The sequence below is a fragment of the Nevskia sp. genome (genome assembly GCF_021732705.1).
Taxonomy (GTDB): domain Bacteria; phylum Pseudomonadota; class Gammaproteobacteria; order Nevskiales; family Nevskiaceae; genus Nevskia.
Window position 1 is genome coordinate 492,831 of record NZ_JAKFUM010000010.1, and the last position, 54,970, is coordinate 547,800.

The following is a 54,970-nucleotide window of genomic DNA, read 5'->3' on the forward strand; positions in this document are numbered from 1 at the left end:
GCCGGCCGTGACCCAGTCCGGCATGCGGGTGCCGATCGCGATCAGACGGATGCGCATGTCAGCGTCCCGGATCGATGGCCGCTGCCACCCGGTCCGGCTGGTGCCCGTACGTCAGGCGGCTTCAGGCGCTGCGCGCCATCGGCTCGCGCTGCTGGAAATCCCACAGCTTCTCGAGCTGATAGAACGCCCGCGACTGCGCCTGCATCACGTGAACGATGACGCCGCCGAGGTTGACCAGCACCCACTCGCCCTCGTTCAGGCCTTCGACGCCGATCGGGCGGTAGCCGCCTTCCTTGGCCTTGTCGATGACGTTGTGGGCGAGCGACGCCGCATGCCGGTTCGACGTGCCGGTGGCGATCACCATGATGTCGGTGATCGTGGTCAGCTTGGAAACATCGAGCACCTTGATATCGACTGCTTTGAGGTCTTCGAGGGCTGAGACAGCCAGGGCACCGAGGTCTGCGGAGGGAGCGGCAGACCGGGCGGCGGTTTCGTTCGAGCGTTCAGTCATGGGCAGGGTCTTCATCAAGTGTGAGTAGGCGAACATCCTCTGGGGTCAGGGAACGGATCACGGCGTCAGGCACCAGACCGCGAACACTGCGGCCGGCTTGCAGCAATTGTCGGACTCGGGTAGACGAGATCGCCAGCGGCGGCACGCTGACCGGCAGCCACCACCCGGCGGCGCGCTGGTGCAACGCGTCGATCGATGGCGCCTTCCGGCCGCGCAGGAACGCGGCCAGCTCGGCCGACGGCGCCGGCGGCTCGTACGGGCGCTCGACGAACACGAGGTTGGCGAGCTCGAACAGCTCGCGCCAGCGATGCCAGGTGTGCAACTGGTTCGCGGCATCGTCGCCGAGCAGCAGCATCAGCGGCGTGTCCGGATGCTCGGCCTTCAGCTCCGCGAGCGTGTCGTAGGTGTACGACGGCACGCCGCTGGCGGCGAGTCGGCGCACTTCGCGCGCGTCGACGGTCAGGCCGGGCTCGTCGCCCACGCCCAGGCGCACCCACTCCAGCCGCCGCTCGGCACTGACGCCGGGCGCGGCGCGATGCGGCGGCCGGGCGCTCGGAATGACGAGGACTTCGGACAGGCCGAGCTTCTCGCGCAGTTCGATCGCGAGCCGCAGATGGCCGTTGTGAATCGGTGCGAAGGTGCCGCCGAAGACGCCGGTGGCGCTCATTCGTCAGGCGTCAGCGGTGCGGCGCGAGGTAGAACGACGACGGCACGCACGCTCGGCTTGTGGCGCTTCGCGTCGGCACGTCGGACAACTGTCATGGAGCGATCGCTGCGGCAATACGCCTCAAGCCTCACGCCGGACGCCTCACGATCGCGTTACCGGACATTGCCATCGCCGAGCACGACCCACTTCACCGAAGTCAGGCCTTCGAGACCGACCGGGCCACGAGCGTGGAACTTGTCGGTCGAGATGCCGATCTCGGCACCGAGGCCGTACTCGTAGCCATCGGCGAAGCGCGTGGAGGCATTGACCATCACCGAGCTCGAATCGACTTCGCGCAGGAAGCGGCGCGCCTTCGTGTAGTTCTCGGTGACGATGGCATCGGTGTGCGCCGAGCCATGGCGGGCGATGTGATCCATCGCGTCGTCGAGGCCGTCGACGATCTTCACGGCGAGGATGGGTGCCAGGAATTCGGTATCCCAGTCGGCGGCCGTCGCCGGCTTCGCCTGCGGCAGGATCTGGCGCGTGCGCTCGCAGCCGCGCAGCTCGACGCCATGGCCGCTGTAGATGGGTGCCAGCTCCGGCAGCACGCGCGCGGCGATCGGCGCATCGACCAGCAGCGTTTCCATCGTGTTGCAGGTGCCGTAGCGCTGGGTCTTGGCGTTGACGGCGATCGCGATGGCCTTTTCCAGATCGGCTTCGGCATCGACGAACACGTGGCAGTTGCCGTCCAGATGCTTGATCACCGGCACCCGGGCATGTTCGGAAATGAACGCGACGAGACCCTTGCCGCCGCGCGGAATGATCACGTCGATCGCATCCGGCATCGCCAGCATCGCCGCGACGGCGGCACGGTCGGTGGTGTCGACCACCTGCACGGCGTCCGGCGGCAGGCCGGCGGACTTCAGCGCGCGGGCGATGCAGCGGGCGATCGCCTGATTGCTGTGCAGCGCTTCGGAGCCGCCGCGCAGCACGCAGGCGTTGCCGGACTTCAGGCACAGCGACGCGGCATCGGCCGTCACGTTCGGACGCGATTCATAGATGATGCCGACCACGCCGAGCGGCACGCGCATCTTGCCGACCTGGATGCCGGACGGGCGCAGCTTCAGGTCGAACATCTCGCCGACCGGATCCGGCAGCGCGGCGACCTGACGCACACCGTCAGCCATCGCCGAAATGCGGGCCGGGGTCAGTTCCAGGCGCTCGACCATCGCTTCGTCGAGCCTGGCTTCGCGCGCGGCGCGCAGGTCGAGCTGATTGGCGTCGAGGATCGCGGCGGCATCGGCTTCGATGACATCGGCCAGTGCGAACAGCGCGGCGTTCTTCTCGCCGGTGCTGGCCTTGGCGATGGCGCGCGCAGCGCTGCGGGCGCGCTTGCCGACTTCGTGCATGTACCGCGTGATCGCGTCGACGCTGTCGCCGGCGCCGCGCTTGAATTCCTTGTGGGTTGCCGCCGTCATCGCCTTGCTGGTGCCGCCTTTCGCTTCGCTGCACCGCTTGCAGCCAAGGTCAATGTTAACAACTCTTCCCAGGCTTGCGGCTGGGCCTGGCTGCGCTTGGCCAGCACGTCGATCTGGCCGCACTTGCGCAGCCAGCCGAGCACCTGATTCGGCGATGCGCGCTCCACCGCCTTCGTGTACGCCGGCTGATTGGCCTTGTGGATGCGCGCCGCCTCGACCGCCGCCGCCGCAGTGCCGGTGCGGGCCTTCAGCGCCGTGGCAGCCGCGAGCTGCCGCAGGCCGAGCGCCAGCATCAGCGTGATCGGCACGATGTCCAGCCCCTCGCCGCGCAGCAGTTCGAGGCCGCGCACCGCCCCGCGGGCATCGCCGGCCATGATCCGGTTGATCCAGCCGAAGACGTCGAGATGCGCCGAATCGGCCACCGCGGCCTCGATCGCGTCGACGTCGAGACGGCTGCCCTTGCCCTGCAACAGCAGCAGCTTCTGCACTTCCTGCTGGGCAGCGAGCAGATTGCCTTCGGTGCGGTCCGCGAGCAGGCGGATCGCGTCGGCATCGGCCTCCAGCCCCGCGGCCTTCAGCCGCGCGCCGATCCACGCCGGCAGCTCGGCCGGCTTGACCGGCTCGAAATATAGGCTGGCGCCGGCGGCTTCGAGTGCGGCGAACCAGCCGCCGCTGCGCGTGCGCCATTCGAGCTTGTTGACGTGGACCAGCAGCAGCACGTCGCGCGGCGGCGACGCGGCGAGCTGCTGCAGGATCTTGCCGCCGGCGACGTCGGGGGCGGCGTGCAGGCGCAGCTCGACGATGCGCAGGCTTGCGAACAGCGACATCGCGTTGCAGGCGTCATGCAGGCGATTCCACTCGAAGCCCTTTTCGGCATCGAGCACTTCACGCTCGGAATAGCCTTTCGCGCGCGCGCTGACACGGATCGCGTCGAGCGCTTCCTGCGCCAGCAGCGGCTCCTCGCCGCCGACGACGTACAGCGGCGCCAGCCCTTTCTGCAGCGCGCCGGGCAGCTGCGACAGGCTCAGGCGCACGCGCGGACTCGGCCGGGGTCGATCACGACGCGAGAAACGCCGCGATGCGCGCGGCGGTTTCGGCCGGCGCGTCGAAGTGCAGCATGTGGCCGGCGTCGGCAATCACCTCGACCCGATGGCGACGGAAGCACTCGGCCCGCGCGGCGCGCTGTTCCGGCGGAATGGTGAGCTGCGAGCGGCCGGCATCGATGAAGATCGTGTCGGCGGTGATCTCGCGCCAGACCGCATTGGAATCGGCCGCGTGATACAGCCCGGGGCCATGGCGGCGATGCTTCGGATCGGCACACAGCGTGATCCGGCCGCGGCCGTCCTCGCGCGACCAGCAGCGGGCGACGAAGCGGGCGTGCTCGGGATTCAGCTGCGGATGCTGCAGGCGCACGCGCTCGGCGAGGAATTCGAGCGACGGATAGCTGCGCTCGGACAGCGGTTCGCGCAGCTGGTCCAGCCAGTGGCGGAAGCGCTTCGGCGCCCGTTCGGACGGCATGTCCGGCAGCGTCACGGCATCGAGCAGCAGCAGCTTCTCGACCCGCGCCGGACGCAGGCCGGCATACAGGCTGACGATCTGGGCGCCCATGCTGTGGCCGATCAGGGTCAGCGGCGCGGTCGCCGAGTAATGGTCGACGATCGCTTCGAGATCGGCCACGTAGTCCTGAAACCAGTAGCCATCCTGCGGCCATTCGGTGTGGCCGAAGCCGCGCCAGTCCTGCGCGATGACCTGCCAGCGACCATCGGTCTGCGCCATCAGCGCAGCCACCAGCGGCTCGAAAGTCGCGGAGACATCGAGGTAGCCGTGGCCGAGGAACAGGATCGGCCGATCCGGCGCGCCCCAGCGGCGCAGGTGGTGGCGCAGGCCGCGCGCGTGCAGGAACTCGGACCGGCTGGTCGAGCGGAAATTCGAGTGGGAATTGGGGATCGGCAAGCTCATGCGGCCATTATCGCAGCGCCGCCGCCGGCAACGCTCAGTGGCTGCGCGCCTTCAGATGATTTTCAAGCAGCACCAGACGGTCGTTGCCCCAGAACATCTGGCCATCGACGAACATCGTCGGCGCACCGAAGGCGCCGCGCTTCACCGCTTCCTCGGTGTTCGTGCGCAGCCGGTCCTTGATCTCGGCCTCCGCAGTCCTCGCCAGCAGTGCTTCGCCATCGAGACCGAGGGCGGCGGCAACGGCCGCGATCGCGTCCGGCTTGGCGATGTCGGCGCCATCGGCCCAGTACGCCTTCATGATCGCCTGCGCGAACGCGCTGCCGTGACCGGCATCGTCCGCCGCGCACGCTGCCCGCATCGCGCTGATGCCGTTGATCGGGAAGATCGTCGGGAAGCGGAATGGCACCGCGTACAACGTGGCCCAGCGCTGAACGTCCTGGAACAGGTGCTTGGCCTTCGCCGCGACCGTGGCCGGCGCGCGGTTGCCGGTGGCTTCGAACACCTTGCCGAGCACGAACGGCCGCCAGACGACGGTCGCGCCGTGGCGCGCGGCCAGCGACTCGATCTGCGTGGCCGCCAGATAGGTGTACGGGCTGGCGGGGTCCCAGAAGAACTCGATGACGGCAGCGGACATGCGATAACACCCGGTGGGGAAAGGCAAATCAGTCTGACTGCCGCCCCGGCGCGGCACAAGTTATGCTTCCCCCTGCGGGCGGCCATGCCAGCAGAACGCCAAAATCCGACAACAAGCCCGCAGGCGCCCCCGAGACCCATGACTTATTGCGTTGCGATCAAGGTCAACGACGGCATCGTCTTCGCTGCCGATACCCGTACGGCGGCCGGCGTCGACGATGTGCGGACCTACAACAAGCTGCACGTGCTCGAAGTGCCGGGCGAACGGGTCTTCGTGATCCTGTCCGCCGGCAATCTGGCGACCACGCAGTACGTGCTGGCCTATGCCCGGCGCGAGATGAACGATCCGAGCGTCAAGGTTTCGTTACGCACGGTGCGCCACATGTTCGATGCCGCCGACTACCTCGGCCAACTGTCGGTGCGGGCGCAGAAGCAGAGCGCGGAATCCGGCATGAACGTCAACGTCGAGACCACGCTGATCCTCGGCGGCCAGATCATGGGCGAGGATCCGGCGATCTACCTGATCTACCCGCTCGGCAACTGCATCGCGGCAAGCCAGGAAATGCCGTTCCTGCAGATCGGCGAGATCAAGTACGGCAAGCCGATTCTCGATCGCTTCGTCCGCGGCAACGTCAAGCTCGAGGATGCGGCGCGCTGCGCGCTGGTGTCGCTCGATTCGACGATGCGCTCGAACATCTCGGTCGGCCCGCCGGTCGACATGGCGATCATGAACCGCAACGAGTTCTCGATCGCGCACTCGTTCCGGCTTGACTACGACACGCCGTACTACGCCGCCCTCAAGGAAACCTGGGCGCGGCAGCTCGAGAACGCCGTGCGCTCGCTGCCGAAGTTCGACTGGGAGATGCAGCAATCGCTGCCGCTGCAGCACCAGCAGGCGGCGCAGGTGCCGCCGACCCAGCAGTCCCAGTCGCAGGCGCCGTGGGGCTCGCAGCAGGGTCAGAACGGCGCCTATCTGATGTCCACCGCGCTGCAGCCGCAATACGACGGCGGTGGCGATTCCGGGGATGGGTACAGCGGCGGTTGAGGCCGTCGAACCCGGTGCGATCCGGCAGGCCCCATCACGCGGTCTGCATGCAGCAGATCACCGCCGATGCGTTCTGCGGTGGTGCCAAGACCGTCAAGCGCTGAAGTAGGCCGCGCTGACGGCCGTGTGCATGTCGGCCAGGCCGATCTGGATCTCGTCCATCAGCCCCGGCAGGCCATCGGCCGACTTCAGCAGCGCTTCGATGTTGGCGTCGCGCACCAGCGCCCGCGTGCGGTCGATGGTCCGTTCGATCGTGCGGTTGTTCGGCAGCTGCGGCAGCGTCGACGCGATGTTGCCGAGGCAGAACATCACGCTGCGCGGGAAGTCGCGGTTCTGCAGCAGGAAGCGCAGCACGCCGGCGCCGTTGACGCGCGTGCGCATGTGGCGACGGTACATCTGGTACGCCGTCAGCGAGCGCAGCACGCTCATCCAGACGATGTTCTCGAACGGCGTGAGGTCGAGCTTGTCGTCCGGTTTCAGCAGCTTGGCCGTGCGCACGTCGAGGATGCGCGTGGTCATGTCGGCCTGTTCGATGTTGGTTCCGATGCGCAGCATCTGGAAGCCGACATCGCGGCTCATGTTGCTGGTCAGCACGCTGTAGACCAGCAGCGCGCCGCTGATCACCTGCTGCACGAAGGCCTGACGACCGGCGCGCTGCACGGCGGAGTCGCCACGCTCCTGCACGTAGAAGTAGATGTCGTTCAGCCGCTCCCAGGTGTCGCGCGGCATGGTGTCGCGCGAGACGCGGAGAATCTCGCGGGCGTTGTGCAGCGAGGTCTGGATCGACCCCGGATTGCGCGGATCGACCATCAGGAAGCGCACGACGTTGTCTTCCGTCGCTTCCGGGTACAGCTCGCGGAATTTCGGCACGGCGCCGACGATCTCGATCAGCGGCGACCAGCCGAGCGGCATGCGGCGCGGCAGATCGAGCATCAGGTTGGCGTTGACGTTGATCAGGCGCGCGGTGTTTTCCGCGCGCTGCACATAGCGTCCGAACCAGTACAGGTTTTCGGCGACGCGGGACAGCATCAGAGGCTCCCCTTCTGCGATTGCGATTGCGCGGCCGGCGAGGTCACGATCGCCGGGCTGTCTTCGTCGATGTCGACGATCCAGGTGTCCTTCGATCCGCCGCCCTGCGAGGAATTGACCACCAGCGAGCCCTTCACCAGCGCCACGCGGGTCAGGCCGCCGGTGGTGACGTAGGTGCTTTCGCCGCGGCTCAGGATGAACGGACGAAGATCGAGATGGCGCGGCTCGATGCCTTCGTCGCAGATCGTCGGCGCGGTCGACAGGCTCAATGTCGGCTGGGCCATGTAGTTGCGCGGGTTCTTCTCGATCAGCGCGCGGAACTTCTCGTGCTCGTCCTTCGACACGCGCGGGCCGATCATCATGCCGTAGCCGCCGGACTCGTTGGCCGGCTTGACCACCAGCTTGTCGAGATTGGCGAGCACATGCTTGCGCTGCTTCTCGTCGAAGCACAGGAAGCTCGGCACGTTCGGCAGGATCGCGTCCTCGCCGAGGTAGTACTTGATCATCTGCGGCACGTAGGCGTAGACGACCTTGTCGTCGGCGACACCGGCGCCGGGCGCGTTGGCCAGGCCGACCTTGCCCTTGATCCACGAGCGCATCAGGCCCTTGGCGCCGAGGATCGAATCCGGATTGAACGCTTCCGGATCGAGGAACAGATCGTCGATGCGGCGGTAGATGACGTCGACGCGCTTCAGCCCGTCGATCGTCCGCATGTAAGTGCAGTCGTCGTCGCCGACGACGAGGTCGGTGCCTTCGACCAGTTCCACGCCCATCTGCTGCGCGAGGTAGGCGTGCTCGAAATAGGCCGAGTTGTAGATGCCGGGTGTCAGCAGCACGACGTTCGGCGCGTCGCCCGGGCGCGGGCTCAGCGCCACCAGCGTGTCGTAGAGCTGGGCGGCGTAGTCGTCGACCGGCAGGATGTTCGTGGTGTGGAACAGCTCCGGCCAGATGCGCTTGATCACCGCGCGGTTTTCCAGCATGTACGACACGCCGGACGGTACCCGCAGGTTGTCCTCGAGCACGTACAGCGTGCCATCGCCGTCACGCACGAGATCCGAACCGCAGATGTGCGCCCAGATGCCGTGCTTCGGCTTCACGCCGACGCACTGCTTCCGGAAATTGACCGACTCCGCGAGGATTTCGGCCGGGAAGATGCCGTCCTTGATGATCTGCTGCTTGCCGTACAGGTCCTGGATGAAGTGGTTCAGCGCAGTCACGCGCTGCTTCAGGCCACGCTCGGTCTTCTCCCACTCCTTCTTCGGAATGACGCGCGGGATGATGTCGAACGGCCACGCGCGGTCGACGTTCTTGCCTTCGGAATAGACCGTGAACGTGATGCCCATGACCTTGATCGCGAGGTCCGCGGCGAGACGGCGGTCGGCGAGGTCCTTGGCGCCGAGGCTTTGAAGATAGGCAACGAGGCTGCGCGCCGCGGGTCTGGCGGCGCCAGTGGCATCAAACAGTTCGTCGTAGGCATCGTCGCAACGATAGTTGCGCCAGTCGAAAGCCATGCAGGTGTCCAGAGAACTTGGTTTTGGAGGGCCAGATTCCGTCCGTGGCGGCCGGAACATTGATCTTGAAAGGTTTGGTCTCTAACCTAGCATCACGATTAAGCAAAACATAGGCCACGGCCCCCTGCTTTCGTTCCCCACAGAAGGTTTTAATCCCCCGTAAATGACTCGCTCCCGCCCCGCCCTTGAACTGAAGGGCCGCATGCTGCCGATCACGCGCGTGCGGGTGCTCGAATCGGACCCCGCCGGGGTTCGGCCGCAACTTGCCGAAATGGTCCGCCAGATGCCGCAGGCGGTGAAAGGCATGTCGGTGGTGATCGACAGCGACGTCGACACCGATCTCGCCGCGCTGCTCGCCGCGTTGCGTGAAGTCGGCATTCAGCCGCTCGCGGTGTCCGAAGGTCCGCTGGCCGAGGCTGCCCGCGCCGCCGGCCTGCCGGTGGTGTCGCGGGATTCGGGCAAATCGTCCGCCGCGCCGCCGCCTGCCCCGGCGCCCGCACCGCCGCCGCGTCCGGTGGCGCCGCAGCCGGTCGCCGCCCAGCGCAAGCCGGCGCGCGTGGTGGCCGAGCCGATCCGCTCCGGCCAGCAGATCTATGCCGATGGCTGCGACCTGATCGTGCTGAACACGGTCAGCCCCGGCGCCGAAGTGATCGCCGACGGCTGCATCCACATCTACGGCAAGCTCGCCGGCCGGGCGCTGGCCGGGGTCAAGGGCGACGAGTCGGCCCGGGTGTTCTGCCGCAAGCTCGATGCCGAACTGATCGCGATCGCCGGCATCTACGCCGTGGCCGAGCAGATCAAGGCCGGGCCGAAAGACGCGCCGGCCATGGCCTATCTCGATGACGGCCGCTTGAAAATCGAGGCGCACAAAATCTAACGTCCGCGCATGTCGGATTGCCGACGTTCACGGACTTCCCGGTTTGCATGACGGATACACGCGGCAGGCGAGCATCGACCGGCCGCAACTTCGAGAGGGTTTTTCGTTGGCCAAGATCATCGTAGTCACCTCGGGCAAGGGCGGCGTCGGCAAGACCACCACCAGCGCGTCGTTCGCCACCGGCCTCGCGCTGCGCGGCAAGAAGACCGCCGTCATCGATTTCGACGTGGGCCTGCGCAACCTCGACCTGATCATGGGGTGCGAGCGTCGCGTGGTGTACGACTTCGTCAATGTCATCAACAAGGAAGCCACGCTCAAGCAGGCCCTGATCCGCGACAAGAACGTCGACACGCTGCACATCCTCGCGGCCAGCCAGACCCGCGACAAGGACGCGCTGACCGAGGAAGGCGTCGAGCGCGTGCTGAGCGAACTGGCGCAGGACTTCGACTACATCATCTGCGACTCGCCGGCCGGCATCGAGCGCGGTGCCTTCCTCGCGATGTACTTCGCCGATGAAGCGCTGGTGGTGACCAATCCGGAAGTGTCGTCGGTGCGCGATTCCGACCGCGTGCTCGGCATTCTCGCGTCGAAGTCGCGTCTGGCCGAAAAGGGCGAGAAGCGGGTCAAGGAACATCTGGTGCTGACCCGCTACAACCCGGCGCGTGTCGCCAAGGGCGAGATGCTTTCGGTTGACGACGTCAAGGAAATCCTCGCGATTCCGCTGCTCGGCATCATTCCGGAATCGCCGACGGTGCTGACCAGCTCGAACTCGGGCGAGCCCGTGATCAAGGACCCGGCGAGCGAAGCTGGCCAGGCCTACACCGATCTGGTGGCGCGTTTCCTCGGCGAGGAACGGCCGATGCGTTTCATGACCGAGCAGAAGAAAGGTTTCATGGCCAAGCTGTTCGGAGGCTGACATGGACTGGCTCAAGATCTTCCGGACCGAAAAGAGCAAGACCAGCGCGCAGACCGCGAAGGACCGGCTGATGGTCGCCGTCGCCTACCAGCGCGAAGGCCGGCTGAACGGGCCGAACTACCTGCCGCAGATGCGCGAGGAAATCCTCGCCGTCGTGCGCAAGTACATCCGGGTACCGGACGACTCGGTGCAGTTCAACGTCCAGCGCGAGGATGGGCTGGAAGTGCTGGAACTGAACATCACGCTGCCGGAAGACGGCCCGCGCTGACACGCCGCGGGGTCCGCGTCGCGCCGATCAATCGGACATCAGCGCTTCCAGCGCCTGCGAATCGCCGGTTTCGAGCAGATTCATCGCGTGCGCGCGCAGCGCATGGATGTCCGACTCGATGATGATGCGCTTGACCTCGAGCACGCTGGCCGGATGCATCGAGAACTCGGTCAGGCCCAGCCCCAGCAGCAGCCGCGTGTAGCGCGGATCGCCGGCCATCTCGCCGCACATCGCGACCGGAATGCGACCGCGATCGCCGGCCTCGATGGTCATCCGGATCAGGCGCAGCACGGCCGGATGCAGCGGGTCGTACAGGTAGTTGACCTCGTCATCGACACGGTCGATCGCCAGCGTGTACTGGATCAGGTCGTTGGTGCCGATCGAGAAGAAATCGGCATGCTTGGCCAAGAGCGGCGCGGCGAGCGCGGCCGCCGGCACCTCGATCATCGCGCCGACCGGCACATGCTTGGCCATCGGCTGGCCTTCGCGCGAGAGCTGCTCGCGCGTGGCGTCGATGAAGTTCTTCGCCTGCCGGTATTCGGCCACGCTCGAAATCATCGGCAGCATGATGTGGACATCGCCGTGGGCCGAGGCCCGCAGCAGCGCCCGCACCTGCGCCCGGAACAGGTCCGGCTCCTTCAGGCACAAGCGGATGGCGCGCAGACCCAGGGCCGGATTGTTCGGCGTGGGGCCGGAGCGCGCACCGGAGTCGACCTGCTTGTCCGCCCCGAGGTCGAGCGTGCGGATCGTGATCGGACCCTTCACCGACGCGACGACGCGCGAGTAGGCTTCGTACTGCTCGTCCTCGGTCGGCAGCGTCTTCCGGTTCATGTACAGGAACTCGGTGCGATACAGGCCGACGCCTTCGGCACCGAGATCGGCGGCGTGGGTCGCGTCCTCGCTCAGCTCGATGTTCGCGAGCAGCCGGATCTTGACGCCATCGCGCGAGATCGCCGGCTGATCGCGCAGGCCGGACAGCGAGGCCCGGCGTGCCAGCTGCCCGGCGCGCTTGCTGCGGAAGAAGGCCAGCGCCTGCTCGTCCGGATCGGCCAGTGCATGGCCCAGATCGCCGTCGACGATGACCGCTTCGCCGTCCTTGAACAGCCGGCGCGCGCCATGCAGGCCGACGATCGCCGGGATCGAGTACGAGCGCGCGAGGATCGCGGTGTGCGACAGCGGGCCGCCGTACTCGGTGATGAACGCGGCCACACCCGCCTGCGCCAGCAGGATGATGTCGGCCGGCGTGATGTCGTCGGCGACGATGACGTTCGGCTCCGGCGCCGGCTCGGCCGCAGCACCCGTCGTGCCGACCGGCAGGCTGCGCTCCTGCTTCAGCAGCGTGCGCAGGATGCGCGCGGATACGTGCTGCACGTCGTCCTTGCGCGAGCGCAGGTAGGCGTCGTCCATCTGCTCGAACACGGCCACCAACGCGTCGCGCTGGCGCTTCAGCGCAGATTCGGCATTGATGCGGCTGCTGCGGATGCTGCTGACCACGGCCTCGGTCAGCGAGCGGTCGTCCATCATCAGCAGATGGGTGTCGATGAACGCGGCAATCTCGTTCTGCGCGCCCCCGAGCCCGACCGGCACCTGCGCGCGCACCTGCTCGAGCTGCTCGCGCGCCCGGGCCTGCGCGTCCGCGAAGCGCGCGACCTCGGCCTCGACCTCGGCTTCGGCGATCGTGTATTCGGGGATTTCGAGATCGCCGCCCGACAGCTTCTGGACGCGGCCGATCGCGATGCCGCGCGAAACCCCGATGCCGTTGAGCCAGAGGCTCATGCTTCCTCGTCGAAGCGGTTGGCGATCAGCGCCGCCAGCGCTTCCAGCGCTTCGACCGCGTCATCGCCGGTGGCGCTGAGCGTGATGATGCTGCCCTGGGCGGCGGCCAGCATCATCACGCCCATGATGCTCTTGCCGCTGACCTGCTTGCCGTCCTTGGCCACCTTGATGTCGGCCTGATACTTCGCGGCCAAGGTCACCAGCTTGGCCGCGGCGCGGGCGTGCAGGCCCAGACGGTTGACGATGGCGACGATCTTTTCGGCGCTCGTGGTGGCGTTCGAAGGGTCGTTCATCGGGGCGTTCGGGCTCATGACTTCGGTTCCTGATTCGGTGCGGCGGCCGCCAGCGGCGCCGGGCGCGGGCAGACGACGACGCCGCGCTGGCCGCCTTCGACCGCGGCGCGGCTCATCGCCGCGAGCTCGAGCTGCGGGTAGTTGAGGATCTTGACCAGCATCGGCAGGTTGATGCCGGCCACGACTTCGGTATTCGGCGCTTCCGACAGCCGGCTGGCGATGTTGCTCGGCGTGGAGCCGTAGGCATCGGTCAGGATCAGCACGCCGGCGCCGGAATCGAGCCGCTCGATCATCCGTCGGCCCTGCAGCAGCAGCACATCGGTCGCCTGCACACGGCGCACTTCGAGCACATCGGACTGCAACGGCAGCGGGCCGATCATGTCCTGCATCGTTTCGAGCAGCAGGTGCCCGAGCTTGCCATGCGTGACCAGCAAGACGCCGACGGTCATGTCGTCTTCCTCATGCGCTCAATTCCCGATGTTTGACCACGATCTGCGCGAAGCGGCCGTCGAAGGCCTGCGCGAGCCGCTCGACCAGGTAGACCGAACGGTGCTGGCCGCCGGTGCAGCCGATGGCGACGGTGACATAGGCACGATCCTGCGCCTCGAACGCCGGCAGCCAGCGCTCGAGGTAGCCGCAGGTGTCGTCGAAAAACTGGCCGACGACCGTCTGGGCGCGAAAGTAGTCGACGACAGGCGCGTCGCGGCCGGTCAGTGCCCGCAGGTCCGGCACCCAGTGCGGGTTCGGCAGCACGCGGGCGTCGAACACGAAATCGGCCCCTTCCGGCCCTCCGTTCTTGAAGCCGAACGACAGGAACAGCACCGACAGCCCGGCCGTGCCCGGCTCCGGCAGGCGGGCGCCGATCGCCGCGCGCAGCTCGTACAGGTTGAGCTGCGTGGTATCGAGCGGCACGTCGGCGAGATCGGCGATCGGCTTCAGCAGCTTGCGCTCGAGACGGATCGCGTCGAGCAGCGAGACCTCGGCATTCGACAGCGGATGCCGGCGCCGGGTCTCGTTGTAGCGGCGGAGGATGACGCTGTCGTCCGCCGTCAGGAACAGCACGCGGACGTCGATCGCGCGGTCCGAGCCGGGATCGCGCAGCGCATCGAGCACAGCCGGGAAGCGTTCGATTTCCAGCGGATCGCAGCGGGCGTCGATGCCGAGCGCAAGCTTGCGGTAGCGCGGCCCGGGGTTGGCCACGGCATGCGTCAGCAGCGGCTGCACCAGATCGAGCGGGATGTTGTCGATGCAGTAGTAGCCGCGGTCCTCGTACTGCTTGAGGGCCACGGTCTTGCCGGCGCCGGACAATCCGCTGACGATGACGAGCCGCATGCGATCAGTCTTGTTGATGGGGTTCCACCGGCGATCCCGTCGCGCTGGCCGCTGGCGCCGGGTTCGCGGCGGCCGCGGCTTGCGCGATCAAATGCTGCGCCTGTCGTGCCACCAGATCGTCGCAGGCGTTGTAGCCCGCCGCACGGTGCCGATGATCGCGGCAGGCGGCCTCCACGAGCACCGCCAGATTATGCCCGACACGTCGCGGCAGCGAGATTTCCGGCACCGCGATGCCAAGCACGTCGACGGTGCTGCGGCGGCCGGTCAGGCGCTCGTCGGCGGACGGTTCGGTGCGGGCATCGAGCGCGATCGCGAGGTCGAGCCGGTGCTCGCCAAGCACCGATGCCTCGCCATAGAGCCGGCGCAGATTCAGGATGCCGAGGCCGCGGACTTCGATGAAACCGTCGAGCAGCGGCGGGCAACGGCCGATCAGGAGTGCTGGGTTGCCGGCGTCGATCCGGAACTCGATCGCGTCGTCGGCAACCAGCCGATGCCCGCGCGAGACCAGTTCCAGCCCGAGTTCGCTCTTGCCGGCACCGCTGGCGCCGCTGAGCCAGACGCCGAGCCCTTCGACCTCGACGAAAACACCGTGCGCGGTCAGCCGGTCGGTGCTCATGGCGCGTGCCGGTCGCGCAATGCGCGGGTTGGCGGGCGGACTAGCCGCCGGTCAGCAGCGCGTAGACCGCGGCATCGTCCTTCGCCGCGTGGACCTGCGCGCAGAAGTCGTCGTCGGAGAACTTCTCGGCGATCGCCGCCAGATGCTGCAGATGTTCGCCGGTGGCGTTCTGCGGCACCAGCAGACCGAACACCAGATCGACCGGCTGGCCGTCGTGCGTGTCGTAGTCGACCGGATGCTTCAGGCGAATGAAGGCGCCGACGCTGGTCGAGACACCGGCCATGCGGCCATGCGGAATCGCGACGCCATGACCCAGACCGGTCGAGCCGAGCTTTTCACGCCCGGCAAGGCTGGCGAGGATGTCGGCCGGCGCCACGCTCGGGGCTCCGAGCGCCAGCAGCCGCGCAATCTCTTCGAGCGCGCGTTTCTTGCTGGTCACGGCGACGCCGACGGCGACGCGGCCCGGATTCAGGATTTCTGCAAGTTTCATGTGGTTTCCGAGTGTCTGATATGACAAAGCCCCGCTTCGAAAAGCGGGGCTTTGTCGAGGCCCGGATAGTGTAACGCTGCCCGGCTTTGCCAACGATGATCCGGACCCGGTGCCGACCTGGCTGGATTCGGCCTCGATTCGAGCCCGGATCACCTCGGCCAGATCGGCGGGAAGCGACAGCGTCCTGTCAGTTGATCAGGTACTTGTGCGCTTCGCGGGCGTGGTGGTCGCGTATCTTTTCCTTGAACTTCCGGGTCTGCTGGTCGAGCTTGTCGATCAGGCTGTCGATCGCGGAATACATGTCGCCCTGGACCGCCTCGGCGTGAAGGTTCGCGCCCGGGGCGTGCAGCGTGGCTTCGGCCTTGTGCTGCAGCTTGGTATCCACCGACAGGATCACGGCGGCGTCGATCAGATGATCGAAATGACGCTCGACGCGCTTCAACTTGTCCGTGATGTAGGTACGCAGCGCCGGAGTGAGGTCCAGATGATGACCGGAAATGTTCAGGTTCATGCACGCAACTCCTCTTCAGATTCTCGGCCCGGGCGTCCGTCCGGCAACCGTCCGGACGAGCAGGTCGAGCACATTCGTTGCAGGTTTCAGACCATGACGAAAGAACGTGATTCCGACGCCGACCGGGGCTCAACCGATCGGCTTGCGCTCGTGCGAGGGAGGGATGCGCAGCGCTTCGCGGTACTTGGCGACCGTACGCCGTGCCACCTGAATGCCTTCCTTCAGCAGCATTTCGGCGAGCGTGGAGTCGGATAGCGGCTTGGCAGCGTCTTCCTGGGCGATGAGTCGCTTGATCATGGCCTGGATCGCGGTGGCGGAGCAGGTACCTCCTTCGGTGGTCTGGACGTGGCTGGAGAAGAAATACTTCAGTTCGTAAAGTCCTCGTGGCGTCAGCATGTACTTGTTTGCCGTCGCGCGCGATACCGTTGATTCATGAATTCCGAGCTGTTCGGCGACATCCCGCAACACCAGCGGGCGCATCGCCTCCTCGCCGTAGTCGAGAAACGCCCGCTGTTCCTCGACGATACATTGGGCAACCTTCAGCAGCGTTTCGTTCCGTGCTTCGAGCGAATTGATGAAATAGCGCGCTTCCTGCAGGTGCTGCTTCATCGTCAGCTGGTCGCGCGAGGTGTCGGCGCGCTTCACCATGCCCTGATAGAGCTGGTTGATCCGCAGTTTCGGCGTGTGTTCCGGATTCAGGCTGACGCGCCAGCGGCCGTTCTTCTTGCCGACGAAGACGTCGGGAGCGATATAGTCGCTTTCGTGCGCCTGATATGGCCGGCCCGGGTGCGGCTGCAGGGACTGGACCAGCGCCAGCCCTTCGCGCAGCGCTTCGAGGCCGAGGCCGGTGGCCTTGACCAGTGCCGTTTCGTCATGCCGGGCGAGCATCGCCATCGGCGCTTCGAGAATCCGGAACGCGGCGGCGAGTCCAGGCGTCTTCGGCGGGAACTGCTGCAGCTGCAGGCGCAGGCATTCCGGGAGATCGCGTGCGGCGACGCCGGACGGATCGAAATCCTGCACGGCGGCCAGCACCTTCTCGATCCGCGACAGCGGAATGGCGTTCTTGCTGGCCAGACGGTCGCGCACGCCATCCCAGTCTTCGAGATAGCCGTCGTCGTTGATCGCGTCGATGATGTGCAGCGCGATCTCGGCGTCGACTTCGTCGAACGGCGCGATGCTGGCCTGCCACATCAGGTGGTCCCTGAGCGACTGCGAGCCGTGCAGGTTGGCCTGCATGAAGTCGTGCAGGCCGTCATCGTCCTCGCCGGACGTGCTGCCGGCCGAGCCGGCGCTGTCGTAGATGTCGCCCCAGTCGGCATCGACCGGCATCTCTTCCGGAATCACCGCTTCGCCGCCGATCTCGATCGCGGTTTCCGACGGAATGCCGGCTTCGGCGATCGCCGCTTCGGTGTCCGCTTCGGCCATCGCCTCTTCGACCGTCTGGGTCTCCGGATCGTCGCCGTCGGCTTCCAGCATCACGTTGGATTCCAGCGCCTGACGGATTTCCAGCTGCAGATCGAGGCTCGACAACTGCAGCAGTCGAATCGCCTGCTGCAGCGCAGGCGTCATGGTCAGGGCGAGGCCGGTACGGAGCGACAGCGACTGCTTCATGCGGGGACTTTCAAGAATTCTGGTGTTGGCATTGTACTTGCTCAGAATTCGTTGCGATGGGCTATAGTTGAGAAGTCCTTCACCTCTCGCAACCCCGGTCGAGCGTGCTCCCGGACCGTTGCCGACGCGCTCGGAACGTCCCGCGTCCAGCCCCGATCAGAGCCGGAACTGTTCGCCGAGATAGACCTTCCGCACCGTCTCGTTGTCCATCAGCTGCGTCGGCGCGCCTTCGGCGATCACCTTGCCGCCCGCGAGGATGTAGGCCCGGGTGCAGATGCCGAGCGTCTCGCGGACGTTGTGGTCGGTGATCAGCACGCCGATGCCGCGTTCCGACAGGTGCCGGACGATGCTCTGGATGTCGATCACGGCAATCGGATCGACACCGGCGAACGGTTCGTCGAGCAGGATGAAGCGCGGATTCGCCGCCAGCGCGCGGGCGATCTCGACCCGTCGCCGCTCGCCGCCGGACAGCGACATGCCCAGCCCTTCGCGGACGTGGGTGATGTGCAGTTCCTCGAGCAGGCGTTCGAGCTCGCGGGCGCGGGCCGCCTTGTCGAGGTCGTCGCGCAGTTCGAGGATCGCCATGACGTTGTCGGCCACCGACAGCTTGCGGAACACCGACGCTTCCTGCGGCAGGTAACCGATACCGGCTTTGGCCCGCGCGTGCATCGGCAGCTTGGTGATGTCGCGGCCGTCGAGCTCGATCCGGCCGCCATCGGCCGGCACCAGACCCACCACCATGTAGAACGAGGTGGTCTTGCCGGCACCGTTCGGGCCGAGCAGGCCGACGATCTCGCCGGCCTTCACGTTCAGCGAGACATCGCTGACCACCGTGCGCTTCTTGTAGCGCTTGACCAGACCGCTGGCGCTGAGTGTCGACGCCGGACGGTCGCCGCCGGGAGCCGTGCTCATGGCGCGCTGCCCGACGTCGCCGCCGGCGCGGGAACGGGTGCCGGCGCCGGGGCAGCGGCCGGCTCGTCCTTGGCCGGCTGGATGATGATCTTGACCTGGCCGCCGTCGCCGCCGGAGGCCTGGATGCGGCGCTCCTTGACGTCATACTTGATCGTGTTGCCGGTGATCTCGTCATCGCCGCGCATCACGAAGGCGTCGGTGATCAGGTCGAGGATGCCGCTGCGCGAGTCGTAGTTCAGCGTCTTCGCCCGCGCCGCGACGGCCGGATTGTCGACGCCGGTGCCGGCATGGTTCATCCGCGCCGGGCCGCCGGTGATCTTCGCCTCGTACTGGCCGCCGCCGAACTGCTTGAGTTCGACGCGATCGCCTTCGAGCTTCAGCGTGTCCGAGGTCAGCACGACGTTGCCGGTGTAGATCGCCGAATTGCCCTGCACAAGCTCGGCCTTGTCCGAGGTCAGCGTCACCGGGCCGGTCGGCTTCAGGTCGTCCGCCTTCGGCAGCTTGACCAGATCGGTCTTGTCGACCGACGGCTTCTTCGGCTTCGACTGCGCGTGCACCGCGGCCGGCGCGAGCGCCAGCAGCAGGCTCAGCGCGACGGTCATCTTCAGATCAGCGAGTGGCTTCATAGCGCATCTTCACGTTGTTCAGCAGATGCAGATCGTGCTGCACCCAGTTGGCGTTCATGCCGGTCGCGGACCCGTTGCGCGTGCGGCTGGCCGCCTGCACCACGGCATCGGTCCGCAGCGTGTGCGAATCCGGATCGACCCACAGCGTTGGCGTCTTCAAAGTCACCGGCTCGCCGTTGTCGGGCCAGTTGCCGTTGGCGACGACGTCACCCTCCAGCCGCATTTCACGGCTGCCGGGCTTCAGGGTGCCGGTCGGCGCCTCGATGTGCCACGGCGTGGTCGGGCCGGAAATGACGTCGAGCACCAGCGTCGTGGCCTGGGCCGACTCGTCGTCGAAATACTCGAGCGTGGCGGCCGTCGCCTTCAGCGCCGGTTGGCCCTGCACGTCGTAGCGCGTCAGCTCGGCACCGGTCAGCGTGTAGCGCGGCAGGCGGTTGTCCGGCGCCGCCGGTTCGACCGCGACATCGTCGATCCGGCTCAAGGTGAACAGCAGACCGGCCAGGGCCAGTGCGGCGATGCCGGCAACGGCAATGCGGGTCACGCCATCACCTTCTGCGCCGCCTGCGTGTTCAGCACGAGGTCCGCGGCGTCGCGCACCGCGCCATGGCCGCCGCTCAGGCGGCTGGCCCAGTGCGCCACGGCCAGCACCTTTGGGTGGGCATCGGCAACGGTCAGCGCGAGGCCGGCGCGCTGCATCAGCGGCAGATCCGGCGTGTCGTCGCCCATCATCGCCATCTGTTCGTCGCGCAGGTTCAGTCGGGCCTTCAGCGCTTCCCAGGCCGGAATCTTCTCGTCGACGTTGAGCCAGACGTGACGAATGCCGAGATATTCGAAGCGCGCCTGCATCGCCGCCGACGGCCGGCCGGAGATCACCGCGACCTCGATGCCGGCCTGCATCAGCAGCTTGAGACCCAGACCATCGCGGACATGCACGGCCTTCAGCTCGGTGCCATCCGGCGCCAGATAGAGCTTGCAATCGGTCATCACGCCGTCGACATCGAAGACCATGCAGCGGATGTCGTGGATGCGTTCGCTCAGCGTGCGCATCAGACGACTCCCGCGCGCAGCAGGTCATGCATGTGCAGCACGCCCTGCACGTGGCGGTCGGCGTCGAGAACCATCAGTACGGTGATCCGGTGCTTTTCCATCAGATGCACGGCCTCGGCCGCGAGTTGCGACGCGCCGATGTGCCTGCCGCCGCGCGTCATCACCTCGGCAATACGGGCGGTGCGGACATCGAGATTCGCGTCCAGCACGCGGCGCAGGTCGCCGTCGGTGAAGATGCCGAGCACGCGGTCGGCCTCGTCGACGATCGCGGTCATGCCGAGGCCTTTTTGCGTCATCTCCAGCAGCGCCGCGGACAGGCTCGCGTCTGCCGGCACCTTCGGTATGCGGTCGCCGCCGTGCATCAGGTCGGCCACCTTGAGCAGCAGGCGCCGGCCGAGCGTGCCGCCCGGATGGCTCAGCGCGAAGTCTTCCGGCGTGAAGCCACGGGCTTCGAGCAGCGCCACGGCCAGCGCATCGCCCATCGCCAGGGTCGCGGTGGTGCTGGCGGTCGGGGCCAGATTCAGCGGGCAGGCTTCCTGATCGACCGAGACATCGAGATGGACATCGGCCGCCTTGGCCAGCGTCGAGGCCGGACGGCCGGTCATCGACACCAGCGGCACGCCCATGCGCTTGATCAGCGGCAGGATGGTCAGCACTTCGGCGGTTTCGCCGGAATTGCTGATCGCGATCACGGCGTCGTCGCGGGTGATCATGCCGAGGTCGCCGTGGCTGGCCTCGCCCGGGTGAACGAAGAACGACGGCGTGCCGGTGGACGCGAGCGTCGCCGCAATCTTGCCGCCGATGTGGCCGCTCTTGCCCATGCCGGTGACCACGACCCGGCCGCGGCAGCCGAGCAGCAGGCGGCAGGCTTCGGCGAAGCCGGCATCGATCCGCGGCAGCAGCGCGTCCAGCGCGTCGCGCTCGATTTCGAGCACGCGGCGCGCAGTCGCTTGCAGGGCTGCCGGGTCGATCAAGGGAAAAGAGGCGGAATCGGCCATGGGATCGTTATCGTACCCGACCCACCGATCCGGGCGCGGGCCTCGAGCGGTGCCCGTGCGGGGCCGGGCGTCGCGTGTTCGAGCCCGCCGACAGCGGCCGATCGCATCGTCCGGCAGCGGAGGGCGCTGCCACGATCGGCCACATCCTCCTTTATAATCGCTTGCTGCATCGGGCCCTTGCGCCTGCCGTGCAGGCTTCGACATCAGAGATTTCCGGCGATCGGCCGGCGATGCGAATCCGCGCGTGCACCGCGATGAACCGTTTTGATGCGTGCCGACGAGGCTGCGCACCAGAAGTGCCGATGCAACGGAATACGTGCCGCATCGATGTGCAGGTCGCATCGTCGGTTGCACCGAATCGTCGCAACAGTCTTTTCACGATTTCCTTTCAAGCCGGAGACCGCAGTGAGCAAAGAGCAGGATTCCAAGTTCATGATTTCGTTCGCCGGCGTGCTGGCGCTGCTGTTCGGCATCACGATCGGCATCATCGTGCTGGCGCACTTCATGACCCCGAAGCACGACGTTGCCGCCGAAGCCGAACTGAAGAAGGTGGCCACGCGTACCGCCCCGATCGGCGCCGTGATCACCGATCCGGCACTGCTGGTCAAGGTCACCGCCAAAGCGGCGCGCGCGCCGCTGGCGGCGGAGCAGGTCTACGCCACCGTGTGCAGCGCCTGCCATGACGGCGGCCTGCTGAACGCGCCCAAGTCGGCGGACAAGGCGGCGTGGTCGGCCCGCAAGGCGGCACAGGGTGGCGTCGATGGCCTGACCGCTTCGGCGATCAAGGGCAAGAATTCGATGCCGGCGCGCGGCGGCAATCCCGATCTCAGCGACGACGAGATCAAGTCTGCGGTTGAGCTCATCCTGAAGAAAGCCGGCGCCTGAGGCAGCGGCAAGCGCAGGCCGGGGGGCCTTGATCTAGCGCCCCGAAATGCAGCACGACCCGAGCGGAGCCGGTGACGGCTCCGCTTTTTTTGTGGGCGACGACCCGGAAATTGCGCCGCCTGCACCGAAGATCGCCCCAAAACGGTGCAACGCCTGCGCCGGGCCGCGGAATTCATGCTGCGAAGCACCAAAATACGCCGACCGGCTTCGGTCCGGCGCCAAAACCTCATGAAAACATCAATGAATTCATGATGATATTGCGAATGGCATGGTCCATGCTTTTTTCGACGCCGCTGGCCATTTTCAGCGCAATTACTACTCGAAGGAGAGTCATGAGCAATTTCAAGAAGCTGTTGTCTGTTGCGGGTCTGGCCTGCCTGCCGGGCGTGGCTTTCGCAGACACCCCGTCCATCGGATCGATCCTTGAAGCCTCTGGTGTCAAGGTCAGCGGCTACACCAGCGCCTCGTACTCGCTGAACTTCAACGATGGCAAGACCCTGGCCTATCGCGCCTACGATGCCCAGACCGACACTTTCACCATCGACCAGGCCTCGCTGACGATCGGCTACGCCCCGGAATCGGGCTTCGGCGCCACCGTCAACATCCTCGCCGGTGAAGACTCCAACGTGATCAACGCCAACTATGGCGATGGCGACTCGATCTTCAGCCTGCCGACGGCCTATGTCTCGTACGCCGGTGGCGGCTTCACGGTGATCGCCGGCCGCTTCGGCTCGCTCGCCGGTTACGAAGTGACCGCCGACAACGCTGCGCCGTTCATCTCGCGTTCGTGGCTGTTCCAGAACACCCAGCCGTTCTTCCACACCGGCGTCCGCGTCTCGTACGCGTTCAGCAGCCTCGTGTCGGCCACCCTCGGTGCCGTCAACAGCGCGCCGCAGGCGTCGACGATCGACGCCAACAAGCAGAAGACGCTCGAAGCGAACCTGACCCTGACCCCGACCAAGTCGTTGCTGGTCTCGTTGACCAACTACCTCGGCGTCGACGACTTCGATGGCGTCGTGCTGTTCCCGATCAACGGCCCGGCCGGTGGCGCCTTCACGACCCGCACCAACATCTCCGACATCGTCGTGCAGTACACCGGCATCGACAAGCTGACGCTGGCGCTGAACGGCGACATCCAGGATGCCAAGGGCCTGTACATCAACAAGGGCATCGCGTTCTACGGCATGTACCAGCTGACCGACCAGTTCGCGGCGCGCGCGCGCTTCGAACTGACCGAAGCCTCGCTGAAGGCCTCGCTCGGCGGCGGCACCGACTCGTTCAAGATCTTCACCATCGCCGGCGTGTACTCGCCGTCGTCGCACATGGATCTGATCGCGGAAGCCCGCTTCGATACGTCGAACAACGACGTGTTCCCGAACGGCGCGACCCTGAAGGACAACGGTGGCAACTTCGCGGTGAAGGCGATCTACAAGTTCTGATCCGCCGCAAGCGTTTGCAGCACTCTGGAAAGGCCGCCTCGTGCGGCCTTTTCCTTGTGGGGCGGCCTAGGCCAGCAGCAACGCGGCGGCGACGATGGTCGGCGGCAGCGCGCCCAATGCCAGCCCGCCGGCCCGGATCGTCTCATCGCGAAAGCCGCGCCGCAGCAGCGACACGCCGGCCGGATTCGGCGCGTTGGCGATCACCGTCAGCCCGCCGCCGGCAACGGCACCGGCCACCAGCGCGTACTTCGCGTCGTCGCTCATCCCGACGATCAGGGACCCCAGATAGGTCAGTGCGGCGTTGTCGGTGATCGCGGTGAGGCCCAGGGCACCGAAGAACAGCAGGTCCGGGCCCATGCCGGAAACCAGCGGCTGCAGCCACCATTGCTGCATGCCGCCGAGCACGACCAGCCCGGCCAGGAAGAAGCCGACCAGCAAGCCCTCCTTGACGATCAGCGGGTTCTGGTGCTCCCCGTAGGCCTGGGTGAAGCCGAGAAAGAACAGGAACAGGCCGATGAAGATGACCGGGTGGTGCGCGAACAGCACCACGCCGGCCAGGAACGCGAAATGAATCAGCGCGATGCCGATCGGAACCGGCGTCGGTTCCGGAATCGAGGCATCCGCTTCGGCCAGATGGCGGCGCAGCAGGAAGCTGATCACCGTGGCGTTGATCACCACGGCAGTCGCCGACCGCCAGCCAAAGGTTTTCAGCATGAAGGCGGAATCCCAGTTCCAGGCGCTCGCCACCATCAGCACCGGCGGCGCGGCGTACGAGGTCAAGGTCCCGCCGATCGAGATGTTGACGAACAGGACGCCGAGCGCGGCGTAGCGCAGCTTTTCCGGAATGCCGGCGTGGAAAACGATCGGTGCCAGCATCAGCGCGGCCAGCGTCATCGCGGCGGGTTCGGTGATCAGCGAGCCGAGCAGCGGCACCGCGGCCAGGCAGAGCCAGACCTGAACCAGCAGGGCGCGCAGCGGCAGCCAGCGGGCCAGTGCCGCGATCAGCGCATGCACCGTCTCCAGGATCGGCCGCGACGCGGCGACCACCATCACGACGAACACGAACAGCGGCTCGGTGTACTGGCGCGATTCGGCATAGTCGATCGCTGCACTGCCGCTGACCATCATCGTCATGGTCAGCATCAGGATCATCGCCCAGACGCCGAACACCACCTCCACTTCGCCCAGCACGTGGAACAGCCCGGCGTGCTTCGGAAACCGGTGCCCGAGCGACTCGACGGACTTGGCGGCGAAGGTATGGAGGATCGCCAGCCCGAACAGCACCGCGGCGACCATCTGAAACGGCGCTTGATCCATGGTGGGAAGTCTTGGTCCTGATGCGAGGCCGACAAGGTAGCCCGCATCCGGTCCCAGCGTGCTCCGCTACAGTGTCGCGATGCCGATCTTCAGACGCTCCGGTCGCACCGCCCTTGGCCTGACACTGGTGACGGCCGCCATCGCGGCACCCGCTTTCGCCGGCAGCCTCGACCTGCAGATCAGCGTCGCCAGCGAGGAAGTGTTTCGCGGTGTCGTGCAGAACAACAGCCCGACCGCCGCCCTGCGCATCGATTACCGCACCGCCAGCCGCGTCTACGTCGGCAGCCGCGTGCTGAACAACCGCAGCGCCGGCGACGCGCAGGTGGACCTCTACGCCGGTTACGCCCGTTCGCTGATCGCATTCGACCTGATCCCGGTCGGCCTCAATGGCGGCATCAACGTTCATCTCTACACCGGTGACCGGCGCGGGCCGCAGGGCCGCGATCTCGACTGGGCGGACGCCTATGGCAGCCTCGACGCCGGCCCCGCGCGTTTTTCGATCGCGGTGGCACCGGACTACTTCGGCACCGGCGCGGTCGGCTGGCGGGCCGCGGGCCGGCTGCGCTGGCCGCTGACCTCGGACCTCGAAGGCACGGCCACGCTGGGCTGGAACGATGGCGAAGGCCTGCGCCGGTACACCGCGCCGCGCGGCAGCGGTGTCGCGCATGCCGACTACAGCGTCGCGCTGACGCAGACCTTGCCGCACGGCTTCGCGGTCTTCGGCGAGATCACCGGCGCAACGCGGACGCTCGATGCCTCCGCTCGGCCGCGGTTGCTCCTCGGCATCCACTGGCGCTGGGGCCGACAGGTGTAGGCGGTCGGACTACTCGACTGGCCGATAACGCAGGGCTTCGGCCACATGCGGTACCGCCAGCCGTTCGGCGGCGGCCAGATCGGCAATGGTCCGGGCGACTTTCAGCACGCGATGGAACGCGCGCGCCGACAGGCCCAGCCGGTTCATCGCGGTCAGCAGCAGCTGCCGGCTCGGCTCATCGAGCACGGCATCGCGATCCAGTTCCTTCGGCCCGAGCAGCGCGTTGACCATGCCGGCGCGCGCCTGCTGCAGGCGGCGCGCGGCACAGACCCGCTCGCGGACCGTGGCGCTCGATTCGTTGTCCGGCGGCGCGGCCGACGCCAGCGCTGCCGGCTCCAGACGCGGCACGAACACATGCAGGTCGATGCGGTCGAGCAGCGGGCCTGACAGCCGGCCGCGATAGCGCGCCACCTGATCCGGCGCGCAGCGACAGCGTCCAGCCCCGGCGCCGGCATCGCCGAGATATCCGCAGGGGCACGGATTCATCGCGGCAACCAGTTGAAAGCGCGCAGGAAAATCGACCTGTCGAGCGGCACGCGAAATGGTGATGCGGCCGCTTTCGAGCGGTTCGCGCAGCACTTCGAGCACCCGCCGCTCGAACTCGGGCAGTTCATCGAGAAACAAAATGCCGCCATGGGCCAGCGTGATCTCGCCGGGCCGCGGATTCCCGCCGCCGCCCACCAGTGCCACCGCTGACGCCGTGTGATGCGGAGACCGGTACGGCCGTCGTCCCCAGCACGATGGATCGAAGCCAGCGAGCCCGATGCTGGCAATCGCGGCAACGGCCAGCGCCTCGTCGTGCGTCAGGGGCGGCAGCAGCCCGGGCAGGCGCTGCGCCAGCATGCTCTTGCCGCTGCCCGGAGGGCCGGCCATCAGCAGCGAATGGCCACCGGCGGCGGCGATTTCGAGCACGCGGCGCGCCGGCAGCTGGCCGCGCACGTCGGACAGGTCCGGGCCGGACACGTGTGCTTCCATTCGGGGCGCACTTGCCGCCTTCGCCAGCTGGCCTTCGTGCAATTCGGTGCACAGCGCACCGAGAGTGGACGCGCCATAGACCGTCGCCGCCTCGGCCAGCGTCGCTTCCGCGACATTCGCGGTCGGGATCAGCAGGCCGCGCCCTGTTTCAGTGCATTTGAGCGCGGCCGGCAGGGCCCCGCGCACCGCGCGGATCTCGCCGGTCAGCGACAGTTCGCCGAGCACTTCCAGCGTTGCAAGACGTTCCGGCGGAATCTGCCCGGATGCCGCCAGCACGCCGAGCGCGATCGGCAGATCGAAGCGCCCGCCCTCCTTCGGCAAGTCCGCCGGGGCGAGGTTGACGGTGATCCGCCGGTTCGGAAACTGGTAGCCCGAATTGACGATCGCCGCGCGCACCCGATCACGCGATTCGCGGACCGCGGCTTCCGGCAGGCCGACGATCGCCAGCCCGGGCAGCCCGGGCGCCAGATGGACTTCCACCGTCACCGCCTCGGCACTCAGGCCGTTCTGCGCGCGGCTGTGAACGATCGCGAGGCTCAAGCGGCGGCCCGTTCATCGAGCGGGCGCGCGTTCGGGCGACGGGCCGGCGATGCGGCACCGGGACCGCGGACCCGCGCGTCATGCCGCGCGCACGGAAGCTCCGCCGCGGACGTCGCTGGCGAATCGGTTGGGCAGGCGGTGCGGGAGGACATCCTTGTCCGGGGTTTCGGCGGCTAGTCCGTCGACCCGGCGGACGTCTTTTCCAATGCTTTCAACCGCTTCTCGAGCGCAGCCAGACGGGTCTGGGTTCGCGCCAGCAGTTCGGCCTGGGTGTCGAAGCGCTCGCGGCTGACCAGTTCCAGACGGTCCAGATTGGCGCGCAGCACGGCGCGGAAGTTGTCTTCCAGCTCGCTGCGCAGGCCCTTCAGGCCCGGCGGCAGCACGCGCGCGAGGCGGGCGGCGATTTCTTCGAGTTGTCGCGGGTCGAACATGGTCGGTCGGGATTCGGTGGCGGCGATCAGAACAGCAGGAACGCGACGAACGTCAGCAGCGTAGGCGGGAGTGCCGCGAGAAACAATCCGCCGGCCCCGACCGTCTGGTTCGGGAACAGCGGCTTCAGGATCGCCATGCCGGCCGGATTCGGCGCGTTGGCGATCACGGTCAGGCCGCCCCCGGTGATGGCGCCGGCGACGACGAAGAACTTGAACTCGTCGGTCAGGTTCGGCACCTGCGCCGCGAGGTAGGTGACCGCGGCATTGTCGGTGACCGCCGTCAGCATCGTCGCGGCCAGGAACACCTGCTGCGGGTTCAGCGCCTGCAGCACCGGCTTGAGCCACCACTGCTGCAGTCCGCCGATGACCACGAGCCCGGCGAGGAAGCTGGCCACCAGCAGCGCCTCGCGCAGGATCAGCCGGTTCTGCTGCTCCGGATAGGCGTGGGCCCACAGCATGAACAGCAGCAGCACGCCGAGAAACATCGGCGGATGGTGGGCGAAGATGACGATGGCGCCGAGAAAGCCGACGTGGAGCAGCATCTGGCCCAGCGAGGCGCGATGGTCGTCGCCGGACGGATCGGCCGACGGCAGGCCGCGCAGCAGCTTGAAGTTCAGCGCCGTGACGGCGATGGCGTTGATCAGCACCACCGGCACCACGTGCGACGCGAAGTTGGCCAGCATGAACGGCAGATCCCAGCCCCAGAGTCCGGCCACCATCAGCACCGGCGGTGCCGCGAACGGTGTCAGCGCGCCGCCGATCGAGACATTGACGAACAGCACGCCCAGCGTGGAATAGCAGGCGCGCGCCGGCAGGCGATGGCGGAAATGGCTTTCGCGCAGCAGCAGCGCGGCCAAGGTCATCGCGCCCGGTTCGGTGATCAGCGAGCCGAGCAGCGGTATCACCGTGAGCGCGGCGAAGTAGGTCGCGGCCGCCGGTGGCAGCGGCAGCGCGCGCGCCAGCAGGCGGGTGACATTGCCGGTGGCGACCAGCACCGGCCGGCTCGCCGCAACCACCATGATCGCGAACACGAACAGCGGCTCGGTGAAGTTGCGGCCGTCGACATAGGCGATGGCTGCCGGCGCGCCTTCCACGGCGAGGAACACGCTGATCAGCACGGCGGCCCACAGCGCGAACACGATCTCGACTTCGGCCAGCGCATGCAGCAGGCCTTCATGGCGCGGGAAGCGATGAATCAGGCGGGCGACGAAGGCCACCGAAAAGGTGTGGGTCAGCGCCAGCGCGAACAGCACGGCAGCCAGGATTTCCAGCAGCGACGGACTCATGCAGGTCTGATTCCTTGTCAGGCGGCAGATGGATCGTGGCCGTGAACTATACGGACTTTGGCGTTCCGGTCGACCTCGGCGGGCCGGCGTTCACGGCCGCGCAGGCCGGTCCAGAACGGTGCGGCTGGCATGCTCCGTGCTTTCCCGTCCTCGCCGCGTCCGAGTCACTCGGGCGCGGGCCAGGGCGGTACGCCGCCGACGATAACCAGGAGTTGCTTGCATGAAACTGATCACAGCCATCATCAAGCCTTTCAAGCTTGACGAGGTGCGTGAAGCCCTGTCGGAGATCGGCGTCGCCGGCATCACCGTCACCGAAGTCAAGGGCTTTGGACGCCAGAAGGGCCACACCGAGCTGTACCGCGGTGCCGAGTACGTCGTCGACTTTCTGCCGAAAGTGAAGATCGAAGTCGCGATCGACGACGACAAGCTCGAACCCGCCATCGAGGCCATCACCAAGTCGGCCCACACCGGGAAGATTGGCGACGGCAAGGTCTTCGTCACGACGCTCGATCAGGCCATCCGCATCCGCACCGGCGAGACCGGCCGCGACGCGCTCTGAACGACGGCTCATCACATTTTCGAGGAACCCCGATGATCTCTTTTGGCAAGCTTTCCCGCGCTCTGCTGTTCGCCGGCCTCACGGCCGCCGGCGGCATCGCGTTTGCGGCCGACGAAGCCGCTCCGCCTGCAGCAGCGGCCGTCGCGGCCGAGGCAGCACCCGCACCGACCGACGCCGCCGCCCCTGCCGCCGCACCGGCAGAAGGCGCTGCGGCCGCTGAAGCACCGGCCGAAGCGGCCGCTGCGCCAGCCGAACCGGCCGCCGCGCCGGTCCCGCCGAAGTTCAACGAAGGCAACATCGCGTGGATGCTGGTGTCCACCGCGCTGGTGCTGCTGATGTCGCTGCCGGGTCTGGCGCTGTTCTACGGCGGCCTCGTCCGCTCGAAGAACTTCCTGTCGACGATGACGCAGACCTTCGGCATCTTCTGCCTGATCGGCGTGCTCTGGGTCGTGTACGGCTACTCGGTCGCGTTCAGCGGCTCCGAGCCGTTCTTCGGCACGCTCGACAAGATGTTCCTGAAGGGTGTGGTCTACGACGCCAATGGCTTCTTCACGGCGACGGCCACCTTCTCGAAGGGCGTGGTCATCCCGGAACTGCTGTTCGCCGTGTTCCAGATGACGTTCGCCTGCATCACCGTGGCGCTGATCGCCGGCTCCTACGCCGAGCGCATGAAGTTCTCGGCGGTGCTGATCTTCTCGGTGGTCTGGTTCACGTTCTCGTACCTGCCGATGGCGCACATGGTCTGGTGGTGGGCGGGCCCGGATGCCTATGACTCGCTCGACAAGGTCGACGCGCTGAACGCCACCGCCGGCTACCTGTGGCAGCTTGGCGCGCTGGACTTCGCCGGCGGTACCGTCGTGCACATCAATGCCGGTGTCGCCGGCCTCGTCGCCGCGATCATCCTCGGCAAGCGCAAGGGCTACGGCAAGGTGCAGATGGCCCCGCACAGCCTGACGATGTCGATGATCGGCGCCGCGCTGCTGTGGTTCGGCTGGTTCGGCTTCAACGCCGGTTCCAACCTCGAAGCCAATGGCTACGCCGTGCTGGCGTTCGCCAACACGGCCTTCGCCACCGCTGCCGCCGCCATCGCCTGGTTCTTCGCGGAGTGGATCTTCAAGGGCAAGCCGTCGCTGCTCGGCATCATCTCGGGTGCGGTTGCCGGCCTCGTCGCCATTACCCCGGCCTGCGGCTTCGTCGGCATCGGCGGCGGCCTGATCATCGGTCTGGTGGCGGGTGTCGTCTGCTTCTTCGCGGTGGCCTACCTGAAGTCGATCCTCGGCTACGACGACGCGCTCGATGCCTTCGGCGTCCATGCGGTCGGCGGCATCATCGGTGCGGTGCTGACGGGCGTCTTCGTCGATCCGGCCAAGGGCGGCGTCGGCGTCTACAACAACTGGGTGGAACTGGTGCCGGGCTACTCGTCGGGCCAGATCCTCATCCAGATCAAGGCCGTGCTGGTTGCCATCGTGCTGAGTGCCGTGGTCACCGCCGTCACCTTGCTGGCACTGAAGTTCACCATCGGCATCCGCGTCAGCGAAGAAGCCGAATCGGAAGGCCTCGACCTCGCCGAGCACGGCGAAAAGGCCTACAACCCGTAATCCTGCTGAAGTGCCGCGCCACGGATGGCGCGGTCGGCGGCAGCGGACCGGGCGATTGCCGCTACCCGCTTCGCCAAAGTCTCCAAGGGGTTGACGCTTGGGCGGGCCTTTCACCGGGCCCGCCTTTTTTGTGCGCGGCGTTCGCCGCCGGAACCATCAGGACCGCTTTGCTAAACTCGCGGCGCGTTTCGAGAACGAGAATCGAATAATGAAAATGCTCATCGCCATCATCAAGCCCTTCCGCCTGGACGCCGTGCGTGAAGCGCTCGCCGACGCCGGCGTGCAAGGCATGACGGTGACCGAAGTGCGCGGCTTCGGCCGCCAGAAAGGTCATACCGAGCTGTACCGCGGTGCCGAGTACACCGTCGACCTGCTGCCGAAGATCAAGCTCGAGGTCGCGCTGACCCCTGATCAGGTCGACAAGGCCGTTGATGCAATTGCCAAGGCTGCGAAGACCGGACAGATCGGCGACGGCAAGATCTTCGTCTACGATCTGAACCAGACGGTCCGGATTCGCACCGGCGAATCGGGCGTCGACGCGGTCTGACGGCGCGCCGGCACCTTCCGGATCCGGCGCGGACCCCGCTCCATGACACCCGGAGGCTGCCGATGCTGCTTCATACCCTGATCCTGCGGGCCGCCCGTCCGGCGCAGGCCCTGCTGTTCCCGTCGCTGCTGCTGGCCGCTGCTGCGGCGCAGGCCGAAGGCCGCGTCTACCAGTGGAAGGACCGCAACAACGTGCTGCATTTCAGCGACACCGCACCGCTGAGCGCCCAGGAAGTGAAGCCGAAGCCGACGTCCAGCGGGCTCGACGCTGGTGCCAGGCTCGCATCGAGCAGCGCCAACGAGCAGGTCTGCGCGCAGAAGAAGGCACAGCTCGCGTCGTTCGTCTCCGCCGGCAAGGTCACCGAGACCAATGCCCTCGGCGAAACCCGCGAGTACAGCGAGGCCGAGCGCCAGAAGCTGATCGAGTCGACCGAGGATGCCGTTCGCGCCGCCTGCGGTCCGGGCTAGGTTTCGGCGCGTGGCTCGCCTGCGTTCCGCGCTGTCCGTGCCCCTGTGGATGACCGCGCTGCTGCTGGCACCGGCGGCGCCTGCGGCCAGCGTCTACAAGTGGGTCGACGCACAGGACCGCGTCCACTATGACGACCGCCACGTGCAGGAACAGCGGCTGACGCTGCAATACCTCAATGATCGCGCGATTCCGGCCCAGCCGGAATCGATCACGCCACGGGCGTTCGTCGCCGCGGTCGAGCAGGACTGTCGCAACACGCAGGACCGCGCGATGGCCTACCGCGCCGCAACGGCGCTGTACGGTCGCGATCCGGCCGGCAATGGCTACCGCCTGTCACCGCGTCAGCAGGCGCTGGAAGTCGCGCAGGCGGAGCGCGAAGCGGCCCGCTACTGCGCGCCCGGTGCAGCCGAAACGCTGTACCGCGAACGGCGCTCGGCGCGTATCGCAGCGGTGCGGATTCCGGTCGAAGACCGGCGCTGAGCCAGACCCGGGCCAACCACCGCGCAAGCTTCAGGTGTTGGCGAAGCGCAGTTCGGCCAATGCCCCGCCTTCCGGCCGATTGTCGAGCGTCAGCTTCCAGCCGTGACGATTGGCCAGCGCCCGCGCCACGTACAGGCCGATGCCGGTGCCGCCGTCGCGACCGCGGAAATGCGGCTCGAACACCTGCGGCAGTTCGTGCGCCGGAATGCCCGGCCCATTGTCGATCACCCGCAGGCCATGCGGTGTCAGCTCGATCGCGACCTCGCCGTGGGCACCCGCGGCGCGCAGCGCATTGCGCAGCAGGTTCGAGAAGATCATGTGCACGCTGCCCGGCGGCGCCACCAGCGTGCACGGCGACAGGCGCCAGACGATCGAGGTGGTCGAGGCATCGAGATCGGCCCATTCCGGCAGCAACCGTTCGAGCACGAGGGTGCTGGTCGGCGTCGAGTCGCGCAGCCGCGACAGCGCCAGCAAGGCGTCGAGATCGGCCTGCGCCTGCGCGACGGCGCGCGAAATGCGCGCCAGCGGCCGCGCCGGGTCCGGTGCACCGGCCAACAGCAGTTCCGCCGCACCGCCGATCACGGTCAGCGGCGTGCGCAGTTCGTGGCTTGCCGCCGCGGAAAAGGTGCGCTCGCGTTCGATCAAGGCGTCGAGGCGCACCATGTAGCCGTTGAGCGCGTCGGAAATCACGCGCAACTCCGGATCGCCGTCGGCACTCAGCCGCGCGCCGCGGCTTTCCGGATCCAGCTGACGGATCTCGGCGACCAGCCGCGCCAGCGGCGTCAATGCCTCGGTCGACAATCGCCGCGCGCTCCACAACGCGAGCAGCGTCACGACCATGACGCCAAGCGAGAACAACGCGATCATGCGCTGCTCGCGCGCGCGCAGCGGGGCGCTGTCGTACAGCAGATAGACCCGATCGGTCACGCCGAGGTCACGGACAAGCACCTGGTAGACGTTCGGGCCGACGTGCACGTCGCTGTACCAGCCGGGGGCCAGCGGCCGGATCGACAGCGGCACGGTGCCGCCATGCGAAGGCCGGTAATAGCGGATGTTCGGCGCCCGGCCGCCTTCGGCATCGCCACTGGACGGCGCGCCAGCCTCGACCAGGTATTGCAGCTCGCGCTCCAGCAGCGTTTCGAGACTCGCACGCTCGACCCAGTACTCGGTCGCCCAGAAGCCGATGCCCTGAATCGCGGCGGCCGAGACCGTCAGCGAAACCAGCGCAATCGCCAGACGGCGCCGCAGCCCGACACGGCTGAACAAGCCCGTCAGCGACTGACGGCTCATCGGGCGAGACGGGCTCGTGAGGAACGGCAGCAGCGCTTACAGGTCGCCGAGATTGGCCAGCCGGTAGCCGCTGCCATGCACCGTGTGCAGCAGCTTCTTCGGCCACGGCTTGTCGATGGCCACGCGCAGCGCGTACATGTGCGCACGAAGCACGTCGCCCTCCGGCGGCGCATCGCCCCACAGCCGACGTTCCAGCTCCTCGCGCCCGACCACGCGGTGGGTTTCGCGCATCAGCAGTTCCAGCAGCTTGCGCAAGGCCGGCGTCAGGCTGATCGGCTCGCCGCCGCGACGGGCGATCAGCGTGTCGAGATCGAATTCGAGATCGGCGACGGTCAGCAGGCGCTCGCCGCTCGGCGCCGTGGCGCGGCGATGCAGCGCTTCGAGCCGCGCCAGCAGCTCGACCATCGCGAATGGCTTGACCAGATAATCGTCGGCACCGGCGCGCAGGCCATCGACGCGATCGCCGACGGTATCGAGCGCGGTCAGCATCAGCACCGGCACGGCCTGGCCGTTGCTGGCGCGCAGGCGACGGCAAACGGTGGCGCCGTCCAGCCCCGGCAGCAGGCGATCGAGCACGATGGCGTCGAAGCGCTGCGCCTGCGCGAGGCGCAGGCCGCTGGGTCCGTCGGCCGCGAAATCGACGCTGTGGCCGTGGCTGCCCAGGAAATCGCCGAGATTGGCAGCGAGATCGGGATGGTCTTCGACGAGCAGCACGTGCATGGCGGGGCACCGGAAAAAGTGTCCGGACAATTTAGCAAGCCCTGACCGCCGCTGCCCGCGCAGGGGTGTGTTGCAGCCCATCGTCGCGCGCCGGCTGGCCTGCCACGCGATGCAGGCGATCAGGCCTCGGTGGTCGCCGTCGCTTCGCGATTGCGGACGATCCAGCGCGACGCGAGGATGCCGACCTCGTACAGCAGATACGCCGGCACCGCGAGCAGGATCTGCGACAGCACGTCCGGCGGCGTCAGGATGGCCGCGGCGACGAACACGCCGACCAGCACGTAGTCGCGGCGCGCCGCGAGCTGCGCCGGCGTCACGAAGCCGGTCAGCACCATCAGCACGATCGCCACCGGCATCTCGAACGCGAAGCCGAAGGCCATGAACAGCTTCAGCACGAAGTCGAGGTACTTCGAGACATCCGTCATCACCGCAACACCTTCGGGCGCTGAGCTGACGAAGAACTTGAACACCGTCGGCAGCACCAGGTAGTACGCGAAGGCCACGCCGACATAGAACAGCAGGGTGCTGCTGGCGAGCATCGGCAGCACCAGTCGGCGCTCGTTGCGGTACAGCCCCGGCGCCACGAACAGCCAGATCTGGTACAGGATCCACGGCAGCGCCAGCGCGAACGCGACGACCGCGGCAAGCTTGAACGGGGTCAGGAACGGCGCCGCCACTTCGGTGGCGATCATGCTGCTGCCGGCCGGCAGCAGCTTCATCATCGGCGTGGCGAGGAAGTGATAAAGCTGGCCGGCGAAGAACAGCAACGGCAGCAGCACGAGGAAGAAGCCGAGCATCGCCCGGACCACGCGGGTGCGCAGCTCGATCAAGTGCGCGAGCAGCGGCTGCTCGGTCGCCGAAAACTCCTGCTCAGACATGCTTTTCCGGCTTCCTCGGTTCGACCACGGCGCGCTCGGCCGCGCCGTCGGCCGGCCGCGCCACGGCGACAGTCGTCGGCGCCTCGGCAATCACCTGCGGCACGGCCGCTGTGGCGACGGCGGACGGCGGCGGAATCGGGTCCGGGTGGTCGCGCAGCATCGAGTTGCCCTGCTCGGCGACGGCCTCGAACCCGCGCTTGAACGACTCCGACTCTTCGGTCAGCAGACGCTTGGCGTCACCGATCTGCTTCTTCAGCTCCGAGGTGTGTGCTTCGCGATCCAGCTCGGCGCTGAGGTTGCGCATGTAGGCGCGCGCCTGCCCGGTCCAGCGGCCGATGGTGCGCGCGATCACCGGCATCTTTTCCGGGCCGAGCACGACCAGCGCCACCAGAAAGCACAGCGCCAGCTCGGAAAAGCTGATGTCGAGCATGGTCCGCGCTCCGCGTCAGATCGAGCGGTCGATCAGACCTTTTCGTCGTGACGGTCGACCACCGGCGGTGGCGACTTCATTTCCGCACGCAGCGCGTCGGCCTGCTTCTGGCCTTCTTCCTCGCCATCCTTCATCGCGCTCTTGAAATTCTTGACCGCCGCGCCGAGGTCGCCGCCGGCGCCGCGCAGCTTCTTGGTGCCGAACACGAGAACCACGATGCCCAGCACGATCAACCAGTGCCAAATGCTCAAACTGCCCATTGAAGTGCTCCTCGATCGGTATCGGCGGCCGTAACTGCGGCCGGGGTGGAAACGGGATTATGACGCGCTGCGCGCCGCCTTTTCCGCCAGACCGGAGCGACCGGTCCTGCGGGCAAGTTCGTCGGTGACCGCCGCAAGCGGCAGATCGTACGCCGCCATCAGCACCAGCGTGTGAAACCAGAGGTCGGCCAGCTCGCGCGCCAGCAGCACGCGGTGTGCTTCGCCACCGCCCGGAACGTCCTTGGCGGCGATGATGGTCTCGGCCGCTTCCTCGCCGATCTTCTTCAGGATCGCGTCCGGACCCTTGGCGTAGAGGCTGGCGACATAGCTCTGCGCCGGATCGGCGCCCCGGCGCTCGACCAGGGTCGCGTACAGCGCTGCGAGCACGCCTTCAGGCGTCCCCGACGCGCCCGCGGCAACCGGCGTGGAATCGGTCATCCGGCTCAGATCGTGAACGGCAGCGGTTCAGCGAGGCGCACCGGTGTGCCATGCGCCGCCAGATGGCGCTTGGCCTGGCCGACCGTGTACTGCCCGCTGTGAAAGATGCTGGCCGCGAGCACGGCATCGGCACCGCCTTCGGCGAGGCCCTGCTGCAGGTGGTCGAGCGTACCGACGCCGCCGCTGGCGATGACCGGGACCGGCACCGAATCGGTGATCGCGCGCAGCAGTTCGAGGTCGTAGCCGGACTTCGTGCCATCGCGGTCCATGCTGGTCACCAGCAGTTCGCCGGCGCCCTTGTTGACCATCAGCACGGCCCATTCCAGCGCGTCGAGCCCGGTGGCCTTGCGGCCGCCGTGGGTGAACACTTCCCAGCGCAGCGGCTGGCCTTTCTTCGACACGCGCTTGACGTCGATCGCGACGACGATGCACTGCACGCCGTAGCGGTCGCTGGCCTCGGTGACGAACTCCGGCCGCAGCACGGCGGACGTATTGATCGAGACCTTGTCGGCACCGGCCGACAGCAACGCGCGGACATCGGCACAGGTGCGCACGCCGCCGCCGACGGTCAGCGGGATGTAGATGGTCTCGGCGACCGCTTCCACCGTCTTGAACAGGGTCGGACGATCGTCGCTGGACGCGGTGATGTCGAGGAACACCAGCTCGTCGGCGCCCTGCGCGTCGTAGCGGCGGGCGACTTCGACCGGATCACCGGCGTCGCGCAGGTCCTCGAACTTGACGCCCTTGACCACGCGGCCGGCGTTGATGTCGAGACAGGGGATGACGCGCTTCGCAAGCATGGGAGACCGCCAAGGGGTGAAGACTTACTGGACGGCCTTCAGACAGTCCTTGAACTGCAGGCCGCCTTCATACAGCGCGCGGCCGATGACGGCACCGATGACGCCGTCTTCCTCCAGCGACTTCAGCAGATGCAGGTCCTCGATCGTCGACACGCCGCCGGAGGCGATGATGTCGGTCTTGACCGAGCGGGCCAGTTCGCGCGTGGCTTCGACATTGAAGCCGCTCATCATGCCGTCGCGGCCGATGTCGGTGTAGATGATCGCTTCGACGCCGTCGTGCTCGCACTGCTTGGCCATGTCGATGACGCCATGCGCCGACAGCTTGGACCAGCCGTCGACCGCCACGCGTCCGTCCTTGGCATCGAGGCCGACGAAGATGTGGCGCGGGTATTCCAGACACAGGTCGCGCAGGAAATGCGGCGTGTTGACCGCCTTGGTGCCGATGATGATGTAGCTGATGCCGGCATTCAGGTACAGCTGCACGGTGTCTTCGTCGCGAACGCCGCCACCGGCCTGCACCGGCACGTTGCCGCAGGCCTTGGCGATCTTCTCGATCACCTTCAGGTTGATCGGCGAGCCCTTCAGCGCGCCGTCGAGATCGACGACGTGGATGCGGCTCGCGCCTTCATCGACCCAGCGCTGCGCGACCTCGACCGGATCGTTCGAGAATACGGTGACATCGTCCATCCGGCCTTGGCGCAGGCGGACGCACTGGCCATTCTTCAGGTCAATCGCAGGGATCAGCAGCATGGGGAGCGGTCAGCGGTGCGCCAGAGGGCGAAAAGGGATCGGGAACCGGCCGCTGCGGAGTGCATGCCGACGTTCATCAATTGGTCAGAATTTGCCCGAAACTGTGCCGCAAAGCCGCTATTCAGGCAAGCGCAGCGCAGCAAAAAGCCGAGGCGCGCCGATCACGGCACTTCGCCGTCCCAGTTCGCGAAGTTCGCGAGCAGGCGCAGCCCGACCGACTGGCTTTTCTCCGGGTGAAACTGGAAGCCGACGACATTGTCGCGGCCGACCGCCGAGGCGAACGGACGGGTGTAGTCGGTGACGCCGAGCGCATGGTCCGGGTTGACCGGCATCGCGTAGTAGCTGTGCACGAAGTAGAACCAGCTGTTGTCCGGCACGCCGTCCCAGACCGGGTGAGGCACCGCCTGCTTGACCCGGTTCCAGCCCATGTGCGGCACCTTCAGGCGCTCGATGGCATCGGCTGGCGGATCCGGAAAGCGCATCACGTCGCCCGGGATCAGGCCGAGGGCGGCGACACCACCGTTCTCCTCGCTGCGTTCGAGCAGCACCTGCATGCCGAGACAGACGCCGAGCAGCGGCCGCTTGCGCGAGGCCTCGATCACCAGATCGTTCAGTTCCAGCCGCCGCAGTTCGTTCATGCAGGCACGCACGCCGCCGACGCCGGGCAACACCAGACGATCGCAGTCGAGCAGTTCTTCCGGGTCGTAGCTGATGACGATGCGCTGGTTGCCCGCGACCCGCTCCAGCGATTTGCCGAGCGAGTGCAGGTTGCCCATGCCGTAGTCGATGACGCCGATCTTTTCCATCACGCCGGAGCTTTAAGCGGGGGTCTTCGGAAGCACGAGATTGGCTGGCAAGCAGGCGGCCGTGACGCGCCGGGGCCTACAGCACGCCCTTGGTCGACGGCATCGCGCCGTGGGCGCGCGGATCGAACTCCACCGCCATGCGCAGCGCCCGGCCGAACGCCTTGAACACGGTCTCGGCCACGTGATGGGCATTGCGGGCGCGCAGGCAGTCGACGTGCAGGGTCACCTTGGCGTGATTGACGAAACCCTGGAAGAACTCGCGGAACAGGTCGACATCGAACTCGCCGATGCGGGCGCGCGGAAATTCGACGAACCATTCCAGCCCGGGACGACCGGAGCAGTCGAGCACGACGCGCGACAAAGCCTCGTCCAGCGGCACGTAGGAATGGCCGTAGCGGATGATGCCGCGCTTGTCGCCGATCGCCTTGTCGAAAGCCTGGCCGAGGCAGATGCCGATGTCTTCGACCGTGTGGTGATGGTCGATGTGGACATCGCCCTTGGCTTCCACGACGAGGTCGACGAGCCCATGGCGCGCGACCTGTTCGAGCATGTGCTCGAGAAAGTGGATGCCGGTGTCGAACCGGTGTTGGCCGGAACCGTCGAGATTGATCTCGACGCCGATCTGGGTTTCGCGGGTATCGCGACGAACGCTGGCAACGCGGGCAGACATTTCTGCAGGGCCGTCTGGTGAAAAGGCGCGAAAGAATACACCCGCGCGGCAAAACCGTGCCAACGCGTGGCCGCTGCAGGCTTTTCATGCAGTCCTCCGCGCCGCTCCCGAGGCACGGCCGGGCTGACTTTGCGCGCCGGCCATGTCATGTTCGCGACCTGTTCGGACCAGGAACGAACCCGTGAAGACGATGACCCGCCGACTGCTGATGGTGACCGGCGCCAGCCTGCTGCTGGCCGCCTGCACGCAGGAAACGCAGAACCAGATCAGCCGCAGCATCCAGAACTGGACCGGCACCAACGGCGTGCTCGAGGTCTACGCCGGCGACAAGGTCGTGCGCCGCTTCATCAACATCGACAAGCTGACCACCGCCAGCGGCACCGATGACGGCCGGCCGCGCGCGTATCGTTACGGCTATGGCGTGCTCGACGAAAACCTGAACCTGATCAAGGACGGCGACGAGAAGAAGGTCTACTTCGAGATCAGCGACTACGCGACGAACTACGTGTTCTTCGAGAATCCGCACTGACGCCCAGTGCCGCGCCGGCGCATCCGCCTTCATCCCGGCCACGTTCCGGGATTTCCATGGTCTTGTTCGAGCGTGCTCGTGAACCTTCATGCCCTGATCATCGGTGGCAGCCGCGGCATCGGGCTGGCACTGGTCGAAACCCTGCTGGCCGATCCGGCGTGGTCGCGGGTCACTGCGGCCGCGCGGCACGCCGAGTCGGCACCCGGCCTCGACGCGCTCGCCGCGATCCACACCCCGCGCCTGCACCGGCTGAATCTCGACGTCAGCGACGAGCGTTCGCTGCAGGCGGCAGCGGCGCGTGTCGCCAGCGTCGATCCGGCCCTGCACCTGCTGATCAACACGGCCGGGCTGCTGCACGACGACGGCCTTCGGCCCGAGCGCCGGCTGGCCGAGGTCACCGCCGACAATCTCCTGCGCAGCTACGCGGTCAATGCCGTCGGGCCGATCCTGATCGCCAAGCACTTCCATCCCCTGCTCGCCCATGGCGAGCGCGCGGTGCTGGCGAACCTGTCGGCCCGCGTCGGGTCGATCGGCGACAACCGGCTGGGCGGCTGGTACGCCTATCGCGCTGCGAAGGCTGCGCAGAACCAGCTGACGCGGACCGTGTCGATCGAACTGGCCCGCCGGGCGCCGAAGCTGATCACCGTTGCGCTGCATCCGGGCACCGTGGCCACCGATCTGTCGAAGCCGTTCTCCGGCAATGTCGCCGGCGACAAGCTGTTCACGCCGGCGTACGCCGCCGAGCGCCTGCTGGCAGTGATCGCCGGCCTGAGCACCGAGTCCAATGGCCGCTTCTATGCCTGGGACGGGGCTGAAATCCCCTGGTAGACACGTTCGCGCCGGCGACGGCGCTCAGGCCAGCACGCCGCCGATGATCGCGCCGAGCAGCCGCGCGCCGGAATCGAGAAACGCGAGGAAGATGCCGCCGAGGCCGGCGATGAAGCCGATCACGACGAGGCCGGTCAGCAGCGTGCCGAACGTCGCGAACAGCACGCCGACGAGGATCGACGACACCACCCATGCGATCAGCGCGCTGCCGATGCCGCCAGAGACCTTGCCGCCGACCACGCCGCCGATGAAGCCGCCGATGCCGGGCAGCCAGCACAGCAGCACCGAAATCAGGATCATCCAGAATCCGCCCCAGAAGACGCTGCCGCCGCGGTCCGTCCCATCTGACATCGTGATGCTCCCTGTTGGTTCACGCCGATCCGTCATCGTGGCGCGTGCCGCGGCAAATGCAAGCCCGGGCCGCGCAGCCGCTGCCCGACCATCTCGGCAAGACGCGTCCTGCGCGCCGCGTCAGGCGCGGCAGACGGCTCCGTCAGCTCGATTCCGCTACCATTCGCGTTCTCATTTCCTCAACCGGAACCCGTCATGCAGATCGCCGACCGTTGCGTCGCCTACTTCCACTACACGCTGACCAATGCTGGCGGCGACGTGCTGGATTCCTCCGAAGGCCGTGACCCGCTGCCGTACCTGCATGGCAAGGGCAACATCGTCGTCGGTCTCGAAAAGGCGCTGGCCGGCAAGCAGGCGGGCGACAAGCTGAACGTCGTCGTCAGCGCGGAAGAAGGCTATGGCGCGCACAACCCGGCGCTGGTGCAGAAAGTGCCGAAGGCGGCGTTCCAGGGCGTCGACAACCTCGAGCCGGGCATGCAGTTCCAGGCCGAAAGCAACATGGGCCCGGTCAGCGTCGTGATCACCGCGATCGAAGGCGATGAAGTCACCGTCGACGGCAACCATCCGCTGGCAGGCGAAACACTGCATTTCGCCGTGGAAATCACGTCGGTGCGCGAAGCCAGCGTCGAAGAAGTGCTGCACGGTCACGTGCATGGCGCCGGTGGTCATCACCACTGAGGACTGACGCCGCGGCCGCGATGCCGCAGTGATCTGGAAAGCCCGCACCGCCGACGGCGATGCGGGCTTTCTCGTTTCAGCAGCTTGACGGACTTACGGCGACGCCGGCGTGGGAGCCGCTCTGGCCGTGCCGATGTTCTCGTCCAGAAAAGCCAGCAGCTTCTCGTAGTACTCGATGACGTTGTCCGTCTTCTGGAAGCCATGCCCTTCCTCGGCCTTGACCAGCCATTGATGCGGCAGCTTGCGCCGCTGCAATTCCCGACGCAGCGCCTTGGCCTGCGAAACCGGTGCTCGGGCATCGTCCTCGCCGTGCACGATCAGCATCGGGGCCAGCAGGCGATCGAGATAGGTGATCGGCGACTGTGCGATCTGCTCCGCCTCGCTGCTGCCGATGGCCTCCGACAGATACTCGCGGCCGGATGCCTTCCGACCCACGTCCGACTCCTTCTTCAACAGCTTCAGGTCGTAGACGCCCGCCGTGCCGACGACGCAGCGATACAGGTCCGGCTCGCGCACGGCACTCATCAACGCCGCGTAGCCGCCGTAGCTGGCGCCGGAAATGCAGATTCTAGAGGGATCGACAAAGCCCTGCGCGATGGACCAGCGGACGGCATCGGTGATGTCATCGATCATCGTCGTCGCCCACGCCTTGCGGCCGGCATCGACGAAATCGCCGCCATAGCCGCTGGAGCCCCGGAAATTGACTTGCAGCACGGCATAGCCGCGACTGGCCAGCAATTGCACCTCGGGATCGAAGCCCCACTCGTCCCGCACCTCGTACGGCCCTCCGTGCGGCATCATCACCAGCGGCATCCGCATCGGGCTGAGCCCTTTCGGCACCGTCAGATAGCCCCACAGCGGCGTGCCATCGCGCGCGTTCAGCGTGATCGGTCGCTGCTCGGACATCAGCTCCGGATCGATCCAGTCGCGGACGCCCGCGAAGTAGTCGGCCTTGCGCGTCGTGGTATCGAAGAAGTAGTAGTCCCCCGGCGTGCGATCGTCATAGACGAAGATCAGCGCGCGCTTGCCGTCGCGGGTCAGCGATGCTGGCTGCACCTGCTTGCCGGGAAAGGCTTCCGCCAGCAGCTTCAGCAGTTCCCGATGCGGGTGATCGATGTCCAGCAGCTTCAGCTCGGGCTTGCCAGGCGAGAACACGGCGGCGATCGGCACGCCACGCCGGTCGAACGAGGTGATCACATGATCGACTTCGGCCCGGTGGTCGCAGGCCAGCTTGTTACGCGTGCCGGTCTCCAGTACGTGCTCGACCAGACAGCTGCGCGGGCCGAATTCTCGGGACAGCAGATAAACCGACCGCCCGTCGCGCGAGAAGCTCAGCGGCTCGACGTCGGCGTCGCCAGGGGCTTCGACCTGCTGCCATTTGTCTTTGCCCGGCAGTCGCTGCCAAGCCTTGGCGTTGAAGACATGGCGCTCCGTCACCGCGTACCGCACCTGACCCTCATGATCGATCACGAACCGCGTCGGGCTGCCCGGCTCCGGCGATGTCGCCAGTGTTTCAAGATCGCCGGTCTTGAGGTCGAGTCGCAGCAGCAGCTCGGGATTCCGGTCGAAATCGATCCACTTCCGGCTCTTGACCAGAATATGGTTCGGGTCATCGATCAGGGGATCGACCATCGCCGCACCGGCGTAGACCCACTGCTGCCGAGCCCGGCGAGAGTTGCGCAAGCCCGGCGCGTTGCGATCGCCGAACAGGTAGCGGAAGTCGCTGCCATCCACCTTCACCGCCACCATCTCTCCGGTCAGAGACGGCAGGTCATCGCGCGAGTACTGCACCGCCAGCGTCGCGACGAGGGTGTCGTCGGATGCCCACCAGTAGTCGGCAATGTGGTCGTTCGGCTGCAACTGCAGAGAACCCACCTGCTTCGAATCGGACACCCGAATCGTCGCCAGCCCGGAGTTGCGGTCGTTCGGCACCAGCACCGCCACGTACTGACCGTCCGGCGAGAGCCGGAAATCGGTGAACACGGCCGGTTTCGCGAACGCAGCAACCGGCAGCCCGGCCGGCACCGCCTGAGCGGCCTGCGCGTCGTCAGCCGCGTGTGCAGTCACGGCAAACGACGCCATCAGCGACAGCAGCATCGACGAACACATCGATCGCACGGGCACCTGTGCCGATCGCCGCGGTTGCGACGTCACGATCAAGGCTTGGCACCGATATGGCGATCCAGAAACGCAAGCAGCGTCTGGTGGTGCGTGAGGATATTGCCTTCATCGATGAAGCCGTGCCCTTCTCCGGCCTTGACCAGCCACTCGTACGGAAGCTTGCGGGCATCGAGCGCCTTGCGAAGCGCTTTCGCCTGCGAGAACGGCGTGCGCCGGTCTTCCTCGCCGTGGATGACCAGCACCGGCGCCTTGAGCTTGTCGATGTAGGTCAACGGCGACTGCGCGATCATTTCCGCTTCGTTCGCGGCGACACCGGCTTCGAGGTAGCGCTTGCCGAAATCGCTGTCGGCGACGTCGGAATCGTCGCGCCACAGCTTGAGGTCGTAGATCCCGGCTTCGGCAACGACGCAGCGATACAGCTCGGGCTCGCGCACTGCGCTCATCATGGCCGCGTAGCCGCCATAGCTGCCGCCGTAGATGCAGACCCGCGCCGGATCGGCCACGCCCTGCGCGATCAATCCCTTCAGCGAATCGGTGAGGTCGTCGATCATCGTCGTGCCCCAGGCCCGACGGCCCTGACGTGAAAACTCGAAACCGAATCCCCCGGAACCCCGGAAATTGACCTGCAGCACCGCGTAGCCGCGCGAAGCCAGCATCTGCGGCTCGGGATCGAAGGTCCAGTGTTCGCGAATGCCGAACGGCCCCCCGTGCGGATGCACGATCAGCGGCAGGTTCTTGCCGTTGCTGCCGCGCGGAATGGTCAGATAGCCGTGCAGCGGCGTGCCATCGCGCGACTTGAAGGAGACCGGCTGGCGGGCCGCCATCAACTCCGGATCGAGCCATTCCAGTTCCGCCGTCAGAAACTGCGCATTGCGGCTCTTGGTATCAAACAGGTAGTAGTCGGCCGTGGTCCGGTCGTCTTGCGTGGTCACCAGGAGGCGTCCGCCGTCGCGAGTCGCGGAAGCGACCCTGATCTGCTTCCCCGGGAATGCCGCCTGCAGCAGCTTCAGCAGTTCGATGTTCGGGTGACCGGTGTCGAGCAGCCGGGTCTCGGGCTTGCCGGCCTCGAATACGGCCGCAATCGGCTCACCGCCAATCGCGAACGCGTCAATCGTGTGATCGAGATCGGCCGCCTCGTGGCAGGCGACCTTGGTCAGCGCTCCGGTGTCCAGCGTCTGCCGGACCAGACACGAGCGATCGCCGAAATGGCGGGAGGCGAGAAACACGGATTTGCCGTCCTCCGCGAACGCGACCGGCTCCGCCTTGGCGAATTCGCCTTCCTTCTCCAGCGGCTGCCACTCCTCCTGTCCGACATCGCGTTTCCAGGTCTTGTACTGGAATGGGCCCGCGGACACCGACACGAAACGCACCTGCCCCTGGCGATCGAGCAGGAAATCGGCAAAGCCGGCGGCCGGGGCCACCGCCAGCGTCTCCAGCTTCGATGTTCTCAGATCGAGCCGCGAGACCACAGCCTTGCTGTCCTCGCCGGTGTTGATCTCGCGGCTGGAAATGATCACGTGATTCGGGTCGTCGATCAGTGGATCGATCACCGTCGCCCATACCCGCTTCAGCGTCTTCTTGCCCAGGCGTGATCCGATCTTGCCGTCAATCCCCTGCTGGCCGATGACATAACGCAGGTCGCGGCCGGTGGCATCGAAGGTCACGATGTCGCCGGTCGAACTCAGCGGATCCAGCGGACCATCGCGGTAGCCCAGTTCGGCCACCAGCCGCTTGTCTCCGGCCCACCAGACGCGGACGAACTGCTGGTCACCCGTGAGCCGGACGCCGCCGACCGCCTTCAATTCCGGAACCGACAACACGGCAATCGCGCCGGCGCGCGCGCCGGGCACCAGTGCGGCCACCATCGTTCCGTCCGGCGACAGCTTCAGCGCAGTGAACACGTTCTTCTTCGCGAACGCTTCCAGCGGAATCGGCGGCGCCGATTCCGCTGCACGCACCGCGGGCGCCAGCACCAGCACGAGCAGCAGTGCCATCCATTTCGAAGCGGCAGACTTCCCTGAAAACATCGATCACTCCTCAGTTCGTTGTTCGTTTTGTCTTTGACGCACGTCGCACTCGGGTTAGTGTAAAACCAACCATTCGCCGCGCTCTGCGGCGCCGATCACAGTTTGCCGATCGTCAGGAGGACGTCCATGTTTCGAGCGTCATGCAGTGCCCTGCTGCTGTTGTCCCTCAGTGGCGCCGCCACCGCCGGCCCGAGCCTTGCGGAAGCCGTGGCCAATCCGCAGCGGACACCGGAATTCGTCGCGCGTGATGGCTACCGCCATCCGGTTGAAACCCTGAGCTTCTTCGGCATCAAGCCGACGATGACGGTGGTCGAGATCTGGCCCGGCACCGGCTGGTACACCGAGATTCTCGCGCCCTACTTGCGCGACGAAGGCCGCTACTACGCCGCGACCTCGGCCGCCAGCCTGCCGATGGCGAGCGAAGCCACGAAGAAAGCGGTTGCGGCGTACAAGGACAAGCTGGCGGCGAATCCGGCGCTGTACGGCAAGGTCGAGCTGACCGAATTCCGGCCACCGCTCCGCGTCGAAGTGGCCCCGGCGGGCACGGCCGACCTGGTGCTGACATTCCGCAACGTCCACAACTGGATCAGCGGCGATTTCGAGCTCGACGCGTTCAAGGCGTTCTACGCCGCACTGAAGCCGGGCGGCGTGCTCGGCGTGGTCGAACATCGTGCGCCAAGCCTGCAGAACCGCGACACCTCGCGTGACAACGGCTACGTCACCGAGGGCTACATCCGCGCACTGGCCTACAGCGCAGGCTTCGACTTCGCCGGCGGCTCGCCTGTCAACAACAATCCGAATGACACCAAGAACTATCCGGAAGGTGTCTGGACCCTGCCGCCGGTACTGCGGCTGAAGGACGTCGACCGCGACAAGTACGTTGCGATCGGCGAATCGGACCGCATGACCTTGAAGTTCGTGAAGCCGAAAACGGCGAAGTAGTCCTGATCAGGGAACCGCAAGCCCGCACCGACCCATCGGTCCGGGCTTGCTCGGAAAAAGGATGTTTCCGATGTCGAGCCTCGCATTGAGCGCCGTCCGCAGCATCGTCGCGCTGGGCCTGCTGCTGACGGCGGCACTGGTGCGTGCCGACGCGCCGACCGCTGCTGACTTCGCCAGCCGCCCGGAGTATTCGCGGCTCAGGCTTTCGCCGGACGGCAGCAGCATCGGCGTCATCGCCGAGATCAATGGCCAGCAAGGCCTGATGGTGATCCGGCTGGCCGACAAGGCGGTCATCGGACGCTTCTCGCTGGGGCTCGACGGCGCGATCGCCAACTACTGGTGGGTCAGTCCCACGCGGCTGGTGGTCAGTGGCGCCATCCAGTTCGGTTCGCTCGACCAGCCGCGCGAGATCGGCGAGCTGATCGGCGTCGATGCCGATGGCGGCAATCGCAGCTATCTGTTCGGCTATCGCGCCCCGATCGGCCCGGTGAAGGCCCGCGGCACGAACGGCCGCGGCATCGATCTTCAGGATCGCTCCGAAGCGGCGACGATGGTGGACCCCCGTCCGGAGGATCCGCGACATGCCGTCATCGCCGTGCACAGCTTCACCGAAACCGGCGAGCCGAACCGTGCCAGCGCCGTGCTGCTGGATGTCTACACCGGCGCGCGCAGCCAGCTCGCCAGCGCACCGATTGCCGGCGACAGCGATTTCCTGACCGATCAGGACGGCGCCGTGCGCTATGTCGTGACCGAAGACCGTGACGCCCGCTCGCAGACCTGGGTCCGGCGCACGGCCGGTGCCGACTGGCAGCTGCTGAACCAGGGGGCTCTGGCCGACGCCGACATCACGCCACTGCGCTTCGATGCCGGCGGCAAGGCCTATCTGCGCTCGAACGAGAAGAATGGCCTTGATTGCCTGTACGAACAGGACCTGTTCTCCGGAGACAAGCGCGAGTTGAGTTGCGATGACGTTGCCGATCTCGCTCAGGCGATCTTCAGCTTCGATCGTCGTCAGCCGATCGCGGCGCTGTATGAAGCGGGCAGGCCGACCATCCGGTATCTGACCGATCACCCGGATCGCGTGCTGCTGGAGAAGATCCAGAACAGCTTTCCGGAGCAGGTGGCGATCCCGGTGTCGGTGACGCGCGACGGCAACAAGGCGGTCCTGCTGGTCTACAGCGACCGTAGCCCGGGCCGCTATTTCCTGTTTGACCGGGCGTCGGAAAAGGCCACATTCCTGCTGTTGGCCCACCGCGGGATCGATCCGAAGCAGATGGCCGAGCGCCGACCGATCACCTACCCGGCGCGTGATGGTCGCGTGATCCACGGCTACCTGACCGCGCCGCGGGGCGATCCGGCGAAGGGCTTGCCAATGGTGCTGCTGCCGCACGGCGGACCGTTCGGCATCCGCGACAGCTGGGAATGGGACGCCGAAGCGCAATGGCTCGCCGCGAACGGTTATGCGGTGCTGCAGCCCAACTTCCGCGGTTCCGGCGGCTACGGCCGCGACCATCTGCTGGGCGGTCAGCAGCGCTGGGACAGCGTGATGATCGACGACCTTGTCGATGGAACACGATGGGCGATCGAACAGGGTGTGGCGGACGCGGACCGCATCGGCGTCTTCGGTGCAAGCTACGGCGGCTATGCCGCGTTGATGAGTGCGCTGCGCGAACCGGCGCTGTATCGCTGCGTCGTCGACTATGCGGGCGTCAGCGACCTGAAGGCCTTGAGCGAAAACTCGGACATCGCCAACACGCGAGCCGGCCGCAGCTTCATCGACCGCTTCATCGGCTCGTCGAGCGCGCGACTCAAGGCGGCGTCACCGCTGACCCTGATCGATCGCCTGAAGGCGCCGGTATTCATCGTGCACGGCGAAGAAGATGCCCGCGTGCCGTTCGCGCAGGCGAAGGCACTGCGCAAGGCGCTGGACCAGCGCAAGCTGCCGTACGAATGGCTGACCAAGAAGGGCGAAGGCCATGGCTTCTCGAAACCCGAGAACCGCGAGGAGTTCCTGATCAAGCTGGTCGCGTTCCTCGACCGTCACCTGGAACCGGCAGCACCGGCTGCCGACACGACACCCGCCGCACGCTGAGGCAACGGCGCAACGCGGCGGGACCGAACACGATCCTGCCGCAGACGCAGGCTTGAAGCTCAGTCCTCCGGCTCGTACGCCAGATTCGGCGCCAGCCACTTCTCGGCTTCCTGCAGGCTCCAGCCCTTGCGCCGCGCGTAGTCGTGCACCTGATCCTTCTGGATCCGGCCGACGATGAAGTACTGCGACTCCGGATGCGCGAAGTACCAGCCGGACACCGCCGCCGCCGGCCACATCGCGAAGCTTTCGGTCAGGCGAATGCCGGTGTTCGCTTCGGCATCGAGCAGCTGCCACAAGGTGCCCTTCTCGCTGTGCTCCGGACAGGCCGGATAGCCGGGCGCCGGCCGGATGCCCTGATACTTCTCGTCGATCAGCGCCTCGTTCGGCAGATGCTCGTCCGGCACATAGCCCCAGAATTCCTTGCGCACGCGCTGGTGCAGGCGCTCGGCGAAGGCTTCGGCGAGGCGATCGGCCAATGACTCGAGCAGGATCGCGTTGTAGTCGTCGTTGTCCTTCTTGAACTGCGCCACCCGCTCGTGACAGCCGAGGCCGGTGGTCACCGCGAAGCCGCCGATCCAGTCGTGCAGGCCGGTCGCCTTCGGCGCGATGTAATCGCTCAACGAACGATTCGGCACGCCGGTGCGGTGTTCGCCCTGCTGGCGCAGGTTGCGCAGCGTGTGCAGCACGGTGGTGCGGCTTTCGTCGGCGTAGACCTCGATGTCGTCACCGACGCTTGCCGCCGGGAACAAGCCGAGCACCGCATTCGCGGTCAGCCACTTTTCCGCGATGATGCGGTCGAGCATCGCGTTGGCATCGGCGAACAGCTTGCGCGCGGTTTCGCCCGAGGCCGGATTGTTCAGCACGTCCGGATAGCGGCCCTTCAGCTCCCAGGCGATGAAGAACGGCTGCCAGTCGATGAATTCGCGCAGCTCGGCGATCGGATAATCGCGCAGCACCTTGATGTGCCGTGCCGTGGGCGCCGCGCCCGCTTCGCTGGCGCTGATGTGATGCTCCTGCTGCATCAGCAGGTGCGGCTTGATCGGCCGGAACGTCGTCCAGTCGAGCGGGCTGGCGTTGGCGCGCGCCTTGTCGAGGCTCAGGTACTTCTGGTCGCGATCCTTGCTGGCGTGTCGTTCGCGGATCGATTCGTACTCGGCATCGACTTCCGCCACCAGCGCCTTGCGCTGATGCTCGTCGAGCAGCGCCGACGCCACCGGCACCGAGCGCGACGCATCCTTGACCCAGACGATCGGGCCCTTGTACGCAGGCTGGATCTTCACTGCCGTATGCGCGCGTGACGTCGTCGCGCCACCGATCAGCAGCGGCTGCGTGAAGCCCTGGCGCTGCATTTCCTTGGCCAGATGCACCATCTCGTCGAGGCTCGGCGTGATCAGGCCGGACAGGCCGATGATGTCGACGTTGTGCTCGCGCGCGGCATCGAGAATCTTCTGCGCCGGCACCATCACGCCCAGGTCGATGACGTCGTAGTTGTTGCACTGGAGCACGACGCCGACGATGTTCTTGCCGATGTCATGGACATCGCCCTTGACCGTCGCCATCAGGATCTTGCCCTTGGCCTGCACCGCATCGCCCGGCTTCTTCTCGGCCTCGATGTACGGGATCAGGTAGGCCACCGCCTTCTTCATCACGCGCGCCGATTTCACGACCTGCGGCAGGAACATCTTGCCGGCGCCGAACAGGTCGCCGACGACGTTCATGCCGTTCATCAGCGGACCCTCGATCACCTCGATCGGACGGCCGCCGCGCGCGGAAATCTCCGCACGCAGTTCCTCGGTATCGGCTTCGACGAAAGCATCGATGCCCTTGACCAGCGCATGGGTGATGCGTTCGCCGACCGGCAGGGATCGCCAGGCTTCATCCGCCACTTCGGCCTTGCTGCCATCGCCCTTGAAGCGCGGCGCGATCTCGACCAGCGCTTCGGTGGCTTCGGTGCCCGGCTTGCGATTGAGGATCACATCCTCGATGCGCTCGCGCAGTTCCGGGTCGATCTCCGAATAAATCACCAGACTGCCGGCGTTGACGATGCCCATGTCCATACCGGCCTTGATGGCGTGGTACAGGAACACCGCATGGATCGCTTCGCGCACCGGGTTGTTGCCACGGAAGCTGAAGCTCACGTTCGAGACACCACCGGAGATGTGCGCGCCCGGCAGGTTCTGGCGGATCCAGCGCGCCGCTTCGATGAAGTCGACGCCGTAGTTGTTGTGGGCCTCGATACCGGTGGCGACCGCGAAGACGTTCGGGTCGAAGATGATGTCTTCCGGCGGGAAGCCGACGTCCTCGGTCAGGATCCTGTAGGCCTTCGAGCAGATCGCGATGCGCCGCTCCAAGGTGTCGGCCTGGCCCTGTTCATCGAAGGCCATCACCACCACCGCCGCGCCGTAGCGCCGGCACAGCTTGGCCTGCTCGATGAACTTCTCGGTGCCTTCCTTCATCGAGATCGAGTTGACGATCGGCTTGCCCTGCACGCACTGCAGGCCGGCCTCGATCACTTCCCACTTCGAGGAATCGATCATCACCGGCACGCGCGAGATGTCCGGCTCCGACGCGATCAGGTTCAGGTAGCGCACCATCGCCGCCTTGCCGTCGAGCATGCCCTCATCCATGTTGACGTCGATCACCTGCGCGCCGGCCTCGACCTGCTGCCGGGCAACGGCGACGGCGGCGGTGTAGTCGCCGGCCTTGATCAGGTCGCGGAACTTCGCCGAGCCGGTGACGTTGGTGCGCTCGCCAACATTGACGAAGCCGAGGGCGTCGTCGATGGTCAACGGTTCGAGACCCGCAAGACGGCAGGCCATCGGCAGCTTGCCGGGCACGCGCGGCTTCTTGCCGGCGACGAACTTCGCGATGCTGGCGATGTGCGGCGGGCTGGTGCCGCAGCAGCCACCGACGATGTTGACGAGGCCCGAGTCGGCGAATTCGGCAACGATTTCCGCGGTTTCATCCGGCGTTTCGTCGTACTCGCCGAACGCGTTCGGCAAGCCCGCGTTCGGGTAGGCGCTGACATAGCAGTCGGCGATCCGCGCCAGTTCGGCGATGTACGGCCGCATGTCCTTGCCACCGAGCGCGCAGTTGAGACCGATCGCGAACGGCCGCGCGTGGCTCAGCGAATTCCAGAACGCTTCGGTGACCTGACCGCTCAAGGTTCGGCCGGAGGCATCGGTGATCGTGCCGCTGATGATCACCGGCAGCTTGTAGCCGCGCTCCTCGAACACCTGCTCGACGGCGAACACCGCCGCCTTCGCATTCAGCGTGTCGAAGATCGTCTCGATCATGATGATGTGGGCGCCGCCGTCGATCAGGCCGCGCGCGCACTCGGCGTACGCCGTCACCAACTGCGCGTAGCTGACGTTGCGGGCGCCGGGGTCGTTGACGTCCGGGCTGATGCTTGCGGTGCGGTTGGTCGGGCCGAGCGTGCCGGCGACGAAGCGCGGCTTTTCCGGGGTGGAGATCGAATCGACCTCGATGCGCGCCAGACGCGCCGCCTCGACGTTCAGCTCATAGGCCAGCGACTCCATCTTGTAGTCGGCCAGCGAGATCGTCTGCGAGTTGAAGGTGTTGGTCTCGATGATGTCGGCACCGGCCTCCAGATACTGCCGGTGGATCTCGCGCACGATGTGCGGCTGGGTCAGCACCAGCAGGTCGTTGTTGCCCTTCAGATCGTGCGGCCAGGCCTTGAAACGCTCGCCGCGGTAATCGGATTCCGACAGCTTGTAGCGCTGGATCATCGTGCCCATTGCGCCATCGATGATAAGGATGCGCTCGCGCGCGATCGCATCGAGGCGGGCTGCGAGGGCGGCGGGGTCGAAGGTCAGCGGGGCGTCGAGCATTGCGGCGAATCCAGTGGGACCATCGAATTGTATCCTTCTATGCGGATAAGCGGATGGCTCACTCGTGGACGATCGCCGAACCGTCGCAAGGGCCACACGCCGCGGATGGAAATTGGTAAGTTTTGACCACTTGCTCAGCGAAGTTGGGAGCTCGCCGTTCGTCGGCTGCGCTCGTCCCCGCGTCAGCGACGAAGGGCCGTTCGCGCGCACGCACGTACCGTCAGAGTCGAGGCAATCCCTGCCTTTGCTTCCGGAACCCGCGCCGGCATCGCCATGGCAGCCACCATCCACACCCTGTTCGGTCCCCCGTCGACGGAGCCTGCCGTGCCATCGCCAACGCCGGTACCGGGCCTGCGCGAGGAACTGCGCGACGGCGCCCTCGCGATCCTCGACGATCTGGCGCGGCAGATGCTCGACAGCGCCGACGACGCGCTGTTCGAGATGTGCGAGCGCTCGACGTCCGACGCCGAACGTCGCCGCTATCTCGATACGATGCGCGTGCTGCGCCTCAACCGCAGCCCGTTTGCGAAGGAGTTTTCGCGGCAGCTGGGCTTGGGCTTCGATCCCGCCGATGGGCCTGCCCCACCGGACGGCACCGCCACCGACTTCGACAGTCTGTCGATCCAGCCGACCGAGGAGCTGGAAGAACGGATTGCCGTGATCAATCTGGCGACGAAGGCCGAAAGCCTGTTCAAGCAGTCGATCTACGAGCTGGAAGGCCGTCTGTCGCGCGCGCAGTGCAAGGCCGCGAACATTCCGGTCAAGGCGCTGAATCCGTCACAGATCTGCGATGCCTTTGCCAAGGCCGCGGTTCTGCTGGAAACCGATTTCCAGGTCAAGCTCGTCGTCTACAAGCTGTTCGATCGCGTGATCAGCCGCGACCTCGACCGGGTGTACCAGTTCGCCTTCGCCACGCTTGCCCGCCATGGCATCGATGGCCGCCGCGCCGCCGCGCCGGGACAGGGCGGCGGTCGAACCCCTGCACCGACGCCGATCGCGACGACGGCCGACCTGCTGCGCCAGTACGGGCTCGACAGCCTCGATCAGGCGCGCACGCAGTATCCGGAAGCGCGACATCTGTCCGACCTGCTGGCCGGCATGGCGCAGCCCGGCAGCGGTGCCGACTGGCAGGCGACCACGCAGCGGCTGTCGATGGCGCACCAGCTGTTCGACGAACTGCTGGCGGAGCCGATGCTGGCCGCGCCGACGCGGGCCTCGCTGCAGCCGCTGCGCTATCCGCTGTATCGCTCGGCATTGACCGATCCGGCGCTGTTCGCGAATCCGGCGCATCCGACGCGCAAGCTGCTGTCGGAACTGATCGAACTGGCCGTGGCCAGCGAGAACGGCGACCTGTCGCCGACCCGCTTCCGCGCGCTGCTCGATTCGGCGCTGGCCGCGCCGCCGCCGGCAACGCACGACACGGCCGGCGCATCGCTCGAACTCGAACGCTTCGTGCAGCAGCTGCGCGACGAGGCGCGCAACCGGCGCACGGCCTTGTTGTCGCATGTCCGTCGCCAGGTGGCGCAGGAACTCGATCTGCGCACGATCGGCCGCGAGCTGCCGCAGCCGGTGACCACCCTGATGCGCTCCGGGCTCGGCCCGGTGATGGCGATGCGGATGCTGAACGGCGGCCGCGCCAGCCCAGGATTCCGCGACACCGAGGTGCTGCTCGACCGCGTGCTCGGCAGCCTCGATCTGGTGCCGCCGCCGACCGAGGAGGACCTGCTGTCGCGCGCGCGGCTGGTGCGCGACCTGTCGAGCGCGATGCAGGACATCGGCATGACCGATACCCGCATCGCGCCGATGGTGCTCGGCCTGCGCGAGGTCTGGGCCATGCTGGACCGGCCGAAAGCGACGGCGCGTGACGGTGTCGCGCCGTCGACGGAGCACGACGATCGCCCGCAGGAATCGGCGCGCGTCGTGCCGTTCAAGCCGGTGGCGAGCGATGCGGTCGTCGCCGCGCGCGTCGGCGACCCGCCGCTGGCTGAAATCCTCGCGCCGATCGAGCTGCCGGAGCCGATGGCGGCGACGGCGACTGACCGCGTGCCGTCAGCGCCGTCCGAGGCTGTCGAAGCCGTCACGGCG

The 54,970-nt window shown here is 66.8% G+C and carries 57 protein-coding genes and 1 pseudogene (2 of these 58 only partly in view); 18 read left to right on the plus strand and 40 right to left on the minus strand.

Translation table 11 applies throughout. The features are described 5' to 3' along the window. The 7 genes from rlmH to QZ951_RS13680 form a co-directional block, all read right to left on the minus strand. Positions 1-57: the beginning of a 23S rRNA (pseudouridine(1915)-N(3))-methyltransferase RlmH gene (gene rlmH / locus QZ951_RS13650; protein WP_293001373.1), read on the minus strand. Its footprint begins 411 nt before the window's first position; the window shows 57 of its 468 coding nt (coding positions 1-57); its start codon is at positions 55-57; its stop codon lies off the left edge, out of view. Positions 58-121: 64 nt separating this feature from the next. Next, the gene (gene rsfS / locus QZ951_RS13655) at positions 122-511 is read right to left on the minus strand and encodes a ribosome silencing factor (RefSeq protein WP_293001375.1); all 390 of its coding nucleotides are present in this window, start codon (positions 509-511) and stop codon (positions 122-124) included. After that, positions 504-1,178 carry a nicotinate-nucleotide adenylyltransferase gene (gene nadD, locus QZ951_RS13660; RefSeq protein ID WP_293001377.1) on the minus strand — a complete coding sequence of 225 codons (675 nt, stop codon included), beginning with the start codon at positions 1,176-1,178 and terminating at the stop codon, positions 504-506. The genes rsfS and nadD overlap by 8 nt, the downstream gene beginning before the upstream one ends. Before the next feature lie 152 nt (positions 1,179-1,330). Beyond that, on the minus strand, positions 1,331-2,566 hold the full coding sequence (locus QZ951_RS13665; protein ID WP_366943924.1) for a glutamate-5-semialdehyde dehydrogenase: 1,236 nt from the start codon (positions 2,564-2,566) through the stop codon (positions 1,331-1,333). A 65-nt stretch (positions 2,567-2,631) separates the two neighbouring features. Beyond that, positions 2,632-3,669: a DNA polymerase III subunit delta gene (holA, locus tag QZ951_RS13670; RefSeq protein WP_293001381.1), complete on the minus strand. Its 1,038-nt coding sequence runs from the start codon at positions 3,667-3,669 to the stop codon at positions 2,632-2,634. A 22-nt stretch (positions 3,670-3,691) separates the two neighbouring features. Beyond that, positions 3,692-4,594 (minus strand): alpha/beta hydrolase, encoded by a 903-nt coding sequence (locus QZ951_RS13675; RefSeq protein WP_293001383.1) that lies wholly within the window; start codon positions 4,592-4,594, stop codon positions 3,692-3,694. Between the two features lie 34 nt (positions 4,595-4,628). Continuing rightward, positions 4,629-5,228, minus strand: a complete 600-nt coding sequence (locus QZ951_RS13680; protein ID WP_293001385.1) for a 2-hydroxychromene-2-carboxylate isomerase — start codon at positions 5,226-5,228, stop codon at positions 4,629-4,631. Positions 5,229-5,366: 138 nt separating this feature from the next. Here QZ951_RS13680 and QZ951_RS13685 point away from each other — a divergent pair, with 138 nt between their 5' ends. After that, on the plus strand, positions 5,367-6,272 hold the full coding sequence (locus QZ951_RS13685; RefSeq protein WP_293001387.1) for a peptidase: 906 nt from the start codon (positions 5,367-5,369) through the stop codon (positions 6,270-6,272). Between the two features lie 93 nt (positions 6,273-6,365). Here the strand turns inward: QZ951_RS13685 and QZ951_RS13690 are convergent, their stop codons facing one another. Then, on the minus strand, positions 6,366-7,301 hold the full coding sequence (locus QZ951_RS13690; protein WP_293001389.1) for an alpha-E domain-containing protein: 936 nt from the start codon (positions 7,299-7,301) through the stop codon (positions 6,366-6,368). Beyond that, on the minus strand, positions 7,301-8,812 hold the full coding sequence (locus QZ951_RS13695) for a circularly permuted type 2 ATP-grasp protein (protein WP_293001391.1): 1,512 nt from the start codon (positions 8,810-8,812) through the stop codon (positions 7,301-7,303). Before QZ951_RS13695 ends, QZ951_RS13690 begins: the two co-directional genes overlap by 1 nt. Before the next feature lie 163 nt (positions 8,813-8,975). Between QZ951_RS13695 and minC the strand changes: the two genes are divergently transcribed. The 3 genes from minC to minE all read left to right on the plus strand — a co-directional run bounded on the left by minC (position 8,976) and on the right by minE (position 10,873). Continuing rightward, positions 8,976-9,689: a septum site-determining protein MinC gene (gene minC, locus QZ951_RS13700; protein ID WP_293001393.1), complete on the plus strand. Its 714-nt coding sequence runs from the start codon at positions 8,976-8,978 to the stop codon at positions 9,687-9,689. A gap of 106 nt (positions 9,690-9,795) precedes the next feature. Then, a complete protein-coding gene (gene minD / locus QZ951_RS13705) occupies positions 9,796-10,605 on the plus strand; it encodes a septum site-determining protein MinD (RefSeq protein ID WP_293001395.1) in 810 nt (269 codons plus the stop codon). Position 10,606: 1 nt separating this feature from the next. After that, the gene (minE, locus tag QZ951_RS13710) at positions 10,607-10,873 is read left to right on the plus strand and encodes a cell division topological specificity factor MinE (RefSeq protein ID WP_293001397.1); all 267 of its coding nucleotides are present in this window, start codon (positions 10,607-10,609) and stop codon (positions 10,871-10,873) included. A gap of 27 nt (positions 10,874-10,900) precedes the next feature. Here the strand turns inward: minE and ptsP are convergent, their stop codons facing one another. The 13 genes from ptsP to QZ951_RS13775 all read right to left on the minus strand — a co-directional run bounded on the left by ptsP (position 10,901) and on the right by QZ951_RS13775 (position 21,085). Then, positions 10,901-12,649 carry a phosphoenolpyruvate--protein phosphotransferase gene (ptsP, locus tag QZ951_RS13715; protein WP_293001399.1) on the minus strand — a complete coding sequence of 583 codons (1,749 nt, stop codon included), beginning with the start codon at positions 12,647-12,649 and terminating at the stop codon, positions 10,901-10,903. Next, entirely contained in the window at positions 12,646-12,960 is a 315-nt protein-coding gene (locus tag QZ951_RS13720) for an HPr family phosphocarrier protein (protein WP_293001401.1), read from the minus strand. The genes ptsP and QZ951_RS13720 overlap by 4 nt, the downstream gene beginning before the upstream one ends. Beyond that, complete coding sequence (locus QZ951_RS13725) at positions 12,957-13,391, minus strand: PTS fructose transporter subunit IIA (RefSeq protein WP_293001403.1); 435 nt, start codon at positions 13,389-13,391, stop codon at positions 12,957-12,959. The genes QZ951_RS13720 and QZ951_RS13725 overlap by 4 nt, the downstream gene beginning before the upstream one ends. 10 nt (positions 13,392-13,401) lie before the next feature. Continuing rightward, positions 13,402-14,274, minus strand: a complete 873-nt coding sequence (gene rapZ / locus QZ951_RS13730; protein ID WP_293001405.1) for an RNase adapter RapZ — start codon at positions 14,272-14,274, stop codon at positions 13,402-13,404. 4 nt (positions 14,275-14,278) lie between these two features. Then, positions 14,279-14,890, minus strand: coding sequence for a hypothetical protein (locus QZ951_RS13735; RefSeq protein ID WP_293001407.1), 612 nt, complete (start codon positions 14,888-14,890; stop codon positions 14,279-14,281). 40 nt (positions 14,891-14,930) lie between these two features. Continuing rightward, a complete protein-coding gene (ptsN, locus tag QZ951_RS13740) occupies positions 14,931-15,380 on the minus strand; it encodes a PTS IIA-like nitrogen regulatory protein PtsN (RefSeq protein ID WP_293001409.1) in 450 nt (149 codons plus the stop codon). A gap of 187 nt (positions 15,381-15,567) precedes the next feature. Next, positions 15,568-15,891, minus strand: a complete 324-nt coding sequence (gene raiA, locus QZ951_RS13745) for a ribosome-associated translation inhibitor RaiA (RefSeq protein ID WP_293001411.1) — start codon at positions 15,889-15,891, stop codon at positions 15,568-15,570. 129 nt (positions 15,892-16,020) lie between these two features. Beyond that, a complete protein-coding gene (locus QZ951_RS13750; protein WP_293001413.1) occupies positions 16,021-17,502 on the minus strand; it encodes an RNA polymerase factor sigma-54 in 1,482 nt (493 codons plus the stop codon). Positions 17,503-17,658: 156 nt separating this feature from the next. Beyond that, a complete protein-coding gene (gene lptB, locus QZ951_RS13755) occupies positions 17,659-18,414 on the minus strand; it encodes an LPS export ABC transporter ATP-binding protein (RefSeq protein WP_293001416.1) in 756 nt (251 codons plus the stop codon). Further along, on the minus strand, positions 18,411-19,040 hold the full coding sequence (lptA, locus tag QZ951_RS13760) for a lipopolysaccharide transport periplasmic protein LptA (RefSeq protein ID WP_293001419.1): 630 nt from the start codon (positions 19,038-19,040) through the stop codon (positions 18,411-18,413). Before lptA ends, lptB begins: the two co-directional genes overlap by 4 nt. Next, complete coding sequence (gene lptC, locus QZ951_RS13765) at positions 19,024-19,581, minus strand: LPS export ABC transporter periplasmic protein LptC (protein ID WP_293001421.1); 558 nt, start codon at positions 19,579-19,581, stop codon at positions 19,024-19,026. The genes lptA and lptC overlap by 17 nt, the downstream gene beginning before the upstream one ends. Then, positions 19,578-20,087, minus strand: a complete 510-nt coding sequence (locus QZ951_RS13770) for an HAD family hydrolase (RefSeq protein WP_293001423.1) — start codon at positions 20,085-20,087, stop codon at positions 19,578-19,580. Before QZ951_RS13770 ends, lptC begins: the two co-directional genes overlap by 4 nt. Next, entirely contained in the window at positions 20,087-21,085 is a 999-nt protein-coding gene (locus QZ951_RS13775; protein WP_293001425.1) for a KpsF/GutQ family sugar-phosphate isomerase, read from the minus strand. Before QZ951_RS13775 ends, QZ951_RS13770 begins: the two co-directional genes overlap by 1 nt. 267 nt (positions 21,086-21,352) lie before the next feature. Here QZ951_RS13775 and QZ951_RS13780 point away from each other — a divergent pair, with 267 nt between their 5' ends. Next, entirely contained in the window at positions 21,353-21,970 is a 618-nt protein-coding gene (locus tag QZ951_RS13780) for a c-type cytochrome (protein WP_293001427.1), read from the plus strand. Positions 21,971-22,302: 332 nt separating this feature from the next. Then, complete coding sequence (locus tag QZ951_RS13785; protein ID WP_293001429.1) at positions 22,303-23,409, plus strand: outer membrane beta-barrel protein; 1,107 nt, start codon at positions 22,303-22,305, stop codon at positions 23,407-23,409. Positions 23,410-23,475: 66 nt separating this feature from the next. On the opposite strand, the gene QZ951_RS13790 is transcribed toward QZ951_RS13785, so the two are convergent. Continuing rightward, complete coding sequence (locus QZ951_RS13790; RefSeq protein WP_293001431.1) at positions 23,476-24,726, minus strand: putative Na+/H+ antiporter; 1,251 nt, start codon at positions 24,724-24,726, stop codon at positions 23,476-23,478. Between the two features lie 79 nt (positions 24,727-24,805). On the opposite strand from QZ951_RS13790, the gene QZ951_RS13795 reads away from it, so the two are divergent. Next, a complete protein-coding gene (locus tag QZ951_RS13795; RefSeq protein WP_293001433.1) occupies positions 24,806-25,540 on the plus strand; it encodes a TorF family putative porin in 735 nt (244 codons plus the stop codon). Between the two features lie 9 nt (positions 25,541-25,549). On the opposite strand, the gene QZ951_RS13800 is transcribed toward QZ951_RS13795, so the two are convergent. From QZ951_RS13800 to QZ951_RS13810, 3 genes are all read right to left on the minus strand, one after another. Next, the gene (locus QZ951_RS13800) at positions 25,550-27,055 is read right to left on the minus strand and encodes a YifB family Mg chelatase-like AAA ATPase (protein ID WP_293001435.1); all 1,506 of its coding nucleotides are present in this window, start codon (positions 27,053-27,055) and stop codon (positions 25,550-25,552) included. 173 nt (positions 27,056-27,228) lie between these two features. Continuing rightward, positions 27,229-27,486, minus strand: a complete 258-nt coding sequence (locus QZ951_RS13805; protein WP_293001437.1) for an accessory factor UbiK family protein — start codon at positions 27,484-27,486, stop codon at positions 27,229-27,231. A 26-nt stretch (positions 27,487-27,512) separates the two neighbouring features. Then, positions 27,513-28,772 (minus strand): putative Na+/H+ antiporter, encoded by a 1,260-nt coding sequence (locus QZ951_RS13810; RefSeq protein WP_293001439.1) that lies wholly within the window; start codon positions 28,770-28,772, stop codon positions 27,513-27,515. 220 nt (positions 28,773-28,992) lie between these two features. On the opposite strand from QZ951_RS13810, the gene glnK reads away from it, so the two are divergent. The 5 genes from glnK (at position 28,993) to QZ951_RS13835 (ending at position 32,424) form a co-directional block, all read left to right on the plus strand. After that, complete coding sequence (gene glnK, locus QZ951_RS13815; RefSeq protein WP_293001441.1) at positions 28,993-29,331, plus strand: P-II family nitrogen regulator; 339 nt, start codon at positions 28,993-28,995, stop codon at positions 29,329-29,331. A 32-nt stretch (positions 29,332-29,363) separates the two neighbouring features. Further along, positions 29,364-30,929: an ammonium transporter gene (locus QZ951_RS13820; RefSeq protein ID WP_293001443.1), complete on the plus strand. Its 1,566-nt coding sequence runs from the start codon at positions 29,364-29,366 to the stop codon at positions 30,927-30,929. Positions 30,930-31,137: 208 nt separating this feature from the next. Then, a complete protein-coding gene (locus QZ951_RS13825) occupies positions 31,138-31,476 on the plus strand; it encodes a P-II family nitrogen regulator (protein WP_293001516.1) in 339 nt (112 codons plus the stop codon). 62 nt (positions 31,477-31,538) lie between these two features. Continuing rightward, positions 31,539-31,943, plus strand: coding sequence for a DUF4124 domain-containing protein (locus QZ951_RS13830; protein ID WP_293001445.1), 405 nt, complete (start codon positions 31,539-31,541; stop codon positions 31,941-31,943). Positions 31,944-31,980: 37 nt separating this feature from the next. Continuing rightward, positions 31,981-32,424: a DUF4124 domain-containing protein gene (locus tag QZ951_RS13835; protein ID WP_293001447.1), complete on the plus strand. Its 444-nt coding sequence runs from the start codon at positions 31,981-31,983 to the stop codon at positions 32,422-32,424. Positions 32,425-32,454: 30 nt separating this feature from the next. Here QZ951_RS13835 and QZ951_RS13840 read toward each other — a convergent pair whose 3' ends face one another. The 10 genes and pseudogenes from QZ951_RS13840 to hisB form a co-directional block, all read right to left on the minus strand. Continuing rightward, positions 32,455-33,714 carry a HAMP domain-containing sensor histidine kinase gene (locus QZ951_RS13840; protein ID WP_293001449.1) on the minus strand — a complete coding sequence of 420 codons (1,260 nt, stop codon included), beginning with the start codon at positions 33,712-33,714 and terminating at the stop codon, positions 32,455-32,457. 36 nt (positions 33,715-33,750) lie between these two features. After that, the gene (locus tag QZ951_RS13845) at positions 33,751-34,434 is read right to left on the minus strand and encodes a response regulator transcription factor (protein ID WP_293001451.1); all 684 of its coding nucleotides are present in this window, start codon (positions 34,432-34,434) and stop codon (positions 33,751-33,753) included. Between the two features lie 119 nt (positions 34,435-34,553). Beyond that, positions 34,554-35,312, minus strand: coding sequence for a twin-arginine translocase subunit TatC (gene tatC, locus QZ951_RS13850; RefSeq protein ID WP_293001453.1), 759 nt, complete (start codon positions 35,310-35,312; stop codon positions 34,554-34,556). Then, positions 35,305-35,742, minus strand: coding sequence for a Sec-independent protein translocase protein TatB (gene tatB / locus QZ951_RS13855; RefSeq protein ID WP_293001455.1), 438 nt, complete (start codon positions 35,740-35,742; stop codon positions 35,305-35,307). The genes tatC and tatB overlap by 8 nt, the downstream gene beginning before the upstream one ends. A gap of 89 nt (positions 35,743-35,831) precedes the next feature. Then, positions 35,832-36,002, minus strand: a pseudogene (tatA, locus tag QZ951_RS13860) (Sec-independent protein translocase subunit TatA); the annotation flags it as partial. Positions 36,003-36,059: 57 nt separating this feature from the next. Next, the gene (locus QZ951_RS13865; protein ID WP_293001460.1) at positions 36,060-36,440 is read right to left on the minus strand and encodes a phosphoribosyl-ATP diphosphatase; all 381 of its coding nucleotides are present in this window, start codon (positions 36,438-36,440) and stop codon (positions 36,060-36,062) included. Between the two features lie 5 nt (positions 36,441-36,445). Beyond that, complete coding sequence (hisF, locus tag QZ951_RS13870) at positions 36,446-37,240, minus strand: imidazole glycerol phosphate synthase subunit HisF (protein ID WP_293001463.1); 795 nt, start codon at positions 37,238-37,240, stop codon at positions 36,446-36,448. Positions 37,241-37,264: 24 nt separating this feature from the next. Further along, complete coding sequence (gene hisA, locus QZ951_RS13875; protein ID WP_293001465.1) at positions 37,265-37,990, minus strand: 1-(5-phosphoribosyl)-5-[(5-phosphoribosylamino)methylideneamino]imidazole-4-carboxamide isomerase; 726 nt, start codon at positions 37,988-37,990, stop codon at positions 37,265-37,267. A 161-nt stretch (positions 37,991-38,151) separates the two neighbouring features. Beyond that, positions 38,152-38,796 carry an imidazole glycerol phosphate synthase subunit HisH gene (gene hisH / locus QZ951_RS13880; RefSeq protein WP_293001467.1) on the minus strand — a complete coding sequence of 215 codons (645 nt, stop codon included), beginning with the start codon at positions 38,794-38,796 and terminating at the stop codon, positions 38,152-38,154. Positions 38,797-38,872: 76 nt separating this feature from the next. After that, complete coding sequence (gene hisB / locus QZ951_RS13885) at positions 38,873-39,466, minus strand: imidazoleglycerol-phosphate dehydratase HisB (RefSeq protein ID WP_293001469.1); 594 nt, start codon at positions 39,464-39,466, stop codon at positions 38,873-38,875. A 190-nt stretch (positions 39,467-39,656) separates the two neighbouring features. Between hisB and QZ951_RS13890 the strand changes: the two genes are divergently transcribed. Both QZ951_RS13890 and QZ951_RS13895 read left to right on the plus strand, forming a co-directional pair. Further along, the gene (locus tag QZ951_RS13890) at positions 39,657-39,995 is read left to right on the plus strand and encodes a hypothetical protein (protein ID WP_293001471.1); all 339 of its coding nucleotides are present in this window, start codon (positions 39,657-39,659) and stop codon (positions 39,993-39,995) included. A gap of 78 nt (positions 39,996-40,073) precedes the next feature. Then, the gene (locus tag QZ951_RS13895; protein ID WP_293001473.1) at positions 40,074-40,823 is read left to right on the plus strand and encodes an SDR family oxidoreductase; all 750 of its coding nucleotides are present in this window, start codon (positions 40,074-40,076) and stop codon (positions 40,821-40,823) included. 24 nt (positions 40,824-40,847) lie between these two features. On the opposite strand, the gene QZ951_RS13900 is transcribed toward QZ951_RS13895, so the two are convergent. Continuing rightward, entirely contained in the window at positions 40,848-41,174 is a 327-nt protein-coding gene (locus QZ951_RS13900) for a hypothetical protein (protein WP_293001475.1), read from the minus strand. Between the two features lie 195 nt (positions 41,175-41,369). Between QZ951_RS13900 and QZ951_RS13905 the strand changes: the two genes are divergently transcribed. Then, the gene (locus QZ951_RS13905) at positions 41,370-41,852 is read left to right on the plus strand and encodes a peptidylprolyl isomerase (protein WP_293001478.1); all 483 of its coding nucleotides are present in this window, start codon (positions 41,370-41,372) and stop codon (positions 41,850-41,852) included. Positions 41,853-41,945: 93 nt separating this feature from the next. Here QZ951_RS13905 and QZ951_RS13910 read toward each other — a convergent pair whose 3' ends face one another. Together QZ951_RS13910 and QZ951_RS13915 are read right to left on the minus strand one after the other, a co-directional pair. Continuing rightward, the gene (locus tag QZ951_RS13910; protein WP_293001480.1) at positions 41,946-43,949 is read right to left on the minus strand and encodes a S9 family peptidase; all 2,004 of its coding nucleotides are present in this window, start codon (positions 43,947-43,949) and stop codon (positions 41,946-41,948) included. 59 nt (positions 43,950-44,008) lie between these two features. Next, positions 44,009-45,967, minus strand: a complete 1,959-nt coding sequence (locus QZ951_RS13915) for a S9 family peptidase (RefSeq protein ID WP_293001483.1) — start codon at positions 45,965-45,967, stop codon at positions 44,009-44,011. 159 nt (positions 45,968-46,126) lie between these two features. Here QZ951_RS13915 and QZ951_RS13920 point away from each other — a divergent pair, with 159 nt between their 5' ends. Then, positions 46,127-46,942 carry a methyltransferase gene (locus tag QZ951_RS13920; RefSeq protein WP_293001485.1) on the plus strand — a complete coding sequence of 272 codons (816 nt, stop codon included), beginning with the start codon at positions 46,127-46,129 and terminating at the stop codon, positions 46,940-46,942. Between the two features lie 70 nt (positions 46,943-47,012). Beyond that, the gene (locus tag QZ951_RS13925) at positions 47,013-49,034 is read left to right on the plus strand and encodes a S9 family peptidase (protein ID WP_293001486.1); all 2,022 of its coding nucleotides are present in this window, start codon (positions 47,013-47,015) and stop codon (positions 49,032-49,034) included. A gap of 59 nt (positions 49,035-49,093) precedes the next feature. On the opposite strand, the gene metH is transcribed toward QZ951_RS13925, so the two are convergent. Next, entirely contained in the window at positions 49,094-52,885 is a 3,792-nt protein-coding gene (gene metH, locus QZ951_RS13930) for a methionine synthase (RefSeq protein WP_293001487.1), read from the minus strand. A 273-nt stretch (positions 52,886-53,158) separates the two neighbouring features. Here metH and QZ951_RS13935 point away from each other — a divergent pair, with 273 nt between their 5' ends. After that, a protein-coding gene (locus tag QZ951_RS13935) for a DUF1631 family protein (protein ID WP_293001488.1) crosses the window boundary here: on the plus strand, positions 53,159-54,970 show its 5' portion. 351 nt of this gene lie beyond the right edge of the window; the window shows 1,812 of its 2,163 coding nt (coding positions 1-1,812); its start codon is at positions 53,159-53,161; its stop codon lies beyond the right edge, outside the window.

Excerpts from the sequence above, each read along its gene's own strand:
- rsfS (WP_293001375.1), bottom strand. The coding sequence starts at position 511 with ATGACTGAACGCTCGAACGAAACCGCCGCCCGGTCTGCCGCTCCCTCC.
- nadD (WP_293001377.1), bottom strand. The coding sequence starts at position 1,178 with ATGAGCGCCACCGGCGTCTTCGGCGGCACCTTCGCACCGATTCACAAC.
- QZ951_RS13665 (WP_366943924.1), bottom strand. The coding sequence starts at position 2,566 with ATGCACGAAGTCGGCAAGCGCGCCCGCAGCGCTGCGCGCGCCATCGCC.
- QZ951_RS13675 (WP_293001383.1), bottom strand. The coding sequence starts at position 4,594 with ATGAGCTTGCCGATCCCCAATTCCCACTCGAATTTCCGCTCGACCAGC.
- QZ951_RS13680 (WP_293001385.1), bottom strand. The coding sequence starts at position 5,228 with ATGTCCGCTGCCGTCATCGAGTTCTTCTGGGACCCCGCCAGCCCGTAC.
- QZ951_RS13685 (WP_293001387.1), top strand. The coding sequence starts at position 5,367 with ATGACTTATTGCGTTGCGATCAAGGTCAACGACGGCATCGTCTTCGCT.
- QZ951_RS13690 (WP_293001389.1), bottom strand. The coding sequence starts at position 7,301 with ATGCTGTCCCGCGTCGCCGAAAACCTGTACTGGTTCGGACGCTATGTG.
- QZ951_RS13695 (WP_293001391.1), bottom strand. The coding sequence starts at position 8,812 with ATGGCTTTCGACTGGCGCAACTATCGTTGCGACGATGCCTACGACGAA.
- minC (WP_293001393.1), top strand. The coding sequence starts at position 8,976 with ATGACTCGCTCCCGCCCCGCCCTTGAACTGAAGGGCCGCATGCTGCCG.
- minE (WP_293001397.1), top strand. The coding sequence starts at position 10,607 with ATGGACTGGCTCAAGATCTTCCGGACCGAAAAGAGCAAGACCAGCGCG.
- ptsP (WP_293001399.1), bottom strand. The coding sequence starts at position 12,649 with ATGAGCCTCTGGCTCAACGGCATCGGGGTTTCGCGCGGCATCGCGATC.
- QZ951_RS13720 (WP_293001401.1), bottom strand. The coding sequence starts at position 12,960 with ATGAGCCCGAACGCCCCGATGAACGACCCTTCGAACGCCACCACGAGC.
- QZ951_RS13725 (WP_293001403.1), bottom strand. The coding sequence starts at position 13,391 with ATGACCGTCGGCGTCTTGCTGGTCACGCATGGCAAGCTCGGGCACCTG.
- rapZ (WP_293001405.1), bottom strand. The coding sequence starts at position 14,274 with ATGCGGCTCGTCATCGTCAGCGGATTGTCCGGCGCCGGCAAGACCGTG.
- QZ951_RS13735 (WP_293001407.1), bottom strand. The coding sequence starts at position 14,890 with ATGAGCACCGACCGGCTGACCGCGCACGGTGTTTTCGTCGAGGTCGAA.
- ptsN (WP_293001409.1), bottom strand. The coding sequence starts at position 15,380 with ATGAAACTTGCAGAAATCCTGAATCCGGGCCGCGTCGCCGTCGGCGTC.
- raiA (WP_293001411.1), bottom strand. The coding sequence starts at position 15,891 with ATGAACCTGAACATTTCCGGTCATCATCTGGACCTCACTCCGGCGCTG.
- QZ951_RS13750 (WP_293001413.1), bottom strand. The coding sequence starts at position 17,502 with ATGAAGCAGTCGCTGTCGCTCCGTACCGGCCTCGCCCTGACCATGACG.
- lptB (WP_293001416.1), bottom strand. The coding sequence starts at position 18,414 with ATGAGCACGGCTCCCGGCGGCGACCGTCCGGCGTCGACACTCAGCGCC.
- lptA (WP_293001419.1), bottom strand. The coding sequence starts at position 19,040 with ATGAAGCCACTCGCTGATCTGAAGATGACCGTCGCGCTGAGCCTGCTG.
- QZ951_RS13770 (WP_293001423.1), bottom strand. The coding sequence starts at position 20,087 with ATGCGCACGCTGAGCGAACGCATCCACGACATCCGCTGCATGGTCTTC.
- QZ951_RS13775 (WP_293001425.1), bottom strand. The coding sequence starts at position 21,085 with ATGGCCGATTCCGCCTCTTTTCCCTTGATCGACCCGGCAGCCCTGCAA.
- QZ951_RS13780 (WP_293001427.1), top strand. The coding sequence starts at position 21,353 with ATGCGTGCCGACGAGGCTGCGCACCAGAAGTGCCGATGCAACGGAATA.
- QZ951_RS13785 (WP_293001429.1), top strand. The coding sequence starts at position 22,303 with ATGAGCAATTTCAAGAAGCTGTTGTCTGTTGCGGGTCTGGCCTGCCTG.
- QZ951_RS13790 (WP_293001431.1), bottom strand. The coding sequence starts at position 24,726 with ATGGATCAAGCGCCGTTTCAGATGGTCGCCGCGGTGCTGTTCGGGCTG.
- QZ951_RS13795 (WP_293001433.1), top strand. The coding sequence starts at position 24,806 with ATGCCGATCTTCAGACGCTCCGGTCGCACCGCCCTTGGCCTGACACTG.
- QZ951_RS13805 (WP_293001437.1), bottom strand. The coding sequence starts at position 27,486 with ATGTTCGACCCGCGACAACTCGAAGAAATCGCCGCCCGCCTCGCGCGC.
- QZ951_RS13810 (WP_293001439.1), bottom strand. The coding sequence starts at position 28,772 with ATGAGTCCGTCGCTGCTGGAAATCCTGGCTGCCGTGCTGTTCGCGCTG.
- glnK (WP_293001441.1), top strand. The coding sequence starts at position 28,993 with ATGAAACTGATCACAGCCATCATCAAGCCTTTCAAGCTTGACGAGGTG.
- QZ951_RS13820 (WP_293001443.1), top strand. The coding sequence starts at position 29,364 with ATGATCTCTTTTGGCAAGCTTTCCCGCGCTCTGCTGTTCGCCGGCCTC.
- QZ951_RS13825 (WP_293001516.1), top strand. The coding sequence starts at position 31,138 with ATGAAAATGCTCATCGCCATCATCAAGCCCTTCCGCCTGGACGCCGTG.
- QZ951_RS13830 (WP_293001445.1), top strand. The coding sequence starts at position 31,539 with ATGCTGCTTCATACCCTGATCCTGCGGGCCGCCCGTCCGGCGCAGGCC.
- QZ951_RS13840 (WP_293001449.1), bottom strand. The coding sequence starts at position 33,714 with ATGAGCCGTCAGTCGCTGACGGGCTTGTTCAGCCGTGTCGGGCTGCGG.
- QZ951_RS13845 (WP_293001451.1), bottom strand. The coding sequence starts at position 34,434 with ATGCACGTGCTGCTCGTCGAAGACCATCCCGATCTCGCTGCCAATCTC.
- tatC (WP_293001453.1), bottom strand. The coding sequence starts at position 35,312 with ATGTCTGAGCAGGAGTTTTCGGCGACCGAGCAGCCGCTGCTCGCGCAC.
- tatB (WP_293001455.1), bottom strand. The coding sequence starts at position 35,742 with ATGCTCGACATCAGCTTTTCCGAGCTGGCGCTGTGCTTTCTGGTGGCG.
- QZ951_RS13865 (WP_293001460.1), bottom strand. The coding sequence starts at position 36,440 with ATGACCGATTCCACGCCGGTTGCCGCGGGCGCGTCGGGGACGCCTGAA.
- hisF (WP_293001463.1), bottom strand. The coding sequence starts at position 37,240 with ATGCTTGCGAAGCGCGTCATCCCCTGTCTCGACATCAACGCCGGCCGC.
- hisA (WP_293001465.1), bottom strand. The coding sequence starts at position 37,990 with ATGCTGCTGATCCCTGCGATTGACCTGAAGAATGGCCAGTGCGTCCGC.
- hisH (WP_293001467.1), bottom strand. The coding sequence starts at position 38,796 with ATGGAAAAGATCGGCGTCATCGACTACGGCATGGGCAACCTGCACTCG.
- hisB (WP_293001469.1), bottom strand. The coding sequence starts at position 39,466 with ATGTCTGCCCGCGTTGCCAGCGTTCGTCGCGATACCCGCGAAACCCAG.
- QZ951_RS13890 (WP_293001471.1), top strand. The coding sequence starts at position 39,657 with ATGACCCGCCGACTGCTGATGGTGACCGGCGCCAGCCTGCTGCTGGCC.
- QZ951_RS13900 (WP_293001475.1), bottom strand. The coding sequence starts at position 41,174 with ATGTCAGATGGGACGGACCGCGGCGGCAGCGTCTTCTGGGGCGGATTC.
- QZ951_RS13905 (WP_293001478.1), top strand. The coding sequence starts at position 41,370 with ATGCAGATCGCCGACCGTTGCGTCGCCTACTTCCACTACACGCTGACC.
- QZ951_RS13910 (WP_293001480.1), bottom strand. The coding sequence starts at position 43,949 with ATGCTGCTGTCGCTGATGGCGTCGTTTGCCGTGACTGCACACGCGGCT.
- QZ951_RS13915 (WP_293001483.1), bottom strand. The coding sequence starts at position 45,967 with ATGGCACTGCTGCTCGTGCTGGTGCTGGCGCCCGCGGTGCGTGCAGCG.
- QZ951_RS13920 (WP_293001485.1), top strand. The coding sequence starts at position 46,127 with ATGTTTCGAGCGTCATGCAGTGCCCTGCTGCTGTTGTCCCTCAGTGGC.
- QZ951_RS13925 (WP_293001486.1), top strand. The coding sequence starts at position 47,013 with ATGTCGAGCCTCGCATTGAGCGCCGTCCGCAGCATCGTCGCGCTGGGC.
- metH (WP_293001487.1), bottom strand. The coding sequence starts at position 52,885 with ATGCTCGACGCCCCGCTGACCTTCGACCCCGCCGCCCTCGCAGCCCGC.